General features: G+C 64.8%; 46 protein-coding genes and 1 pseudogene (2 of these 47 only partly in view). 29 read left to right on the top strand and 18 right to left on the bottom strand.

Going from position 1 to position 57,671, the window contains the following annotated elements:
• The 3 genes from SJI03_RS03885 to SJI03_RS03875 all read left to right on the top strand — a co-directional run.
• On the top strand, nt 1-145 hold the 3' end of the coding sequence (locus SJI03_RS03885; protein ID WP_322426316.1) for a hypothetical protein. Its footprint begins 332 nt before the window's first position; only the last 145 of its 477 coding nucleotides appear in the window; its start codon lies beyond the left edge, outside the window; it ends in the stop codon at nt 143-145.
• Nucleotides 146-205: 60 nt separating this feature from the next.
• Nucleotides 206-775 carry a GNAT family N-acetyltransferase gene (locus SJI03_RS03880; RefSeq protein WP_322426315.1) on the top strand — a complete coding sequence of 190 codons (570 nt, stop codon included), beginning with the start codon at nt 206-208 and terminating at the stop codon, nt 773-775.
• 82 nt (nt 776-857) lie between these two features.
• Complete coding sequence (locus SJI03_RS03875) at nt 858-2,432, top strand: oligopeptide:H+ symporter (RefSeq protein WP_099378053.1); 1,575 nt, start codon at nt 858-860, stop codon at nt 2,430-2,432.
• 50 nt (nt 2,433-2,482) lie between these two features.
• Here the strand turns inward: SJI03_RS03875 and SJI03_RS03870 are convergent, their stop codons facing one another.
• A complete protein-coding gene (locus tag SJI03_RS03870; protein WP_322426314.1) occupies nt 2,483-4,114 on the bottom strand; it encodes an alpha-D-glucose phosphate-specific phosphoglucomutase in 1,632 nt (543 codons plus the stop codon).
• Between the two features lie 168 nt (nt 4,115-4,282).
• On the opposite strand from SJI03_RS03870, the gene SJI03_RS03865 reads away from it, so the two are divergent.
• The 10 genes from SJI03_RS03865 to SJI03_RS03820 all read left to right on the top strand — a co-directional run bounded on the left by SJI03_RS03865 (nt 4,283) and on the right by SJI03_RS03820 (nt 15,800).
• A complete protein-coding gene (locus SJI03_RS03865) occupies nt 4,283-4,768 on the top strand; it encodes a sigma-70 family RNA polymerase sigma factor (RefSeq protein ID WP_199534347.1) in 486 nt (161 codons plus the stop codon).
• On the top strand, nt 4,768-5,874 hold the full coding sequence (locus SJI03_RS03860) for a FecR family protein (protein ID WP_322426313.1): 1,107 nt from the start codon (nt 4,768-4,770) through the stop codon (nt 5,872-5,874). Before SJI03_RS03865 ends, SJI03_RS03860 begins: the two co-directional genes overlap by 1 nt.
• An 87-nt stretch (nt 5,875-5,961) precedes the next feature.
• Complete coding sequence (locus SJI03_RS03855) at nt 5,962-8,358, top strand: TonB-dependent siderophore receptor (protein ID WP_322426312.1); 2,397 nt, start codon at nt 5,962-5,964, stop codon at nt 8,356-8,358.
• Nucleotides 8,359-8,734: 376 nt separating this feature from the next.
• Nucleotides 8,735-9,481 carry a DUF4198 domain-containing protein gene (locus tag SJI03_RS03850; RefSeq protein ID WP_322426311.1) on the top strand — a complete coding sequence of 249 codons (747 nt, stop codon included), beginning with the start codon at nt 8,735-8,737 and terminating at the stop codon, nt 9,479-9,481.
• Nucleotides 9,482-9,483: 2 nt separating this feature from the next.
• Nucleotides 9,484-9,819, top strand: coding sequence for a DUF3649 domain-containing protein (locus tag SJI03_RS03845; RefSeq protein ID WP_099378059.1), 336 nt, complete (start codon nt 9,484-9,486; stop codon nt 9,817-9,819).
• On the top strand, nt 9,816-11,438 hold the full coding sequence (locus SJI03_RS03840) for a PepSY-associated TM helix domain-containing protein (protein WP_322426310.1): 1,623 nt from the start codon (nt 9,816-9,818) through the stop codon (nt 11,436-11,438). The genes SJI03_RS03845 and SJI03_RS03840 overlap by 4 nt, the downstream gene beginning before the upstream one ends.
• Nucleotides 11,438-11,791, top strand: a complete 354-nt coding sequence (locus tag SJI03_RS03835; RefSeq protein WP_099378061.1) for a DUF3325 domain-containing protein — start codon at nt 11,438-11,440, stop codon at nt 11,789-11,791. The genes SJI03_RS03840 and SJI03_RS03835 overlap by 1 nt, the downstream gene beginning before the upstream one ends.
• Nucleotides 11,792-11,796: 5 nt before the next feature.
• Complete coding sequence (locus tag SJI03_RS03830) at nt 11,797-12,324, top strand: sigma-70 family RNA polymerase sigma factor (RefSeq protein ID WP_322426309.1); 528 nt, start codon at nt 11,797-11,799, stop codon at nt 12,322-12,324.
• On the top strand, nt 12,321-13,274 hold the full coding sequence (locus tag SJI03_RS03825; RefSeq protein WP_322426308.1) for a FecR domain-containing protein: 954 nt from the start codon (nt 12,321-12,323) through the stop codon (nt 13,272-13,274). Before SJI03_RS03830 ends, SJI03_RS03825 begins: the two co-directional genes overlap by 4 nt.
• Before the next feature lie 78 nt (nt 13,275-13,352).
• On the top strand, nt 13,353-15,800 hold the full coding sequence (locus SJI03_RS03820) for a TonB-dependent siderophore receptor (protein WP_322426307.1): 2,448 nt from the start codon (nt 13,353-13,355) through the stop codon (nt 15,798-15,800).
• On the opposite strand, the gene SJI03_RS03815 is transcribed toward SJI03_RS03820, so the two are convergent.
• Nucleotides 15,791-17,608, bottom strand: coding sequence for a putative bifunctional diguanylate cyclase/phosphodiesterase (locus SJI03_RS03815; RefSeq protein WP_322426306.1), 1,818 nt, complete (start codon nt 17,606-17,608; stop codon nt 15,791-15,793). The two genes, SJI03_RS03820 and SJI03_RS03815, sit on opposite strands and share 10 nt — an antisense overlap.
• 406 nt (nt 17,609-18,014) lie before the next feature.
• Here SJI03_RS03815 and SJI03_RS03810 point away from each other — a divergent pair, with 406 nt between their 5' ends.
• Complete coding sequence (locus SJI03_RS03810) at nt 18,015-20,180, top strand: TonB-dependent siderophore receptor (protein ID WP_322426305.1); 2,166 nt, start codon at nt 18,015-18,017, stop codon at nt 20,178-20,180.
• Here the strand turns inward: SJI03_RS03810 and SJI03_RS03805 are convergent.
• The 11 genes and pseudogenes from SJI03_RS03805 to SJI03_RS03755 form a co-directional block, all read right to left on the bottom strand.
• Nucleotides 20,177-21,802, bottom strand: a complete 1,626-nt coding sequence (locus SJI03_RS03805; RefSeq protein ID WP_322426304.1) for a methyl-accepting chemotaxis protein — start codon at nt 21,800-21,802, stop codon at nt 20,177-20,179. The two genes, SJI03_RS03810 and SJI03_RS03805, sit on opposite strands and share 4 nt — an antisense overlap.
• Before the next feature lie 170 nt (nt 21,803-21,972).
• On the bottom strand, nt 21,973-23,451 hold the full coding sequence (gene xylB / locus SJI03_RS03800) for a xylulokinase (RefSeq protein ID WP_322426303.1): 1,479 nt from the start codon (nt 23,449-23,451) through the stop codon (nt 21,973-21,975).
• Nucleotides 23,452-23,468: 17 nt separating this feature from the next.
• Nucleotides 23,469-24,359, bottom strand: coding sequence for an AraC family transcriptional regulator (locus SJI03_RS03795; protein WP_099378068.1), 891 nt, complete (start codon nt 24,357-24,359; stop codon nt 23,469-23,471).
• Nucleotides 24,360-24,428: 69 nt separating this feature from the next.
• Nucleotides 24,429-25,517 (bottom strand): annotated as a pseudogene (locus tag SJI03_RS03790) (ABC transporter ATP-binding protein); the annotation flags it as partial.
• 2 nt (nt 25,518-25,519) lie between these two features.
• Nucleotides 25,520-26,560, bottom strand: a complete 1,041-nt coding sequence (locus SJI03_RS03785; protein ID WP_322426301.1) for an NAD(P)-dependent alcohol dehydrogenase — start codon at nt 26,558-26,560, stop codon at nt 25,520-25,522.
• Between the two features lie 12 nt (nt 26,561-26,572).
• On the bottom strand, nt 26,573-27,391 hold the full coding sequence (locus SJI03_RS03780) for a carbohydrate ABC transporter permease (protein WP_416208725.1): 819 nt from the start codon (nt 27,389-27,391) through the stop codon (nt 26,573-26,575).
• A 134-nt stretch (nt 27,392-27,525) separates the two neighbouring features.
• Nucleotides 27,526-28,416 carry a sugar ABC transporter permease gene (locus SJI03_RS03775; protein WP_322426300.1) on the bottom strand — a complete coding sequence of 297 codons (891 nt, stop codon included), beginning with the start codon at nt 28,414-28,416 and terminating at the stop codon, nt 27,526-27,528.
• Between the two features lie 169 nt (nt 28,417-28,585).
• Entirely contained in the window at nt 28,586-29,857 is a 1,272-nt protein-coding gene (locus SJI03_RS03770) for an ABC transporter substrate-binding protein (protein WP_416208707.1), read from the bottom strand.
• Between the two features lie 136 nt (nt 29,858-29,993).
• A complete protein-coding gene (locus SJI03_RS03765) occupies nt 29,994-30,536 on the bottom strand; it encodes a GNAT family N-acetyltransferase (RefSeq protein WP_099378073.1) in 543 nt (180 codons plus the stop codon).
• The gene (locus SJI03_RS03760; protein ID WP_099378074.1) at nt 30,533-31,051 is read right to left on the bottom strand and encodes a GNAT family N-acetyltransferase; all 519 of its coding nucleotides are present in this window, start codon (nt 31,049-31,051) and stop codon (nt 30,533-30,535) included. Before SJI03_RS03760 ends, SJI03_RS03765 begins: the two co-directional genes overlap by 4 nt.
• Before the next feature lie 36 nt (nt 31,052-31,087).
• Nucleotides 31,088-32,362, bottom strand: coding sequence for an amidohydrolase family protein (locus SJI03_RS03755; protein WP_322426299.1), 1,275 nt, complete (start codon nt 32,360-32,362; stop codon nt 31,088-31,090).
• Between the two features lie 381 nt (nt 32,363-32,743).
• Between SJI03_RS03755 and SJI03_RS03750 the strand changes: the two genes are divergently transcribed.
• The 4 genes from SJI03_RS03750 (at nt 32,744) to SJI03_RS03735 (ending at nt 39,512) form a co-directional block, all read left to right on the top strand.
• Nucleotides 32,744-33,571, top strand: coding sequence for a phasin family protein (locus SJI03_RS03750; RefSeq protein ID WP_322426298.1), 828 nt, complete (start codon nt 32,744-32,746; stop codon nt 33,569-33,571).
• Between the two features lie 165 nt (nt 33,572-33,736).
• On the top strand, nt 33,737-35,488 hold the full coding sequence (locus SJI03_RS03745; RefSeq protein ID WP_322426297.1) for an ABC transporter ATP-binding protein: 1,752 nt from the start codon (nt 33,737-33,739) through the stop codon (nt 35,486-35,488).
• A complete protein-coding gene (locus SJI03_RS03740; RefSeq protein ID WP_322426296.1) occupies nt 35,478-37,286 on the top strand; it encodes an ABC transporter ATP-binding protein in 1,809 nt (602 codons plus the stop codon). The genes SJI03_RS03745 and SJI03_RS03740 overlap by 11 nt, the downstream gene beginning before the upstream one ends.
• A gap of 393 nt (nt 37,287-37,679) precedes the next feature.
• Nucleotides 37,680-39,512, top strand: a complete 1,833-nt coding sequence (locus SJI03_RS03735) for a diguanylate cyclase (protein ID WP_416208724.1) — start codon at nt 37,680-37,682, stop codon at nt 39,510-39,512.
• A gap of 45 nt (nt 39,513-39,557) precedes the next feature.
• Here the strand turns inward: SJI03_RS03735 and SJI03_RS03730 are convergent, their stop codons facing one another.
• Complete coding sequence (locus SJI03_RS03730) at nt 39,558-39,887, bottom strand: hypothetical protein (protein WP_035821678.1); 330 nt, start codon at nt 39,885-39,887, stop codon at nt 39,558-39,560.
• Between the two features lie 137 nt (nt 39,888-40,024).
• Nucleotides 40,025-41,299, bottom strand: coding sequence for a cytochrome-c peroxidase (locus SJI03_RS03725; protein ID WP_322426434.1), 1,275 nt, complete (start codon nt 41,297-41,299; stop codon nt 40,025-40,027).
• Nucleotides 41,300-41,465: 166 nt separating this feature from the next.
• On the opposite strand from SJI03_RS03725, the gene acpA reads away from it, so the two are divergent.
• Complete coding sequence (acpA, locus tag SJI03_RS03720) at nt 41,466-43,586, top strand: acid phosphatase (protein WP_322426294.1); 2,121 nt, start codon at nt 41,466-41,468, stop codon at nt 43,584-43,586.
• A gap of 57 nt (nt 43,587-43,643) precedes the next feature.
• Here acpA and SJI03_RS03715 read toward each other — a convergent pair whose 3' ends face one another.
• The gene (locus tag SJI03_RS03715; protein WP_322426293.1) at nt 43,644-44,573 is read right to left on the bottom strand and encodes a hypothetical protein; all 930 of its coding nucleotides are present in this window, start codon (nt 44,571-44,573) and stop codon (nt 43,644-43,646) included.
• A gap of 168 nt (nt 44,574-44,741) precedes the next feature.
• Between SJI03_RS03715 and SJI03_RS03710 the strand changes: the two genes are divergently transcribed.
• Nucleotides 44,742-45,629, top strand: coding sequence for a hypothetical protein (locus SJI03_RS03710; RefSeq protein ID WP_322426292.1), 888 nt, complete (start codon nt 44,742-44,744; stop codon nt 45,627-45,629).
• On the top strand, nt 45,626-47,128 hold the full coding sequence (locus SJI03_RS03705; protein WP_099378082.1) for a hypothetical protein: 1,503 nt from the start codon (nt 45,626-45,628) through the stop codon (nt 47,126-47,128). Before SJI03_RS03710 ends, SJI03_RS03705 begins: the two co-directional genes overlap by 4 nt.
• Before the next feature lie 227 nt (nt 47,129-47,355).
• Here SJI03_RS03705 and SJI03_RS03700 read toward each other — a convergent pair whose 3' ends face one another.
• Entirely contained in the window at nt 47,356-47,775 is a 420-nt protein-coding gene (locus tag SJI03_RS03700; protein ID WP_416208723.1) for a hypothetical protein, read from the bottom strand.
• Between the two features lie 305 nt (nt 47,776-48,080).
• Between SJI03_RS03700 and SJI03_RS03695 the strand changes: the two genes are divergently transcribed.
• The gene (locus SJI03_RS03695; protein ID WP_322426291.1) at nt 48,081-49,151 is read left to right on the top strand and encodes a hypothetical protein; all 1,071 of its coding nucleotides are present in this window, start codon (nt 48,081-48,083) and stop codon (nt 49,149-49,151) included.
• On the opposite strand, the gene SJI03_RS03690 is transcribed toward SJI03_RS03695, so the two are convergent.
• Complete coding sequence (locus SJI03_RS03690; RefSeq protein WP_233516136.1) at nt 49,144-50,103, bottom strand: LysR family transcriptional regulator; 960 nt, start codon at nt 50,101-50,103, stop codon at nt 49,144-49,146. The two genes, SJI03_RS03695 and SJI03_RS03690, sit on opposite strands and share 8 nt — an antisense overlap.
• A 109-nt stretch (nt 50,104-50,212) precedes the next feature.
• Here SJI03_RS03690 and SJI03_RS03685 point away from each other — a divergent pair, with 109 nt between their 5' ends.
• The 7 genes from SJI03_RS03685 to SJI03_RS03655 form a co-directional block, all read left to right on the top strand.
• Nucleotides 50,213-51,052, top strand: coding sequence for a phytanoyl-CoA dioxygenase family protein (locus SJI03_RS03685; RefSeq protein ID WP_322426290.1), 840 nt, complete (start codon nt 50,213-50,215; stop codon nt 51,050-51,052).
• Nucleotides 51,052-51,870, top strand: coding sequence for a TIM barrel protein (locus tag SJI03_RS03680; RefSeq protein WP_322426289.1), 819 nt, complete (start codon nt 51,052-51,054; stop codon nt 51,868-51,870). The genes SJI03_RS03685 and SJI03_RS03680 overlap by 1 nt, the downstream gene beginning before the upstream one ends.
• 48 nt (nt 51,871-51,918) lie before the next feature.
• A complete protein-coding gene (locus SJI03_RS03675; RefSeq protein WP_099378088.1) occupies nt 51,919-52,380 on the top strand; it encodes a MarR family winged helix-turn-helix transcriptional regulator in 462 nt (153 codons plus the stop codon).
• 165 nt (nt 52,381-52,545) lie between these two features.
• The gene (locus SJI03_RS03670) at nt 52,546-54,921 is read left to right on the top strand and encodes a M1 family metallopeptidase (RefSeq protein ID WP_322426288.1); all 2,376 of its coding nucleotides are present in this window, start codon (nt 52,546-52,548) and stop codon (nt 54,919-54,921) included.
• Nucleotides 54,918-55,406, top strand: a complete 489-nt coding sequence (locus SJI03_RS03665) for a DUF6702 family protein (RefSeq protein ID WP_322426287.1) — start codon at nt 54,918-54,920, stop codon at nt 55,404-55,406. Before SJI03_RS03670 ends, SJI03_RS03665 begins: the two co-directional genes overlap by 4 nt.
• Nucleotides 55,407-55,428: 22 nt before the next feature.
• Nucleotides 55,429-57,465: a TonB-dependent receptor gene (locus SJI03_RS03660; RefSeq protein WP_322426286.1), complete on the top strand. Its 2,037-nt coding sequence runs from the start codon at nt 55,429-55,431 to the stop codon at nt 57,463-57,465.
• Between the two features lie 103 nt (nt 57,466-57,568).
• Nucleotides 57,569-57,671: the 5' portion of a 2OG-Fe dioxygenase family protein gene (locus SJI03_RS03655; RefSeq protein ID WP_099378092.1), read on the top strand. 632 nt of this gene lie beyond the right edge of the window; only the first 103 of its 735 coding nucleotides appear in the window; the start codon lies at nt 57,569-57,571; its stop codon lies beyond the right edge, outside the window.

The raw sequence follows: 57,671 nt of genomic DNA, 5'->3' as shown, positions 1-57,671 counted from the left end.
CGATGCGGCGCACCGCTGGGAAAGCTTTGTCGTGACGCCCGACGGCAAGCGCATCCTCGTCGACGACATCGTCAGCGGCGACCTGATCAGCCTGGAACAATGGCGCAAGGACAATGCGCCCATGCAACGCGTCGCCACGCAGTAACTACGTCGGCGTTGTAGCGCAAGCTTTACTTTCTGGCATCAACGCCCGATACTCGCCCACATGCCCGCCATCACTATCCGCCCCCTCACGCCAGACGACGCCAGCGCCTACCGCGCGCTGCGCCTGGCCGGCATCGCCGAACTGCCCACCGCCTTCTGCACCACGCACGCGGCGGAAAGCGGCTTGCCGCTGGCACAGATAGCCCAGCGCTTGCACGCCACTTCCCACCAAATAATATTTGGCGCTTTCAATGAAGAACAATTGATCGCCATGGCCGGCCTGCGCCGCGAGCCGATTGCCGTCGTGCATGACAAGGCCAGTCTGTGGAGCGTGTACGTGGCGCCGCAGGCGCGCGGGTGTGGCGCGGGACGGCAACTGGTGCAGGCGGCCATTGCACACGCCTGCAGCGTGCCCGAACTGGCCCGCGTGCGCCTAGCCGTGGCGCAGGACAACCACGCCGCATTGACCCTGTACCTGGACTGCGGTTTTACCCTGGAGGACCGTCCCGCAGCGGATGGCATGCTGCAAATGCAGCTGTTGCTGCCCCGCCCGGTTCGTGCAAGTGCCAGTGCAAGTGCCGAAAGTAATGTCTTTATGAAAATCAATACCTTACAATTCCCTGCGAAATAGCGGACAGGCCGTTTTTTCTGTTGCAAGCAAACGCGGCAGGCCTTAGCATCGCGGCTTACAAAAAAAACTTGGGGGAGAGCCAATGTCATCGGCCGAGACACAAACCGCCACGGGCAAAATGCCGCGGCAAATACCGTACATCATCGCCAACGAAGGCTGCGAACGCTTCAGCTTTTATGGCATGCGCAACATCCTGACGCCATTCCTCATCAGCACCTTGCTGCTGATGATCCCGATCGACCAGCGCACGGGCGAAGCCAAGCACGTGTTCCACACCTTCGTCATCGGCGTGTATTTCTTCCCGCTGCTGGGCGGCTGGCTGGCCGACCGTTTCTTCGGCAAGTACAACACCATCTTCTGGCTCAGCCTCGTGTATTGCGCCGGCCATGCCTGCCTGGCCCTGTTTGAAAACAGCGTCAACGGCTTCTATTTCGGCCTGTTCCTGATCGCCTTCGGTTCCGGCGGCATCAAGCCGCTGGTGGCTTCGTTTGTCGGCGACCAGTTCGACCAGACCAACAAGCACAAGGCCAAGCTGGTCTTCGACCTGTTCTACTGGATCATCAACTTCGGCTCCTTCTTCGCGTCGCTGCTGATGCCGATGTTCCTGCGCGACTACGGTCCGTCGATCGCCTTCGGCATCCCCGGCATCATGATGCTGGCCGCCACCATCGTCTTCTGGATGGGCGCCAAAAAATACGTGCATGTGCCGCCGGCGCCACCGAATCCCGATTCGTTCACCCGCGTGGCCCGCACGGCCCTGCTGGCCCGCGTCGATGGCGGTTCGCGTCCCGGCCTGTACGTGGCCTACGTCGGCGTCATCGGCGCCCTGTATGCGTTCTACAGCATTCCCGAATGGGGCTTCGTGATTGCGGCGTGTACCGCGCTGGTATTGCTGCTGGCCTTCGGCAGCATCGGCACGGCCATGCAGCTGGAACGCGCACGCGGCATCCACCCCGACGAAGCCGTCGAAGGCGTGCGTGCCGTGCTGCGCATCCTCGTCATCTTCGCCCTCGTCACGCCCTTCTTCTCGCTGTTCGACCAGAAGGCATCGACGTGGATCGTGCAAGCGAACACCATGGAAAAACCAAGCTGGTTCCTGCCGGCGCAGATGCAGGCGCTGAACCCGATGCTGGTGATGCTGCTGATCCCGTTCAACAACCTGGTGCTGTACCCGATGCTGAACCGCTTCGGCCTGGAAGCGACGGCCCTGCGCCGCATGACGGCCGGTATCGGCTTTTCCTCGCTGGCGTGGATCGTCATCGGTCTGCTGCAACTGGCCCTCGACAGCGGCAATGCCGTCTCCATCATGTGGCAGATCCTGCCATACGCCCTGCTGACGTTCGGCGAAGTGCTGGTCTCGGCGACGGGACTGGAGTTTGCCTACAGCCAGGCGCCCGTGTCGATGAAGGGCGCCATCATGAGCTTCTGGAATCTGTCGACCACGGTGGGCAACCTGTGGGTGCTGATCGTCAACCGCAGCGTCATGAACGAAGGCGTGATCGGCAAGATCGCCGAAAGCGGCATCAGCGTGACGGCCTTCCAGATGTTCTTCTTCGCCGCCTTCGCCGCCGTGGCCATGCTGGCCTTCGGCCTGTATGCGAAGCGCTACAAGATGGTGGACAACTACCGCCAGGCGGTGATCCCTGCGAAAGCATGATGCCGGTTTGATCTGCCGCAATCAAGAAGGGCGCCCTCGGGCGCCCTTTTTTACGTCGTCACCGTCGGCCCATCGCGCCCCGTGCGCTCACGGATCTGCGCCAGCTGCTGCGCCACGGCGATCAGCCCCGCCAGCGCTTCCTGGGTGGGAATATCGTGCCGGGCCGGATCGGCTTCGTAGCGCTCCAGGTACAGGCGCAGGGTGGCGCCCTCGGTGCCCGTGCCGGACAGGCGCAGCACGATGCGCGCGCCGTCCGTCATGATGATGCGGATGCCCTGCTGCGTGGCTACGGAGCCGTCGACGGGGTCCGTGTAGCTGAAGTCGTCGGCCAGCGCCACCGTGTAGCCGCCCAGCTCCTGGCCCGGCAAGGCGGCCAGCTGGCCGCGCATGGCTTCCATCAGCTGCTGCGCGCTGGCGCTGTCGATGTCTTCGTAATCGTGGCGCGAGTAATAGTTGCGGCCATATTCCGCCCAGTGCGCGCGCACGATCTCTTCCACCGATTGTTTTTTCTCTGCCAGCAGGTTAAGCCAGAACAGCACGGCCCACAGGCCATCTTTTTCGCGCACGTGGTTCGAGCCCGTGCCGTAGCTTTCTTCACCGCACAGGGTGGCCATGCCCGCGTCGAGCAGGGTGCCGAAGAACTTCCAGCCCGTCGGCGTCTCGTGGCACGGTATGCCCAGCGCGCTAGCGACCCGGTCGGCCGCGCCCGACGTGGGCATGGACCGGGCGATGCCTTTCAAACCGTCGCGGTAGCCGGGCGCCACGCTGGCGTTGGCAGCCAGGATGGCCAGGCTGTCCGAGGGCGTCACGTCGAAGCGCCGGCCGACAATCATGTTGCGGTCGCCGTCGCCGTCCGAGGCGGCGCCGAAGTCCGGGGCATCGTCGCTGGCCATGCGCGTAATCAATTCCTGCGCGTTGACGGGGTTCGGGTCCGGATGGCCGCCGCCGAAGTCTTCCAGGGGCACGCCGTTGATGACGCTGCCCTTAGGCGCGCCCAGCATGCCTTCCAGGATGGCCGTCGCATAAGGGCCGGAAACGGCGTGCATGCCGTCAAAGCAGATACGCAAGCCGCCCGCGACCAGGGCGCGGATGGCGTCGAAGTCGAACAGCTGCTGCATCAGTTCCGCGTAATCAAGCACCGGATCGATCACTTCGACCGTCATCTGCTCGATGCGCGCCACTCCCAGGGTGTCGAGGTCGATGTCGGCAGCGTCGCTGATGCGGTACTCGGTGATCGTTTGCGTGCGCGCAAACATGGCCTCGGTGACCTTTTCAGGTGCCGGGCCGCCATTGGCGATGTTGTACTTGATGCCGAAATCGCCATCGGGGCCGCCCGGATTATGGCTGGCCGACAGGATGAGGCCGCCGCTGGCGCCATGCTTGCGGATCACGCAGCTGACTGCCGGCGTCGACAAAATGCCGCCCTGCCCCAGCAGCACGCGCGCGTAGCCATGCGCGGCCGCCATGCGCAGCACCGTCTGGATGGCCGCGCGGTTGTAGTAACGCCCGTCGCCGCCCAGCACCAGGGTCTGGCCGCGGCAGTCGCCCAGCGTGTCAAAAACGCTCTGCACGAAGTTTTCCAGGTATTGCGGTGCGCTGAAGACAGCCACCTTCTTGCGCAAGCCCGAGGTGCCAGGCCGCTGGCCGGCCATCGGTGCCGTATTGATGATTTGAATAGTCATCTTGCCTCCCTATCAATTTCCGATGGTAACGCAGGCCAGGCAAGCGGCAAAGCGTTGTACGTCTGCCACGGTGCGCCAAGCCGCTTAGCACGACATCGCGGCATGCCATATAATGAGAATCATTCTCATATGCGGCATTCCTGGCTGCGGACTCATACATCGGACGCCGTGGTTGCACGCTATTACCAAGAACTGTTGAACTTTTGCTGGCGCAGCTTGCGCAACCGCGAGGCTGCGGCCGACCTGGTGCAGGAAAGCTATGCGCGCGTGCTGGGCGAGGCGGCCGTGCGCGAACCGCGCGCGCTGCTGTACCACACGGCGCGCAACCTGCTGGTCGACCAGCACCGCCGCGCCGCCGTGCGCCAGCACGAGGAACTCGACGCCCTGCCGGAGGCCGCGCATCCGGCAGGGCCCCGTCATTTGCAGCCGGAACAGGCGCTCGAAAGCAGCCAGGACTGGCAAGCCTGCGTGGCCGCCATCGACGCCTTGCCGCCCCGCTGCCGCGACGCCTTCGTGCTGCACGTCTTCGAGGAATTGCCGCACGCGCAAATCGCCGCGCGCATGGGCATTTCCGTGAGCATGGTGGAAAAACATATCGCGCGCGGCATGCTCAGTTGCCAGGCGCAGTTGCGTTCTCTGCGGGAATGCGCATAATGCCGTCCATGACCGCCCACTCGCCCCGCCATGATTTCGGCCCCTCCGCCCAGGAGCAGGCGGACTTGCGCGAGTACGCCGACTTTGCCGCCACGCAAGACGGCGTGGCATTGGCTGCCGCCACCTGGTTCAGCCGGCGCGGCAACTTCGATGCGCAGCAACAGGCCGAGTTTGCCGCCTGGCTGGCGGCCGATGCGCTGCACGCGCAAGCATATACGCAGCTGCAACAGACCCACCGCACGGCGCGCCGGATTCCCGCGCAGGTCGCCGCGCGCTGGGCCGTGCCCCAGGCAGCGCCAGCGCCATTTCTCCGCCGCCCGCTTCTGCGCTCCCTGCGCATGCTGCCGTATGCGGCGGCCGCCATGCTGCTGCTCGGCGTGGGCGCGGGCGCCTACCAGTGGTGGCAACAACCCACGTTCAGCCAGTCGTATGCCACCGCGCGCGGCCAGCGCCTGGCCGTCTCGCTACCCGACGGCAGCCAGGTGCAGCTCGATACGACCACGCAACTGCACGTCACCCTGTACCGCCAGCGGCGCGAAGTGCGCCTGGCGCACGGCGAAGCGCTGTTCCAGGTGCAATCGAAACAAGGACAAGCGTTCGACGTGCTCAGCGGCCCCTTGACAGTGACGGTGGTGGGCACGCAATTTTCCGTGCGTAACACGCTGGCGCACGACGGCCAGCTGCGCGTGGCCGTGCAGCATGGCCAGGTGCGCGTGGCGGGCGCAGGACAAGAGCTGGTCGACCTGCGGGCCGGCCAGGGCGTCAGCAGCGATGCCAGCGGCCGCCTGTCCGCCGTCGCCAGCCTGGCCCCGGGCAGCGTGGCGCCATGGCGCAACGGCAGGGTCACCTTCGACAATGTACCGCTGGGCGCGGCACTGGCCGAATTCGAGCGCTATGGCGACACGGGCTTCGTCGTGCGCGATCCCGCCGTCGCGCGCTTGCGCATCGGCGGCAGCTTCAGCCTGACCCAGCTCGACCGCTTCGCCGCCGCCTTGCCGCAACTCTTGCCCGTACAAGTCGTGCGCAGCGGCACCGTCAGCACCATCGGCATGGCGCCGAAAGCCGCTGCGCAGGCACCGGCCATGCAACTCCCAAAAAATAAATGAAAATAGTTCGCATTCGCAGGTGAGGGTTTTGCCCGCTGCCGCGTCTACCAGGTTAATCGACAATAAATTAACCTGGAGAAATGCAACATGTGGTCCCCCCGCCTCAATCTGACACCCGCCCCCTTCGCCCTGGCCGCCATGCTGGCCCTGGGCAGCATCCCCTTGGCACACGCGCAAACCTTGTCATCCGTCAAACTAGCCATCGCCGCCCAGCCTCTGGGGCAAGCCCTGAATGAGCTGGCGCGGCAAGCCAATTTGCAACTGCTGTTTGCACCGGGACTGGTGGCCGGCAAGACGGCGCCCGCCGTCAGCGGCACGCTCAGCGTGGCCGAGAGCCTGGAACGCCTGCTGGCCGGCAGCGGCCTGGCAGCTGCCATCGACGGCAACAGCGTCATCATCCGCCCAGCGCCCGCCACCACGGGCAAGGTGGCGACCCTGGCGGAAATCACCGTCAGCGCGCGCCAGGAGGCGACGACGGATACCGAGCTGACGAAGTCGTATGCGGCACAGGCAGTGAGCATCGGCAAGGGCCGGCAAAGCCTGCGCGAGATTCCCCAGTCCGTCTCCGTACTGACGCGCCAGCAACTGAACGACCAGAATTTGCTGAACCTGGACGACGCCATGCGCGGCGTGACGGGCATCACCGTCGAAGCGAGCAGCACGGGCGGCAACCACGGCAATTTTTATTCGCGCGGCCATGCGCTGGACTCGGTACAGGTCGATGGCGTAATGACGCCGGCCAGCACGGGCAACGACCTGTCGGCCGGCTTCGGCCTGGCCATCTATGACCGGGTGGAAGTGCTGCGCGGACCGGACGGCCTGTTCCAGGGCGCGGGCGACCCGGGCGGCAGCATCAACCTGGTGCGCAAGCGGGCGCGCGACACCTACACCGCCAGCGGCGTGCTCAGCGCAGGTTCCTGGGACCGCTACTATGCGGAAGCGGACGTCACGGGCCCCTTGAGCGCGGACGGCAAGGTGCGCGGCCGCCTGGTGGCCGCCTACGAACACCGGCGCTCCTTCGTCGATCATGTGTATGCGGAAAAACCGCTGCTGTACGGCACCGTTGCCGTCGATGTGGCGCCGGGCACCGTGCTGACGGGCGGCGTCACCTATCAGGAATACAAGGGCCGTCCCGCCTTCGGCCTGCCCGCCTATGAAGACGGGCGCCTGCTCGACGTGCCCCGCTCCACGTACCTGGACCCGGCCTGGAACCACATCACGGAAAAGGTTACGGAATATTTTGCCGAACTCGATCACAAACTGGACAACGGCGGCCAGTTCAAGGTGACCGCCCTGTACCGCGAACAGGACGAACCATCGCGCCATTTCGGCTGGCCCGATTGTTCGGCAGACCCTGTCACGGGCGAGAGCTGCCTGATCAGCTGGACCTACCGCAGCCACTGGAAGACGCAAGGACTCGATGCCTGGCTGGCGACGCCGTTCCAGGCGTTCGGTCGCAGCCACGACCTGATCGTGGGCGCCGACTACCGCCAGGTGCACAAGAATTTCCAGTATGGTGGCGGCGACACTGCGCCGATCAATATCTTCCACCCGGATAACAATATCGCCCGGCCCAGCTACACCTTTTCCAACGGCAACGACAACCGCACCAAGCAGTTCGGCCTGTACGCGCGCACCCGCCTGCAAGCGACGGACCGGCTCGCCGTCAACCTGGGCGGACGCCTGACGCACCGGAACAACCATACCGTCAACCGCAATGCCTATTTCAACCAGTTCACCGATGTCAGCAACACCATCAATGCGAAATTCACGCCGTACGCGGGTCTGGTCTATGAACTCGACAAGCAGGTCTCGGCCTACGGCAGCTACACGCGCATCTTCTCGCCCCAGATCACCACGGACGCTGCTGGCCAGCCCCTGAAGCCGCGCACGGGCCAGCAATTCGAGCTGGGATTGAAGGCGGAACTGTTCGACAAGAACGTCAATGCGCATGCGGCCCTGTTCCGCATGGAAGACGAAAACCGCGCCATGCCCGATCCGGCCAACCCGCTGTTTTCCATCGGTGCCGGCAAGATGCGCAACCAAGGCGTGGAAGCCGAGCTGAGCGGCAGCCCCCTGCCGGGCTGGAACATCACGAGCGGCTACTCCTACACCAGCACACGCACCCTCGAAGGCAGCGATGAGCAGAAGGCCCAGCTGTACACCTTCATCGCGCCACGCCATAATTTCAATCTGTGGACCAATTACCGGCTGGCCGGCGCGCTCGATAAAGTCAGCGTGGGCGGCGGCTTGCGCAGCGTCAGCAGCATGTACCGCCTGAACGGCCCCGTGAAATTCGAGCAGGGTCCCGTCACCACGGTGGGCTTGCAGGCTGGCTACCGCCTCAGTCCCAAGCTGGAGCTGTCGCTGACGGTGAACAACCTGTTCGACAAAAAATACTACACGCGCGTGTGGGCCGCCTATGGCTCCAACTTCTATGGCGAACCACGCAATGCCATGCTGACCCTGCGCGGCCAGCTGTAACGCCTGCGCTTGCGCGCTTGCACGGCCACCGCGTCAGTACGGTGGCCGTGCTCGTTTACAACATCGCACTCTTGCATGTCTCGCAACCTCACACTATAATAAGAATAGTTCTCATTCACACTTGGATTCCGTTCGGAGTCCGCATCCCGCATTCCCGCCCGCCATCGACCGGCCAGGACGGCGTGGCTGATGCGCAGCTGGATGACACGCTGCGCCAGCCAGGCATCCCTGCCAAGCAAGCCTTCCCGTATCAATAACGCAAAAAGGTAGTTTCATGGCGCGAGCACGTTCGCTGGCCGGCGCTGCCGCCGCCACTTTCCGGTATGTTGCACCGCTGCGACAACCACGTTTCTCACCACAAACTAAGGCATACACCATGCACCTCACTTCCATCGCGCGCCTCGGCGCCCTCGCCACAGCCCTGCTGGGCGCGGCCCTCGTTTCCGGCACGGCCAGTGCGCACCAGATCTGGCTGCAGCAGGACGGCAAGGCGGCCAGCGTGTACTTCGGCGAATTCGGCGACAACCTGCGCGAAGCATCGCCCGGCCTGCTGGACAAGTTCAGCATCAGGAACGTGACGTGGGTGTCCGCCAAGGGCGCGCAACCGCTGCAGGCGAGCAAGACGGCCGGCGCCTTCATCCTGAATGGCAAGGTGGGTGCCGGCGAAAGCATCATCGTCGAGGAAGACAACTACCCGTCGTGGGAAGAGAAGAAGGATGGCAAGGCCACGCGCACCATGTGGGTCCCGGCCGCGCGCCTGGTCGCCGACGGCAAGGCGCAGACGCCCGCGCTGACCCTGGACCTCGTGCCGACCGGCAAACCGGGCCAGTTCCAGGTCAGCTACCAGGGCAAGCCGCTGGCGCAAGCCAAGGTCAACGCCGTGGTGCAGTCGGGCTGGGGCAAGGAAGCGTGGAGCGATGCGCAAGGCCTGGTCAGCTTCCCGCTGCCATGGAAAGGCACCTATGTGCTGGAAGTGCAGCACACGGACAAGACGGCTGGTCAGCGCGGCACGCAAGCCTATGACAAGGCCATGTTCGTGACGACCCTGAGCCTGGTGCAGCCGCAAGGCATGACGCCGCTGCCGGCCGGTCCGGTCCTGCCACCGAGCAAGGATCACGACTGACCATGCCAGCGCCAGCCATCATTAAAATGCCGCGCCTGCGGCTCTCCGCCGGCGCGGTGTACCGCCTCGGCGTGGCTTCGCGCAGCGTCGCGGCCATCGTTGGCGGCTACGTGCTGGCCGCGCTGGTCACCATGCTGCTGTCGGTGAGCCTGCCCATGGCCCGCTCCGAAGCCGTCATGACGGCCACCCTGCTGTCGTTTGCCATCTATACCTGCGCCGTGATGTGGGTCTTCGCCACGCGCAGCGCCCTGCGCGCCTGGCTGGGCCTTCTGATGCCGGCCGCCGTCATCGCCGCCATCCTGCAGTGGATGGACGCACTATCCTGGAGTCTCGCATGAAAGAAGGTTTCCGCCAGTCGATGGCATGGCTGCACACCTGGTCCGGCCTGCTCGTCTGCTGGATCTTGCTGCTGGTGTTTTGCGCCGGCACGGCCAGCTACTACCGCAATGAAATCACCCTGTGGATGCAGCCCGAACTGCACGGCGCCGCCGCCAGCCAGGTGTCGACGGAAGTGGCGGCCAAGGTCGCGCAACAAGCGATGGAAGAGCGGGCCACGGGCGCCACGCGCTGGTTCATCAGCCTGCCCGGCGAGCGCAGTCCCGCTACCCAGCTGGGCTGGAGCAAGCCGGCGCAACCCGGCGAAAAGAAACGCGGACGGCGCGGCAATTTTCATAGCGAAAAAGCCGACCCGGCCACGGGCGAGGTACTATCGAAGCCGCGCGAGACGCGGGGCGGCGAATTCCTCTACCGCCTGCATTTCGACCTGCACTACATGCCGGCCATCTGGGCTCGCTGGATCGTGGGTTTCTGCGCCATGTTCATGTTCGTTTCCATCATCAGCGGCATCGTCACGCACAAGCGCATCTTCAAGGACCTGTTTACCTTCCGGCCGAAAAAAGGCCAGCGCTCGTGGCTGGACGCGCATAACGTGACGGCTGTGCTGGCCCTGCCCTACCACATCATGATCACCTACACGGGCCTCGTCACCCTGATGTTCCTGTACATGCCTTCCGGCGTCACGGCCGCCTACAAGGGCGACCAGGATGCCTTCTTTGCCGAAGCCTTCCCCGGCCGCTCGGGCGACAGCAAGCCGGCCGGCGTGGCCGCGCCGCTGACGTCGCTGGCGCCCCTCGTGCGCCAGGCGGAACAGCACTGGGGCGGCGGCAAGGTCGAGCGCATCTCCGTCAATCACCCGGGCGACGCCAACGCCACCATTTCGCTGACGCGCGCCGGTGGGCGCGACATGTCGTCGAAGCAGCCGTCGATGGAATTCGATGGCGTGTCCGGCAAGCTGTTGTCGAGCGACGGCGAGGCACAGCCCGGCGCGGCCGCCACGCAAGGCGTGATGGTTGGACTGCACGTCGCGCATTTCGGCGGCCCGCTGCTGCGCGCCCTGTTCTTCCTGTCCGGTCTGGCCGGCTGCGCCATGGTCGCCACGGGCGCCCTGCTGTGGGCCGTCAAGACGCGCCAGAAGCAAGCCAAGGCGCTGGCCGCCGGCAAGCGCGCCAGCTTCGGCCTGCGCCTGGTCGAAGCGCTCAACATCGGCGCCATCGCCGGCATTCCGATCGCCTTCGGCGCCTACTTCTGGGCCAACCGCCTGCTGTCGGTGACGATGGAAGACCGGCCAAAAGAGGAAATCGCCTGCTTCTTCGGCGCCTGGGCCCTGGCCGCCATCATCGCCCAGCTGCGCCCCTCGCGCGCCATGTGGCGCATGCAGCTGGCCGCCGGCGCCTTCCTGCTGGCGTCGCTGCCCGTGCTGAACGTCTTCACGACCAATTCGCACCTGGGCGTGACCCTGTTCCTGGGCCGCGGCCCCGTGGCGGTAGCCGCTTTCGACCTGGTGGTGCTGGTGCTGGGCCTCGGTCTTGCGTATGCGGCGTACAAATTGAAACCGCTGCCCGTGAAGGCGGCCAAGGCAGCACCGGCCAAGCCGGCAACCACGATGGAGGCCGCGTGATGGAACTGTTAGCCAATTTCCTCGTCTTCGCGCTGTGCTATGCGGGCCTGTCCTCGCTGTGCCTGGCGATGGACCGCCATTACGCCGACCTGCACGGACGCGGCGCCGAACCGCCCGCGCCGCTGCGCCGCCGCCTGCAGTGGTCCGGCTGGCTGGCGCTGGCGGCCGGCCTGGCCTGGGCCATGCACATCGCCGGCGGCGGCTACGGCCTCGTCTACTGGGTCGGCAGCCTGACGGGCTGCGGCTTGCTGCTGATCTGGCTGCTGCCGTATGCGCCGCACCAGGCCATGCGCCTGGCGCGCGTCATTGGCGTGGCATCCGTGCTGGCCGCCGTCGCGCTGGCAGTACGGTAACGATCATGGCCATGCCCCCCCTGCTGTCCACGCAGCTGGAAAGCCATTACCGCGCACACCACGGCTGGCTGGTGCACTGGCTGCAGCGGCGCCTGGGCAATGCCGCCGAGGCCGCCGACCTGATGCAGGACACCTTCGCGCGCCTGCTGGCCGGCGCGCCCATGCAGCCGCAAACGCCGGCCCTGCGCGCGCCCAAGGCTTACCTGGCGACCGTCGCCAAGCATCTGCTGATCAACCACTTGCGGCGCCAGTCGCTGGAACGCGCGTGGCTGGCCGCGCTGGCCGCCCTGCCCGAACAGCATGTGCCATCGACCGAGCGGCGCGCGGAAATCCTGCAGGCGCTGCAAGCGGTCGATGCCATGCTCGACGGCCTGAAACCGAAGGTGCGCGCCGTCTTCATCCTGGCGCAGATCGAAGGCCATGCCTATGCGGACATCGCCGCGCAGCTGGGCATCGGCGAACGCTCCGTGAAGCGCTACATGGCCGAGGCGTTGACCGAATGCGTGCTGCTGGCGCAGGACTTGCCGGCATGAGCGCGGCCGCTTCGCCATCTCCGCCGCTGTCGCGCAAGGTGGCGCGCCAGGCCGTCGAATGGTATTTACTGGAGCAGTCGGGCCAGGCCACGCCGGACGACCTGGCCGCCAGCGCACACTGGCGCGCACGTCACCCGGAACATGCGCGCGCCTGGAACAGGGTGCAGCAGGTGAGCCAGACGGCGAATTTGCTGCCGCCGGAGCTGGCCGTGCCCGTGCTGCGCCGGCCGCAGCGCCGCGTGGCCGTGCAAGTGCTGCTGGCGCTGATGGCGGCGCCCGCCGCCTGGCTGCTGGTGCGCCACGAGATGCTGGCCGATTACCGCAGCGGCGTGGGCCAGCGGCGCGAGGTGTCCTTGCCCGATGGCGGCATCCTGGTACTCAACACGGACAGCGCCGTCGATGTGGCGTATGGCGCCGGTGAACGGCTGCTGACCCTGCGCCGCGGCGAAGTGCTGGTGCAGACGCGCCCCGATCATGCAGGCAGCCGCCCTTTCATCGTCGCCACCTGCCATGGCCGCATCCGCGCCCTGGGCACGCGCTTCACCGTGCGCGTCGACGACGACAGCAGCCGCGTGACGGTACTCGAACACGCGGTGGAAATCACGCCGCGCGCGCCGTCGGCCACCGTCCGCACGCTCATGGCGGGACAGCAAAGCCGCTTCGACGCCAGCCACGCCGGCCTGCCCACGCCGGCGCCGCTGCAAGCCGATGCGTGGGCGCGCGGCATGCTGGCGGTGCAGGACATGCGCCTCGACGCCTTCGCCTTCGAGCTGTCACGCTATCGCCCCGGCCTGCTGCGCGTGGAACCGCAAGTGGCGGGGTTGCGCCTGTCGGGCGCCTTCCAGCTCGACGACACGGACGCCGTGCTGGACAGCCTGGCGCGCATGCTGCCCGTCGACGTGCTGTACCGCTCCTCATACTGGGTCACCATCGCGGCCCGCAAAAAATAATTATTAAGATTTGGCCCTTTTTTTCGCCGTGACCTGTCCTGACGGTATTACAACGACACTTACCGGAAAGGCCAGACCATGCAACCACCCCGTTTGACTCCCCTCGCGCGCGCCATCGGCAGCGCCGTGATCCTGCTGTCGCTGTCGCAGGCGCCGGCCATGGCCGCCGATGCCACCGTGCCAGCCACCGCGCAAACGGCCTTCCACGTGCCGGCGGGCGACCTGTCCACCGCCATCGCCGGCTTTGCCATCGAGGCGAAGGTGAGCGTGGGCGCGGCGGCCGAACTGCTGCAAGGCGTGCGCACGCAGGGCCTGAGCGGCAGCTACACGGTGCCGCAGGCACTGGCCCGCCTGCTGGCAGGCACGGGCCTGGAAGCGCTGCCCAGCGGGGAACGCAGCTACGTGCTGCGCAAGGCAGGCACGGCATCGCCCGCCGCGCCGATTGCCGCGACCCTGGGCGAAGTAGCCGTCAGTTCCAGCGCCCTGCGCGACGGCACTACGGAAGGCAAGCGCGGTTACGCGGGCCTGACCAGCGCCACGCGCCTGAACCTGTCGCTGCGCGAAACGCCGCAAGCCGTCAGCGTCATCACGCGCCAGCAGATCGAGGACCAGGGCTTGCGCACCTTGCAGGACGTGCTGGTGCAGGCACCCGGCATCACGGTCGACCATTCCTCGAGCACGCGCGAATACGACCAGGTGTTTTCACGCGGCTTCGAAGTCACCTCGTACATGTTCGACGGCATCCCGACCAGCAAGAGCCTGGAAGCGCGCACCTACGACATGGCCATCTACGATCGCGTCGAAATCATCCGCGGCGCCACTGGCCTGATCAGCGGCACGGGCAGCCCGTCGGCCGCCGTCAACCTGGTGCGCAAACGTCCGGGCCGAAGCTTTGCCGCCACGGCCGGCGCGCAGCTCGGTTCGTGGGACCGCTACCGCATCGAAGGCGATGTCTCGACGCCCTTGACGGCGGACGGCAAGGTGCGTGCGCGCCTCGTCGCAGCGCATGAAGACCAGCGCTCGTTCATCGACCGCTACCAGCAGAAAAAGGACGTGCTGTACGCCATCGTCGAAGCGGACCTGACGCCATCGACGGTGCTTGGCGCCGGCATCAACTACCAGCAGGAAAAGCTGAAAGGCGCGGGGCGTGAATTCCCCATGTTCTACGCCGACGGCTCGCAGACGCATTTCCCCCGCTCGATGAACGGCACGGCGGCGTGGAGCACGTATGACCGCGAACAGAGCATGCTGTTCGCCACGCTCGACCATTATTTCGACAACGACTGGATCGCCAGGGTGGCCATCAGCCGCAGCAGCAACCAGTACGACGCCTTGCAGGGTTTTTCCGGCAATGGCTACCCGGACCGCGTGACGGGCGGCGGCATGCGGCTGTGGCTGGCCAACTGGCACAGCAAGCCGCAACAGACCTCGCTCGATGCCTACGTCAGCGGCCCGTTCCAGGCCTTCGGCCGCCAGCACGAACTGGTGCTGGGCGTGAGCGCTTCGGAACTGAAGACGAACAGCCCCATCTATCCGGGCTGGCGCCTGACTGGCTATGACCATACGGTGCCGGATATCCACGCCTGGAATGGCGCCATGCCGGTGCCCGACTACAGCGGCACGCGCCTGGGCAGCTCGTACGACAAGGAACGCGAGAGCGGCCTGTATTCGACCTTGCGCCTGCGCCCGACGGACGCGCTGTCGGTGATTTTGGGCGCGCGCCTGTCGTACTGGAAGCGCGACATCCGCAGCGACTATGTCAATGACACGGACCTGTACGACGCGATGCGTGAAAACGGCAAGATCACGCCATATGCGGGCCTCGTCTACGACCTGGGCCGGCACTGGTCGGCCTACGCCAGCTACACCAGCATCTTCACGCCGCAAAGCCAGCGCGACGTCAACAGCCGCTTCCTGGCGCCGCTCGAAGGCAAGAACTATGAAGTCGGCGCCAAGGGCGAATTCTTCGGCGGCAAGCTCACCACCAGCGCCGCCGTCTTCCAGCTGAAGCAGGAAAACCTGGCCGAAGCCGATCCGGGCAATGTCTGGATCATCGGCACGGGCGGCGGTTCCTACGCCTACCACACGGTCAAGGGTGCCACCACGCGTGGCTTCGAGGCGGAAGTGTCGGGCCAGCTGCGTCCCGACTGGCAACTGACGGCCAGCTATGCCTATAGCCGCATCCGCAATGCCGCCGGCGCACGCATCCAGACCAACCAGCCGCAAAGCATGGCCAAGCTGTGGACCACCTGGCGCCTGGCGCAAGGTGTGCCGGGCCTGGTGCTGGGCGGCGGCGTGAACTGGCAGAGCGATATCTACACGGACGACCGCGGACCGAACGGCGAACGCTTCGCGCAGAAGGCGTATGCAGTGGCGGGACTCATGGCGCAGTACCAGGTCAGCAAGCAACTGCTGGCGACCCTGAACGTCAACAATGTCTTCGACAAGCGCTACTACTCGACGGGCATGGGCGGCTACTACGGCGATCCGCGCAACGCCATGCTGTCGCTGCGCTATCAGTTCTGAACGGCTTCGCTGCTTTTGAGCAGCGCCTCGATGCCCTCGGGCGCCATGGCGCGGCCCAGATAGTAGCCAAACGCCTCGTCGCAGCCCATCTCGGCCAGCAGTTCCAGCTGCTCGCCGCTTTCCACGCCGCCGGCGATGGTGCGCAGTCCCAAGGTGCGCGCCATCGCCACGATGGCGCGCACCATGGCGCCGTCGCCGCCCGGCTTGCCCACGTCGTCGACAAAACACTTTTCAATCTTCACGGCATCCGTGGGAAAGCGTTTCAGGTAGTTGAGCGAAGCGTCGCCCGTGCCGAAATCGCTGATGGAAATCGCCATGCCCAGCTGGCGGAACTGGCGCAGTATCAGTTCGCAGTTCTGATTGCGGTCGATCAGTATGCCGGCGGCGATTTCCAGTTCGATGCAATGCCCCGGCACGCCGGCCGCCTCCAGCGCGGCGCCGAAATTGCGTGCGATATCGCGCTGGTAGAACTGGCGCGCCGACAGGCTGACGGACACCGTCAGCCTCTGCCCCTGCGCAATCCAGCTGCGTGCCTGTTCCACCGCCGTGGCCATCACCCACGCTCCCACCGGCAGGATCAGGGCGCTTTCTTCCAGCACCGGCAGGAAATCGAGCGGCATCATCAGGCCCAGCTCCGGGTGCTTCCAGCGCAGCAGTGCCTTCACGCCCGTGATCGTGCGCGTCCTCAAGTCCATGCGCGGCTGGTAATACAACGCGAACTCGTTGCGTTCGAGCGCGTGGCGCAAGGCCGTCTCGAGGATGGTGCGCGAATACGACTGCGTCTGCATGCGCGGCGCGTAACGCAGGCAGGTACCGGGCGCATGGCGCTTGGCCGCATACATGGCCAGGTCGGCCTTTTCGATCAGCGCATTGACGTCGTCGTCGTCGTCGTCCGGGTACAGGGCCACGCCCACGCTGGCCGCCACCGACAGGCTGTATTCGCCGATGACGAAGGGCGCGGCGATGGCGCCGACGATTTTCTCGGCCACCCGCTCGGCATCGTGCGCCGTGCGCAGTTCCGTCAGCAGGATGATGAATTCGTCGCCGCCCTGGCGCGCCACCGTGTCGACCTTGCGCACGCACTGCTGCACCCGGCGCGCGAACTCCGTCAGCACCTGGTCGCCCACGTCGTGCCCCAGACTGTCGTTAATGGATTTGAAGCGGTCGATATCGACGAACAGCACGGCCAGCAATGCCTGGTGGCGGCGCGCGTATGCGATGCCGTGCTCGAAGCGGATCTGGAAATGCAAACGGTTCGGCAGCCCCGTCAAGCCATCGTGGTGGGCGATGAATTCCAGCTGCTGCTCGGCGCGCCGGCGCGCCGACACATCGTGCAGCAGCAGCACCGCGCCGCCCTGCGCCAGCGGCGCGCAGCTGTACTGCACGTCGATGCGCTTGCCGTCGAGATGGCGCAGCAGCACGGCGCCGCGCGCCACTTCCAGCACTTCCTGCTGCGCCACGCACTCGCGCACCTGGCGCGCCGCATCGACGGGCGTGCCGTCATGGAACAGGGGCAGCAGCTGCGTCACGGGCTGGCCCAGGCCATCGTCGCCCAGCAGACCGCCCATGGCGCTGGCGCGGGGATTCAGATAGCGCACCACGCCAGCATGGTCGGTGCCGACAACGGCCGCCGGCAATGCGTGCAGCAGCGCCAGCGCCTCTGCCATGCGTTGCGCCTGCGCCGCCTGCAGCACCACGCCCGTCGTATGGCGCAAGCGCCACGTGCGCGCCGCCTGCCACTGGCAGGCCAGCAGCACGCTCAGCATCACGGCGAGGGTCAGGCACAGCGCCAGCAGCAGCGCCATCATGCGTCACCCGTCAGGCAAGAGATGGAAGACATGCTTTTCCTTTGCAACGCGCGCCATGCGGCCGGGCGCAGAACCATGCGGAAAGGAAATAGTATAAGAATTTCGGCGCGATATTTGCCTGATCGGGCGCCGCTTGACTGGTGTCAATCACGGCGAGGCGTGATCACTGTTGCAATCCTCCCACAGACAATCTCACCAATTATTGCAACAATTGCTGCGTCGCACTAAAATGAGAATGATTCTCATTATTGAGATTCACTCCATTCATCTGAGTCCCTGCGCCCAGGCCAGGACAGCAGCGGCATGGCCAGGCAAGCCAGGCGCAACACTCCCCCAGCGACGCATATTGTGAAACAGGCATCCGCCTGCTTCATCCACCACATCATCGCGACACCGGGAGCAGTCAATGACAAACCACAGCGCACAGCGAAAGGCCGCCGCATTGGCGCCGACCCTCATGGCCGCGGCCATTCTCGGCACCTTGGGTGCACCGGCCCACGGCCAGGCGCAGCAGCAGGAACAGAATCTGCCCGAAGTGCGCGTCAACGCGCAGGCCGCCTCCGCCACCACCGAAGGCAGCGGCTCCTACACCAGCGGCAGCATGACCGCGGCCACACGCCTGAACCTGTCCGTGCGCGAGACACCGCAATCGGTCAGCGTCGTCACACGCCAGCAAATGGACGACATGAATATCCGCTCGGTCGAGGACATCGCCAATATCACGCCGGGTCTGAGCCTGAACAAGGGCGCCACCGAGCGCGCCAGCTTTTATTCACGCGGTTTCTCGATCAGCAATTTCACGGAAGACGGTCTGACCATGTCGGCCGACGGCGACACCCTGGGTTTCGCCACCCTGGCCATGTACGACCGGGTCGAAATCCTGCGCGGCGCGGCCGGCATGCTGAATGGCGTGGGCAACCCGTCGGGCACGATGAATTTCGTGCGCAAGCGCCCTACGGCGGAGAACGAAGTGTCGCTCACGGGCAGCATCGGCCGCTACCACGACTACCGCGGCGAAGTCGATGCGCGCGGCGCGCTGAACCAGGCGGGCAGCCTGCGCGGGCGCGCCGTGGCCGCCTACCAGGATACCGACACGTTCATCTCGAACTACCGCCACAAGCGCGCCCTGCTCTACGCCACCGCCGATGCCGACCTGTCGCGCGACACGACCCTGAGCGTGGGCTTCCACGTCAACGACGAGCGTAATCCCGGCTCCACGTGGTACGGCTTGCCGACGGCGCTCGATGGCAGTTTCCTGCCTCTCGACCGCTCGGCCAGCAACGCGCCCGACTGGACCTTCTGGAACAAGAAAAACACGCGCCTGTTCGCCGAACTCGAACACCGGTTGGGCAACGGCTGGAAGGTCAAACTGGCGGCGCAGGCACTGCAGGACGAACTCGACTCCGTCGTCACGGGCATCGCCCGCTTACCGAAAACAAATCTGTTCCGCCTCAGCGCGGCCAACGCCTTTGTCTACGACCGCCAGCAACGCATTGTCGATGCGCAGGCAGCCGGTCCTTTCAGCCTGCTGGGCCGCCGCCATGAAATCGTCTTCGGCACCAGCTACCGCACGCGCGATACCGAGGACAAGGGCTACAAGTCGGTGCCCGACTACAGCTACACCTTCAACCCCGTGAACTGGGATACGGGCGCGCCTGTGAAACCGGCAATAGGTGCCTTCTACTATGGCCAGGACAGCAAGACGAAACAGACGGGCGTCTACACGACGGCCCGCTTCAGCCTGGCCGATCCGCTGGCCCTGCTGGTGGGAGGCCGCGTCGACTGGTACGACTACCGCGCCATCAATACGTTTACGGGTGCACGCTCCGGCTACAAGGTGAGCCGGGAAGTCACGCCATATGCGGGCCTGGTGTACGACATCGACACCCGCCATTCGCTGTACGGCAGCTGGACCAGCATCTTCAATCCGCAGAGCGCCGTCGACAGGAATGGCGTGCTGCTCGATCCCATCACGGGCATCAACATGGAAGCGGGCGTGAAGGGCGAATACTTCGGCGGCGCGCTGAACGCCTCGGCGGCCGTGTTCCGCATCGTGCAAAAGAACCTGGCGACAGCGCTGCCGCTGACGCAGTGCGGCCCCGGCCTGCTGTCGTGCTCCGAGGCGGCCGGTGAAGTACGCAGCGATGGATTCGAGCTGAGCGTGTCCGGCGCGTTGACGCCGCGCTGGCAGATGAGCACGGGCTTTACCTACAACACGGCCGAGTACGCCAAGGCACAAGGCAGCAATGCCGCAGGCGCGCGTTATGCGGCCGAGCGCCCCAGCCGCCTGTTGCGCCTGTCCACCAGCTATCGCCTGTCCGATGCGTGGCGCATCGGCGGCGCACTGCGGGCGCAGAACCAGATCTACAAAACCAACAGCGCCATCCGCCAGGGCGGCTACGCGGTGGCCGACCTGAACGCGGGCTGGCAAGTGAACCGCCAGCTCGACGTGCGCCTGAGCGTGACCAACGTCTTCGACCGCAGCTACTACCAGGCCATCAGCAGCATCGACAGCGGCAATGCATTCGGCGATCCGCGCAGCGCCGTGCTGACGGCGAAGTACACGTTCTAAGCCAGCGCCAGCCGGCCCGGTTTCAGTTCCTCATGCGGCGCCAGTGCCGGCGCCGCATGCAGCTTGAAGATGCTGACGGCGTCGGCCAGGCTGGCCGCCTGCTGCTGCAGCGCGTCCGCGGCGGCGGCGGCCTGCTCCACCAGGGCCGCGTTCTGCTGCGTCACGCCATCCATCTGGCTGATGGCGATGCTGATCTGCTCGATGCCGTCGCGCTGCTCCACGCTGGCCACGGCGATTTCGCCGATGATGGCGTTCACGCGCTGCACGCTGCTCACCACGTCGTCCATCGTGCGCCCCGCCTGGCCAGCCAGCACGCTGCCCTCTTCCACCGTGCGCACGGATGCGCCGATCAACTGCTTGATTTCCATGGCCGCCGCGCTTGACCTCTGCGCCAGGTTGCGCACTTCCGTCGCCACGACGGCAAAGCCGCGTCCCTGCTCGCCCGCGCGCGCCGCTTCCACGGCCGCATTCAGGGCCAGGATATTCGTCTGGAAGGCGATGCCGTCGATGACGGCGATGATGTCGACGATGCGCTTTGACGAGGCATTGATATGGCTCATGGTCTGCACCACCTGCGCCACGGCCTCGCCACCGCGCTGCGCCACGTCGGCCGCGCCGCCGGCCAGCTGGCGCGCCTGGTCCGCGTTGTCGTTATTCTGCCGCACGGTGGACGTCAGCTCGATCATCGAGGCGGCCGTCTCTTCCAGCGAGCTGGCTTGCTCCTCCGTGCGCGACGACAGGTCCATATTGCCGCTGGCGATTTCAGCGGACGCCGTGGCGATGGCATCCGTGCCGGCGCGCACCCGTCCCACGATGGCGGCCAGGTTGCCGCTCATCGCTTTCAAGGCGCGCAGCAGGTCGCCGATTTCATCGCGGCTGCCATCGGCCACCACGGCGCGCAAGTCGCCGGCCGCCACTTGCTGGGCGATGCCGACTGCCGCGCCCAGCGGCACCGTGATACTGCGGATCAGCCACCACACGGTGACAGTACCGACGACCAGGGTCACCAGCACGGTGGCCAGCATGGCGATGCTGGCGCTGCGGTGCGCGGCCGCATCCTGCTCCTTCATCTGCTCCATCAGGGCGTGCGACTGCTTGCCGATGGCCGCGACGATGGCGTCGATCTGGCGCGTCGGTTCACGGTCCATGCCCTTGACCAGCGCATCGACAGTGTGGGCACTGTCGGCGCGCGCGCCATCAAACTTTTGCAGCGCCGCCAGGTAGCTCACGCCCAACGCGCCGTGCGCCTGCAGCGCATGCTCCACGGGTGTCGTGTCGAGCTGCAGCGCGGCCATCATCGCCTGCAGGCTTTTCAATTCCTTGCGCGTCTGCGCGCCGCTGGCGACAAACGCTTCGCGGTAGCGCTGGAAGGCGGCCGCATCGCCGCCGCGCAGCAGGATGTTTTTCCATTCCTGCACCTGGATCTTGAATTCCACTTGCGCGCTGCGCGCCGCGTCGACCGCCTCCGTCAGGGCGACGGAACGCTGCATGGCGTCCGCGCTGCGCGCACTGGCCGCGTCGAGCGCGCTCCAGCCACGCGCGCCAACGAACACCAGCGCAAGAAAGAAGAAGGCGCCCAACAGACCCAGGCGGATGGAGATTTTCAGATTCGCAAGTTGCATGTATTTCTCCCGGCAGCAAGAACAGGATGGCAACAAAGGCGCCACCAAAACTATCCAATTCTCACAAAATGGGGAAATCATGGGGCGCGCCCCGCGAAAAACCAAGCAGCGCTTTCGCTAGAGAAACACTTTCAACATAGAAACAACAAATTACAAGTAAAAGTTAACTATCAAGCCACGCCTTCGCCTGGCGCGCCGGCAAACTCCGCGCGCAGCAGCGGATACAGCCGCCGGTAGCGCCCCAGGCGGTCGTCCAGCACGGCAAACGCTTGCGGCGCCACCGTTTCCTGCACGGGCGGGCGCGTGCACACCTGCGCGGGCGACAAGCCCGTCACCGCCATCTGCGCCAGGCGTGCGGCGCCCATGGTGCCGCCAGCCACGCCGTGGTCGTGGCGCAGCACGTTCAAGCCCGAGGCATTCGCGCACAGCTGCGCCCAGAAGCGGCTGCGCGAACCGCCGCCCACGAACGACGCTTCTTCCAGATGCGTGCCGGCGCTGCGCAGGGCCGCATTGCCGTCGGCCATGGCAAAGGCCACGCCTTCCATCACGCTGTAGGCGAGTTCCGCGCGCCCGTGTTCCGTCGACAAACCGAAGAACACGCCGCGCGCGGAGGCGTCGTTGTGCGGCGTGCGTTCGCCGCTCAAATACGGCAGGAAGATGGGCGCCGTGCGCGCCTCGACGTTTTCCGCCAGCTTTACCAGTTCGCCGATGTCGCTCGACTGCGTCAGCCGCGCCACCCAGCTGAGGCTGGACGCGGCGCTGAGGATCACGCTCATCTGGTGCCAGCGCTCGGGCAGGCAATGGCAGAACGCGTGCACGCCCTGGCCCGGATTCGGCGCAAAACCATCGCTGCCCGCGAACAGCACGCCGGACGTGCCCAACGACAGCAGGCCGGCGCCCGGCTCCACCACGCCCAGGCCGACAGCCGCCGCCGCGTTGTCGCCCGCGCCGCCGGCCAGCAGCACCGGGTGCGCAATGCCCCACTCCTGGCACAGCGACGGGCGCACCTGCGCAGCGGCGGCGCTGCCTTCGACCAGGCGCGGCATGTGCTCGCGCGACAGGCCAGTGGCCGCCAGCATGCGCTCGGACCAGTCGCGTTTGGCCACGTCCAGCCACAGGGTGCCGGAAGCGTCGGACATGTCGGACACATACTCGCCCGTCAGGCGCAGCGCCACGTAATCCTTGGGCAGCAAGACCTTGGCCGTGGCGCGGAACAGCGAAGGCTCGTACTTTTGCAGCCACAGCAGCTTGGGCGCCGTGAAACCCGGCATGGCCTGGTTGCCCGTGATGGCGCGCGACTCTGGCACCAGCGCCTCGAGTTCCACGCATTCGGCAAAGGCGCGCGTGTCATTCCACAGGATGGCCGCGCGCAGCACGTGCTGCTGCTTGTCGAGCAGGGTCGCGCCATGCATCTGGCCCGACAGGGCGATGCCGCGCAAGCCGGAAAACGCCACCGGCTGGGCGGCGCGGATGGCCGCGATGACGTCCAGGGTGGCGTGCCACCAGTCCTCGGGATTCTGTTCCGACCAGCCGGGATGGGGACTGGACACGCGCAGGGCCACGCCGGCGCTGGCAAGGATGGCCTGGGCGTCATCGGTGAGGATGGCCTTGACTTCGGAAGTGCCGATATCGATACCGAGATATGTCATTTGATTCCAGAATAAAGTTAAGAATGGCCGTCGCCTGACGGCTCGGGCATGTTCATCAGCAGGCAGGAGCGGAATTTCGACGGCGACATCTGCTTGTGGGCCAAAAACTGGCGGTTGAAATTGGAGAGGTTGTTGAAGCCCGTGCGGTAGCAGATATCGGTGACCTTCATGTCCGTGTTCATCAGCAGCTCGCAGGCCAGCGCGATGCGCTCCTGGTTGACGTATTGAATGAACGAGGTGCCCGTATGCTTGCGGAAGAAGCGCGTGAATTTCAAGGTATTCATTTCCGCCACGTCGGCCACGTCCTGCTCGCAAAAATCGAGCGTGATGTTCTGCTTGATATAAGCCAGCACCAGATTGATGGTCGACGACATGTAGCGGCCCGCCTGCGCCAGGTAGGTGACGCTGGCCAGCGGGCGCCGCTCGCGGCAGTCGCACAGCTCGCCGAACAGGCGCGTAAACAGTTCGACGCGGCGCAAGCCCTGCGCCGTCGTCAATTCTTTCATCAGCGGCACCAGGCGCAGGCCCAGCGCATCGGGAAATTGCAGACCCCTGCCTGCCTCGCCCAGCAGGGCTTTCAGGGGCGCCATTTCCGGGAACAGCAGCGCGCAGCGTTCGATGAAGTCGCTGGAAAACTGCAGCACCAGGTCGCGCTCGGGCAGGACCACGCCTTCCGGCAGTTCGCTGACCCAGTTATGCGGCAGGTTCGGCCCTGTCAGGATCAGATTGCCCGCCCCGTAACTGCCGATATGGTCGCCGATAAAAAATTTGCCGTTTGACGTGATGATGAAGTGCAGTTCGTACTCGGGATGAAAATGCCATTTCGCCACGGTGTGCGGAAAGCCGTGCGCCCACGCGCGAAACGATTCGTGGATCGGTTTGTGGATCAGTTCCAGGTCAGGCGTCACGGCAGTTCCCTTGCACGGTCTTGGTCACCCTATTCTAACCACTTACTGACCACCGGGCGCCACTGCCAGCCCGCTGTCGGCGTCGAACAGATGCATGTGCTCTTCGTCGAAGGCCAGCGCCAGGGTCTGCCCTACCTGCGCCGCGCTGTTGGCCGCATTTGCCGGCAGCAGGGCCGACAAGGTCAGGGCGCCGCACTGAAAGCTGATCAGCGCCTCCGCCCCCAGCAGCTCGACCAGGTCGATCGCGCACGCCAGGCCATGCGTGCCCGCCTGCTCCTGCGGCAGCGCCGCGCGCAAATGATTCGGGCGCAGGCCGAAGACCACGCGCGCCCCCGCCTGCAACGCGGCGAAGCGGGGCGATATCAATGGCCAGCGGTAGCCGGCGCAGACGAGCACCGTCTGGCCGCCGTCTTTTTCGACGACGCCATCGATGAAGTTCATGGCCGGCGTGCCGATGAAGCCGGCCGCGAACAGGGTGCGCGGATGGTTGTACAGTTCCGCCGGCGTGCCGATCTGCTCGATATGTCCGCCCTTCATCAGCACCACCCTGTCGGCCAGGGTCATCGCCTCGAGCTGGTCGTGCGTGACGTACAGGGTGGTGGTGCGCAGGCGGCGGTGCAAGCGCTTGATGTCGGCGCGCAGCTGCGCGCGCAGCTTGGCGTCCAGGTTCGACAGCGGTTCATCGAACAGGAACACTTGCGGCGTCTTGATCATGGCGCGCGCAATGGCCGTGCGCTGCTGCTGGCCGCCCGACATGGCGCGCGGCTTGCGTTCCAGCAGGCTGTCCAGGCTGAGGATGGCCGCCACCTCGCGCACGCGGCGCTCGATCTCGTCGTGCGGCACCTTCAGGCGGCGCAGGCCGAAGGCGATATTGTCATACACCGTCATGTGCGGATACAGCGCGTAGTTCTGGAATACCATCGCCACGTTGCGCGCGCGGGGCGGCAAGTCGTTGACGACGGCGCCGCCGATCAGCAGCTCGCCGCCGCTGATGTCTTCCAGGCCCGCGATCATGCGCAGCAGGGTCGATTTGCCGCAGCCCGATGGCCCCAGCAGGACGATGAATTCGCCGTCATCGATTTCCAGGTCGAACGGCTGCAGCACGGCCGTCTTCTCGTCATACGTCTTGCGCAGCTGCCTGCAAGTGATGTTTGCCATGATCAGTCTCCTGCCAGTTCAATCTGGATCTTGACGTCGCGCGGATGGCCCTTGGCCGCTTCCTCGAACGCCTGCACACCGTCGGCAAAACCGAAGGTGCGCGAAATGAAGGGCTTGACGTCGATCTTGCCGGAAGCGAGCAAGGCGATCGCGCGCGGGAAGATGTTCGCGTAGCGGAACACCGATTCGATGCGCACTTCCCTGGCCTGGATAGCGACGATATCGAAAGGCACGTTCTCGGGCGGCATGCCGACCAGCACCAGGCAGCCGTTCGGGCACAGCAGCTCGACGATGTTGTCGTAGGCGCGCATGCTGCCGCTGGCCTCAAAAACGATGTCGGCGCCCCAGCCGTCCGTCAAGTCGCGCACCGTGTCCGCCAGGCTGGCCTGACGCACATCGACCGTGGTCACTGCCGGATTGCCGGCGAACAGGGCCAGCTTTTCCGGCACCAGGTCGGCCAGGATCACGCGCGAGCAGCCGCCCGCCAGCGCCGCCAGCGTGTTCATGGCGCCGATGGTGCCGGCGCCGATCACCACGGCCACGTCACCGGGCTTGATGGCCGCCTTTTTCGCCGCCTGCAAGCCAATGGCCAGCGGTTCGACGATGGCGCCTTCGCCGAAGCTGACGTTGTCGGGCAGCTTGAATGTGAACGAGGCCGGATGCACGACATATGGCGTGAGGCACCCGTGGATGGGCGGCGTGGCCCAAAAGCGCACAGCGGGATCGAGGTTGTACAGGCCGCGCATGGTGGCGGGAGAATCGAACTGCGGCACGCCCGGCTCCATGCAGACACGGTCGCCCACTTTCAGGTGCGTCACCTCCTCTCCCACTTCGGCCACGACGCCGGACGCCTCATGACCGAGCACCATCGGTGCTTCGACGGCAAAGGGACCGATCTTGCCATGCTTGAAGTAATGCACGTCGCTGCCGCAGATGCCCACGGTATGAATCTTGATTTTCACATCGCGCGGACCGACGGCGAGCGGCACGTCGATGTCGCGCAAGGTGATGGAATGCGCTTGTTCCAGTACGAGTGCTTGCATGATGAATTCCTTTTATTTGTGTTTGAGCATGGAGTTGAGCAGCCGTCCCAGGATGCCGACGAACAGCAGCGGCGGCAGCGCCAGCAGCACGGTGGAAGCGTTCACCACGCCCCACGGCACTTCCTGGCCCATCGACGTGAAGGCCGACGCCACCACGGGCAAGGTCATGCTTTTCGACGAGGTAAGCGCCAGCGCGATCATCAGTTCATTCCAGACCAGCACGAAGCTGAAGACGATGCCACCCATCAGGGTCTTCGACGCCACCGGCAGGGCCACGTGCCAGAACACCTGGTACGGGCCATAGCCGTCCAGCGCGGCCGCTTCTTCGATCTCTTTCGGGATGCGCGCAAACGCGGGAATCGACAGCCAGATGATGGTCGACAGGGTCACCAGCAGATACGTCACCACCATCGACAGGCGCGAGTCGTACAGGCCTAGGTCGATCCAGATCGAGATCAAGGGAATGGCGACGGCGACGGGTGGCAAAAAACGCAGGGACAGCAGGAAGAACTGGATATCCTTCTTGGCCGGGACCGGATAGCGGGCGATCGCATACGCGGCCGGCACGCCCAGCACGGCGCCCAGCAACACGGCCACGCCGACGATGGCCACGCTGTTGCCCAGTCCCGTCAGCACTTCCGGGCTGGCCAGCACCTGTTTGTAGTTGGCCAGGGTCGGGCTGAAGAAAAAGCGCGGCACAGGCGTGACGATATCCATCAGCTCCTTAAAGGAATTGAGCACGGCCCACAGGATCGGGAACAGCGCCACCAGAATAATCACGGTGGTGATGGCGGTGGTGGTGATGGCGCTGGCACCGCCCGGGGTGCGCAGCACCCTAAGACACCTGACAAAACCGTTGCGAGCAGATGTGAGTTGTGGCTGAGAAGCGGAGCTGTGCGCATGCACAGTGAGCATCGGAGGCCGCAAATCGCGCTGCGCAGTAGGTTTGGTTAGGGTGTTCTTAGTCAGTTTTCCCATTTGGCGACCCGCTTCCAGAGTAAGGTGAAAATAATAGTCGTGGCCAGCATCATCAGCACGGCCATGCTGGACGCATACGACACCTTGCCCATCAGGCCGATGCCTTGCGCATACGCGTACATGTCCAGGGTTTCGGTGGAGATGCCGGGGCCGCCCTTGGTCATCACGTAGATCAGGTCGAACGAGCGCAGCGACTCGACCATCTTGATGAACACGAGGCTCATGATGGGCACCTTCAGCATCGGCAGCGCAATATACGCATACACCTGAAGCGTGCTGGCGTAGTCGAGACGCGCCGCTTCCAGCGGTTCGGCGGGCAGGGTTTCCAGCAGCTTCAGGATGACGGCGCCGAAGAACAGGCCCCACTGCCAGATGTCGACCAGCGCCACCGCATACAGGGCCGTGGCTGGATCGGACAGCAGGGCCGTGCCGCCCAGGCCCACGCATTCGAGCAGCCAGTTGAGGATGCCCATCAGCGGCGAATACATGAACTTCCAGATGAAGGCGGCCGACACGCGCGGCAGCAGCACGGGCACGATCAAGAGCAGCGCGATGACGTCCCGTGTGCGTCCCTTGACTTTCTCGAACAGGAACACGGCCAGCAGCACGCCGACGATCAGCGAACCGGCCACGGTCACCACTTCCCAGATGGCCGACACTTGCACGGCATTCACGAAGCGGCGGTCGCCGAACAGGCGGAGAAAATTGGCAAAGCCGACGTATTCGCTGTCGCTGTAGCGCAGCACGCGGTTTTGCAGGGCCAGGTTGATGGCGGCGATGCTGGGCACCAGGCCCAGTACCAGCAGGACCAGCAGCGGCAGTGTAAGGAACACGGCCGGCAGCCAGGTGTGGCGTTTCTTGCGGATGGAGTGTGGCATAGGATGGCTTTCGAGCTTCATTTTTTCACCCAAAAGGCGAGTACCGGGGTCGGACCCTGAGGGTCCGACCCCGGCATTTCGCCGTTGGGGCTTGGAACCGAAGAGCTGGGGTCAGACCCGCCGGGTCTGACCCCTGATTTAAGCTAGCGGAGTCGTCGGCGATACGGGCTTACTGACGTTTCTTAGCCCGTTGCATCACTTCCGTCGCGTACTCATTGGCTTCATCGAGCGCGCTTTGCACGTCGCCGCGCGTGCCCGTAAACACTTCCTCCAGCACCACGCCCAGGTTGTCGCCGATATCCGGCCACTCGGGACTAGGCCAGATGGTGACGCGCGAGACAGGCGTGGTGTCCGTCAGGCCCGCCTGGATCTGCGGCTTGACGTGCTTGCGGAAGTAGTCGCTGTTGATGGTGCTGGTGCGGTTGTAGTCGCTGAAGACGTTGTCCTTCAGGCGCGCCTGCTCCTGCTCCTTGCCCGTGGCGAAAGCGATGAACTTGCCGGCCGCCTGGCGCGTGCATTCATCCCTGGCGCCCGTGGCGGAGATGGCCAGGCCATGGCCGTAGGCGGCAGATGCCAGCGGCGCGGGCGGGCGCACATAGCCCACCTTGTCGACCACCGAGGATTTTTTCGGGTCTTCCATCCAGTCGGCGAACGGTGTCGACTCGATCATGAAGGCCACCTTGCCCGACCTGAACGCTTCGAGCGCATTGCTCCAGTCGTAGGTGGCGCCGCCCGGCGGCGAATACTTGAACAGGTCGCGGTACAGGGTCGTGGCCTTCACGGCCTGCGGCGAATTGAAGGTCGGCACGCCGTCCTTTTCCCACTTGCCGCCGGCGGCCAGCATGAACGGCGACCAGCGCCAGACATTCATGCCCGAGCCGCGCTGGCCCCGCGCCGCCCAGCCGTACACATTCGGCGGGCTGTTCATTTTCTTGACGGCGGCGACCAGTTCGTCGAGCGTCTTCGGCACGGCGATGCCGGCCTTTTCCAGCAGGTCACGGCGGTAGAACAGGAAGTCGCTGCCGCCGATCAGGGGCGCGAAGTACGCCACGCCCCTGTACGAGGCGACGGCGCGGCGGCCCGGCAGGAAGTCGTCGTAGTCGGCTTCCTTGGGCAGGTATTTGAGCAGCGGGACGACCCAGCCTGCCGTGGCAAATTCGGCCACGTTGGCTTCATCGATGTAGTAGATCTGGTAGGAGCCGGCCTTGGTGGAGGCGTCGAGGCGGGCTTTCGAGCGGCGGTCGTTTTCGCCGAAATAGCTGATTTGTACCTTGGTGCCGCTTTTCTTTTCATACTCGGCAAGGGTCTTTTCCATCACCGTCAGACCCAGGCTTTTTTGCGCCAGCACCTTGAGCACGGGCACCGAGCAGCTTTGCGCCGAGGCGTCTGCGAACCCGGCGGACATGAGGGCGCCCCATGCAACAGCAGTCATGATTTTCATAACACGTCTCCATTTTTATAGTCCGGCGGTTTTCCACCGGTATGCCAACTATAAAAACAAAGACCGCGCGCCACCACTACAAAAGGCGCGGGTTTCTAAATACTTTTTTTCACTTCACTGATACGCATTTGCCGCCTCAATCCAGGCGAAAATCCTTGCGGTAGACATTCGTGTCCTTGCCATCGGGCGGCAGGCGCGAAAAACGCTCGAAGCGCAGGCCCAGCTTGTTGAGCAGATTGATCGACGTCTGGTTCTGCTGCGAAGTGATGCCATACACGGTGGGCAGGCGCAGCACGTGCTGCGCATGGTGCATGATGGCGGCAGCCGCCTCCCAGGCATAGCCCTGGCCCCAATATGCGGGCAGCAGGGCGTAGCCGATATCGGGACCGGGCAGGCTGGCGCGCAGGATCAGGCCGCAGATGCCCATGGCGACGCCGTCGCCGCGCCGTTCGACGATGCAGAAGGCATAGCCATGCTGGCGAAACTGCGCTATCGCTCCCGTCTCCAGCGCCGCGCGGGCCGCCTCCACGGTGTGCAGGTTGCGCTGGCCGATATGGGCGATCCATGACGGCTCGTTGACCAGCGCCAGATAGAACGCCGCATCGTCGGGCGTGACGGTGCGCAGGCGCAAGCGGGGCGTATCGATGACGGTCATCGACTCTGTCGCGGCGCCGCTCATGCCGGCCACTGCATCGGATCGGTCAGCAGCTGGTACATCACGTAGGCGTCCACATAGCCCAGTTGCGCGTGGCGGTAAGCCAGCGGCAGGGTGGCGACGACCGTAAAGCCCAGCTTTTTCCACAGGGTGACGGCGGCCAGGTTGGTGCTGACGACAAAGTTGAACTGCATCGCCAGGTAGCCCGCGCGGCGCGCTTCTTCCATGCAGTGCACGCCCAGCAGGCGGCCCACGCCCACGCCCTGCGCGGCCGGATCGACCATGAACGAGGCATTGGCCACGTGCGATCCATGGCCCGGCTGGTTCGCCACCAGCTTGTACATGCCCAGCAGCCGCTCGCTGCCCATCACGGCGACAAAGCTTTGCACGCCGGGGCCGAACCAGTAGGCGTGGCATGCTTCGCGCGTCGTGTCGGCGGGGAAGGTATAGGTGTCGCCGGCGGCCACCAGGGTGTGGAAGATTTCCCACATGGCGTCGAAGTCGGCTTCGCTGGCCGGGCGGATGTCAATTTCTTTCAAGGCGGTGCTCCCGATAACAAGTGATGGATGATTGTATCAGCGCCCCAGGCGAAAATTGACCGTTTCGGGTCGTCCCGGCAGGTGCAGGCGCGATTGCGCGCAGGGCGCCTCGCTGACGACTTTCCCCCGCCGCAGCACCAGGCGCCGCGCCGCGCGCAGGCGCAGCGCTTCCACCGTGGAGCTGCAATCGAGGATCAGCAAGTCCGCATGGCAGCCGGGCGCGATGCCGTAGCCATCGAGGCCCAGGATGCGCGCCGGCGTCTCCGTCACGGCCAGGAAGCAGTCGTGCATGGCTTGCTGGCCCGTCATCTGCGCCACGTGCAAACCCATGTGCGCCACTTCCAGCATGTCGCCCGAACCGAGGCTGTACCACGGGTCCATCACGCAGTCGTGGCCGAAGGCGACGGGAATGCCGGCGGCCAGCATCTCGGGCACGCGCGTCATGCCGCGCCGCTTCGGATACGTGTCGTGGCGCGCCTGCAAAGTGATGTTGATGAGGGGGTTGGCAATGGCCGCCACGCCCGCCTCGCGGATCAGGGGCAGCAGTTTGCTGACATAATAATTGTCCATCGAATGCATGGACGTCAGGTGCGACCCCGTCACCCTGCCCTGCATGCCAAGGCGCTGGCTGTGGAAGGCCAGGGTTTCGATGTGGCGCGACAGCGGGTCGTCCGACTCGTCGCAATGCATGTCCACCATCAGGCCACGTTCACAGGCAAATTCGCACAGCAGGCGCACGGATTCCGCGCCGTCGGCCATGGTGCGCTCGAAATGCGGGATGCCGCCCACCACATCGACGCCCATGGCAATCGCACGCTTCAGATTGTCGAAGGCGCCGGGACCGCGCAGGATGCCATCCTGCGGGAAGGCCACCAGCTGCAAATCGAGATACGGCGCCACTTGCCGCTTGACGTCGAGCAGCGCTTCGACGGCCAGCAGGCGCGGGTCGCAGATATCCACGTGCGAGCGGATGGCCAGCAAACCGCGCGCCACGGCCCAGTCGCAATACTGCAAGGCGCGTTCCACCAGGGCATCTTGCGTCAATTGCGGCTTCAGTTCGCCCCACAGGGCGATGCCTTCGAGCAAAGTGCCGGAAGCGTTCACGCGCGGCAAGCCGTAGCTGAGCGTGGCGTCCATGTGGAAGTGGGCATCGACGAACGGCGGCGTGACGAGGTCGCCGGCGGCGTCGATCTCTTGCACGCCCGCCACGGGCAAGGCGGGGCCGACGGCGGCGATGCGGCCGCCCTCGATGGCGATATCGATGGCGCGGCGCCCGTCGGGCAGGCTGGCATTGCGGATGACTAGGTCCATGCGGACACTCCTTCTGTTGGCTACTTGGGGGCAATGACATTATTGCCATTACATCTACTTCCGTGCGAATGCTGCAGTGCAAAAATATAGCGACTGGCAAAAACATAGCCATAGAATCACGATGCGCGCCTTGCGCGGGCGCAAACATTCGTCAGACAGCAACAAGCTGATGAATACTATGCCGCCATGACAGGGCGGCGCGATAAAAATAACTTTCAACCAACTCGAATCACCGCTAGAATATTCATATTGCGTTGCATCATAAACAGTCTATGATCAGCTATTCAGCGCGCTACCCACTTTACAAAACGCGGCCAACTCTGGTTTTCGGGATTTTGCAGAGCGTTTTGCCAGCATTTTAATCCGTACAAAGGAGTAAATATGTTTCCGCTTCCTGAACAAATTTCCAGCGCCGCCAAGTCGCAACTGGAAAACCAGTTGCAGATCTTCAGCACTCTGACCAGCAAAGTCTTTGAAAGCGCCGAGAAAATCATCGCCCTGAACTTGAACGCAAGCAAAGCCGCCCTGTCGCAGACAGCGGAAACGGCGCAGCACCTGCTGGAAACGCAGGACCCGCGCGACTTCTTCAGCTACAGCAGCAACCAGGCGCAGCCTAACATCGAGAGCGTGCTGGCCTACAGCCGCCAGCTGTTCGGCATCGCCTCGAGCACCCAGGCGGAATTGCTGGCCTCGGCCAAGGCCCGCCTCGATGCTGCCACCCCTGCCGCCGCATCCGTCCCTGTCGCTGCCAAGCCGGCGCCGGCCGCCGTACCGGCACCTGTTGCTCCCGCTGCCGCACCTGCGCCAGCAGCGGCGCCAGCGCCCGTGGCCGCCAAGCCTGCCGAAGTGGCCAAGCCAGCGCCCGCGCCTGTCGCCGCACCGGCAGCCAAGCCAGCGGCAGCGCCTGCCAAGGTGGCAGAGAAGGCCGCCGACAAGCCCGCCGTGAAAGCGGTCGAAGCCAAACCGGTTGCCAAGCCTGAAGCGGCCAAGCCCGCACCTGCACCCGCCGCCGCGCCAGCGAAAGCCGCCGCGCCAGCACCGGCCAAACCAGCCGCCAAGCCGGCCAGCGCCGTCGGCAAGAGCGTGGCCAAGGCCGCCGTGAAGCACGCGCCAGCGCCAGCCGCCAAGCCGGCAGCCAAGGCTGCGCCCAAGGGTACGCCATCGAAACAGCTCGACATGCTGGGCGGCAAAGGCAGCGGTCGCAAGTAAGCGTCGCGCACGCCACTGACGCAGCAAAACAACGGGCTACGGCCCGTTTTTTGCGTGCCCGTCCACAGCGCGCTTTTCTACCTTGTTGTATCCTACGCGTACTTTCCGTCCGCGTGCCCGTCCTTCCGCCCCGCGACACCCCATTACTAAAAACAAAAGGTAACCATGAGTTTATCGAGGCTCATCGCCGGCTTCGTGCGTCAGCATTGGCCGGCGTATGCCACCGCTGCCGTCATGCTGACAGGCGTGGCAACACTGACCGTCTGGATCCCGCGCCGCGTGGGCGCCATCATCGACGCATTGGCCGCGCACCGCATGACGGCGGCCGAACTGTGGCTTGAGCTGCTGACCCTGCTCGCCGTCGGCGTCGTCATCTATTTCCTGCGCGTGGGCTGGCGCATCACCCTGTTCAAGGCCGCCTACCAGCTGGGCGTGATGCTGCGCACGCGTTTCTACACGCGCATGTCGCAGCAGGGCGCGTCGTTCTACCAGAACCAGCGCACGGGCGACCTGATGGCGCTGGCGACGAACGACATCGACGCCATCGAAATGGCCGCTGGCGAAGCCATGCTGGCCGGCTTTGACGGCACATTGACCTTGCTGATGGTACTGGGCATCATGCTGCTGGGCGTGGACTGGCGCCTGGCCTGCATCGCCCTCTTGCCCTTCCCGCTGATGGGACTGGCCTTCTGGCGCATTTCCAGCCATATCCACACGGCATCGACGGATTCATTGAAGCGCTTTTCCGCGCTGAACGACCATGTGCAGGAATCGCTGTCGGGCGTGCGCACCCTGCGCGCGCTGGGCCTGGAAGAACGCAGCAGCCAGCAGTTTTCCGCCCTGGCCGGCCACGCGGCGAACGCCAGCCTGACGGCGCAGCGCTGGGAAGCGGCATACGAACCGGCCGTCGGCCTGACGCTGACGGCCGCCACGGCGCTGACCCTGGGCCTGGGCGGCTACCTCGTGTGGCAAGACCAGCTGACCATCGGCGCGCTGACGAGCTTTTCCATGTACCTGGGCCAGCTGATCTGGCCCATGTTCGCCGCCGGCTGGGTGCTCTCCCTGATCGAACGGGGCCGTGCCGCCTGGCAGCGCTTGCAGCCGATGCTGGACGCGCCGCTGGCCATCGACGACCATGGCACCATCGCCACCCTCACGCCCGGGCCCCTGCAATTGCAGGACGTCGGCTTCGCCTACGCGGGCCAGACGGCGCCCGCGCTGTCCGGCATCTCGCTGCGCCTGCAGCCGGGCCAGACCCTGGGTCTGGTCGGTCCGACGGGCAGCGGCAAGTCGACCCTGCTGCGCGTGCTGCTGCGCCAGGTCACGCCGCAATCGGGCACGGCCACGTGGAGCGGCCAGCCGCTGGACGCCTACACCCTGCACGCGCTGCGCGCTGCCATCAGCTGGGTGCCGCAGGAATCGTTCCTGTTCTCCGCCACCATCGCCGACAATATCGCCCTGGCCCGTCCCGGCGCCACGCGCGAGGAAGTGGAGCGGGCGGCGCAGCTGGCCGACATCCATGCCGATATCCTGCAATTCCCCGACGGCTATGCCACCCACGTGGGCGAGAAAGGCATCACCCTGTCCGGCGGCCAGCGCCAGCGCGTGGCGATTGCCCGGGCTCTGCTGGCCGACAACGGCTTGCTGCTGCTCGATGACGCGCTGTCCGCCGTCGACACGGGTACGGAAACGCGCATCCTGCAGCACCTGGAAGAACTGCGCCGCAAGCGCCCCGAACGCAGCGCCATCATCGCCAGCCACCGCCTGAGCGCCGTCGTCAACGCGGACCTGATCCTGGTGCTGCGCGACGGCCACGTCACGGAAACGGGCAACCACGACGCGCTGATGCAGCGCGACGGCTGGTACGCCAGCCAGTGGCGCTATCAACAACTGGAGGCCAGCCTCGATGCCATCTAAGACCGAACAAGCCACCACCGCCACGCAATCCGTGCGCCGCCAGGCCGCGCAAGCCATCGGCCTGCTGCGCCGCGCCGCCGCGCCCGACCTGCGCCACCTGTACTGGGCCACGTTCTGGCTGATCCTCGCCGCCGCCCTGGAAGTGACGGGCCCCATTTTAGGCAAGGCCCTGATCGACCAGCATCTGCTGCCGCGCAACCTGGACTGGACGCGCATGTCGCTGCTGCTGGGCGGCTGCCTGCTGACGGGCTGGGTCGCTTCCGGCCTGCGCTACCTGCAGCTGGTGCGCCTGTCCGGCCTGGCCATGCGCTCGGTGCAACGCCTGCGCGAAACCGTGTATCAGCACGTGCTGCGCCTGCCCATGGCCTTCTTTGACCGCGCCATCACGGGGCAACTGGTCAGCCGGGTCACCAACGACACGGAAGCGGTGAAATCGCTGTACGTGCAGGTGCTGTTCGTCATCCTCGACAGCTCCATCGTCCTGGTCGGCACCATGGCCGCCATGGCCTTTCTCGACTGGCGGCTGATGCTGATCGTGCTGGCCCTGCTGCCGGCCGTGCTGGTCATCGTCTTCCTGTACCAGCGCTGGAGCGCGCCGGCCGTCACGCGCGCGCGCGCCCTGCGCAGCGAGATCAACGGGCAGATCGCCGAATCGATCGGCGGCATGAGCGTGCTGCAGGCGAATAACGCGGAAAAGCGCTTCGGCGCGCGCTTCACGGGCATCAACCAGGATCACTACACGGCGCGCATGCAGGAATTGCGCGCCAACGCCTGGCTGCTGCGCCCCGCGCTCGACATGCTCAATATCGTGCTGCTGGCTGTCGTCATCTTCAGCTTCGGCCGGCGCGAGATGGGCGCCGTGGAAGTGGGCGTGCTGTACGCGTTCATCAGCTACATCGCCCGCGTGATCGAACCCTTGATCCAGATCACCATGCAGTTCAGCCAGCTGCAGCAGTCGGTGGTGGCGACGGCGCGCGTCTCGGCCCTGCTGGACGAAGCGCAGGCGCTCGAACATGCACAGGGCAGGGAAACACCGGCCCTGCGGCAGACGAAAGCGGACAGCGACCTGCCCGCCGTGGACATCCAGAACCTGACGTTCGCCTACGTGGAAAACCAGCCCGTGCTGCACGACCTGTCGCTGTCGATACCGCAAGGAACGTTCTTCGGCATCGTCGGCCACACGGGTAGCGGCAAGTCGACCTTGCTCTCCTTGCTGCTGCGCTTTTATCCCGTCACGCAAGGCAGCATCGCCATCAATGGCGTCGCCCTCGACAGCATCGACAACGAGCACTTCCGCGCCGACGTGGGCCTGGTGCCGCAAGACCCCTTCCTGCTGGCCGCCTCGGCGCGCGAAAACATCGACATGGGCCGCGGCTACACGCAGGCGCAGATCGAGACGGCCGCGCGGGCCGCGCATGCGCACGACTTCATCGCGGCGCTGGAGCATGGCTACGACACGCCGCTGGGCGAAGGCGGCTCGCGCCTGTCATCAGGGCAAAAGCAGCTGATCGCGATTGCCCGCGCGCTGGCCGGCCAGCCGCGCATTTTGCTGCTGGACGAAGCGACGTCGCGCATCGATAGCCAGACGGAGCAGATCGTGCAGCTGGCCCTCAACGATTTGCGCGGCAAGGTGACCATCATCGCCATCGCCCACCGCCTGTCGACCATCCGCGAGGCCGACCGTATCATCGTGCTGAACCACGGCCGCATCACGGAAGCGGGGCCGCACGATGCCCTGATGCAGATCGAAGGCGGCTTGTACCAGCGCCTGTACCTGCTGCAGCAACTGGCGCAGTAAGCGCGCCTTGTCAATGCCCGCAGTGTGCACTTTCGCAAATTTCTGCGCCCCGCATGATATTTCTTGATTGCAACAGAATATAATCTGTTACAGACAGGTAGTCATTGCGGGAGCGGGACGTTGGCAGGCAGACAGAGACGGGCATCATGGCGAAAGGCGCATTGGCTGCTGGTACTGGCCTGCTTGCTGCCGCCCGCCACCCATGCCCAGGTCAGCAAGCTGGAACAACACATCGCCGCCGTGCGCGAGGATGGCCGCTTCGTGCCCGCGCGCGCCCTGCAGCGCCTGCAGGAGGTGGAAACGCAGGCGCGCAGCGCGCCCCTGCTGGTGCGCGCGGAATTCCTGACACAGCTGAGTACGGTGCGCATGCGCCTGGGGCAGAACGACCTCGCCATGCAGCTGGCCGAGGAGCTGATCGCCTACGCCCGCCTGAACAAGAGCGACGTGGCGCTGGCGAAAGGCATCCTCTGCAAGGCCTATGTCACGTTCGCCATGAACGAGCGCCGCGCCTCGCACCTGCTGGCCTTCGAGGCGGAACGCATCGCCAACCGCACGGACGACTTGCCCGTGCGCGTGCAGGCCACCATCAGCGCGGGCCAGTCGTGGGCCGAGGAAGGCAATTTCCCGTTTGCGCTGGCCAAGCTGCAGGCGGCCGTCGACCTGGCGCGCCAGAGCCATTCCCCTTCCAGCCTGGCCGCCGCCCTGAATGCCCTCACCCTGCTGTACACGCAGATGCGCGAATACGACAAGGGCTTCGAGGTACTCGATGAATTGCTGGCCGTCTCCGGCACGCTGGAATCGCCGGGCCGCATGGCGCAGGCGAAGAATACGGAATACGGGCTGGCGCTCGACGCGCAACAGCCACAGCGGGGCCAGCGCGCCCTGCTGGCGGCCCTGGCGCTGGAACGCCAGCTGGGCGCGCGCGGCATGGTGGCCGTTACCCTCGTCAATCTGTCGGACAGTTACCTGAAGGAAGGCGATTACGTGCGCGCCCTGCGCTTTGCGAATGAAGCCATCACGGCGGGGCGCCTGGTCAACAATGAACAGGTGGAGGCGACGGCGCGCCTGAACATCGGCCAGGCGCTGCTCGGCCAGGGACGGCTGCAGGAAGGCAAGCAAAGCGTGGCCACGGGCCTGGCCTACTATGAACGCACGGCCAACCAGCCAGAAATGCAGGCCGTGCTGCTGGAATACGGCATGGCGCTGGAAAAGGCGGGCGACCTGCGCGGTGCCGTGACGGCGTATCACCGCGAGCGGGGCATCTCGAACCAGCTGTTCGAGAAACAGCGGCAAAAAGCCGTGTATGAGCTGCAAGAAAAGTATGAGGCGGAAAAGAAGCAGCGCCAGATCGAGCTGCTGAGCCGAGAAAATCAGCTGAAGAGCACGGAAATCGACAACCGCCGCCTGCAGCAGCGCGTATGGTGGCTGCTGGCGCTGGTACTGGCCATGGCGTCCGCCATCGTTGGCTTGCTGTACCGCAAGGTACGCCACGCGAACGTACAGCTGAAGGTCAAGAACCAGGAACTCAAGCGCCAGAGCTCGCGCGACCCGCTGACGGCCCTGTACAACCGCCGCCATTTCCAGGAATTCATGCGCAGCCATGCAGGCAAGCCGCAGCCGGCCTACGGCGGCGCCAATGTCGTCGGTGCGCTGTTCCTGCTCGACGTCGACCATTTCAAGCATATCAACGACCGTTACGGCCATGCGGCGGGCGACCTCGTGCTGACGACGATCGCCGAAACCTTGCACGAGGTGTTGCGCGAAACGGACATGATCGTGCGCTGGGGCGGTGAGGAATTCCTCGCCTTCCTGCCGGCTGTCGCGCGCGACGGACTCGACGATATTGCGCGGCGCATCCTCAACGGCATGGCGGCGCAAAGCATCCACTACCAGGGACAGGCCATTCAGGTACACGTGTCCGTCGGCTTTGCACCCTATCCGCTGGCGCCGCTGGGACGCCCGCTCACGTGGGAACGCAGCGTCAACCTGATCGACATGGCGCTGTACCTGGCCAAGGCGCACGGGCGCAACCGGGCGTATGGCTTGCGCGGTTTTCAGCAGGTGGAAAGAACGACCCTGGAAGCGGTGGAGCAAGACCTGGAACGCGCGTGGCGCGACGGCTTTGTCGATTTGAGCGTGGTGCTGGGGGGAACGGACGGAGTGGAAAAGACGGTGACGCAAGGAGGCCAAGCCAGCGATGGCGTCGCCGCAGCTGCCATCACCTGACGGCAGCTGCGGGGACCGGGCCAGCGCTGGCCGGCCCTGGCGAGATTACTTGTGCGCGGCGTCCTGCATCTTTTCGCCGGCTTTTTCCACTTTCTTGCCCACGGCATCGGCCGCTTCGCTCATTTTCTTGTCGGCGTCAGCGGCGACCTGGTCCATCTTGGCGCCCGTATCGGCAGCGGCCTGGCTCACGGCAGCGTCGGCTTTCGTAGCGGCGGCCTTGATGTCGGCTTCAGCCTTGGCAGCGGCCGCATCGATTTTCTGGCCAGCTTGTTCCGCAGGACCGGCAGCGACATCATCCTTCTTCTGGCACGCAGCCAGTGCCACGACCATCATCCCGGCGGCGCACACGGTCATCCAATTTTTGCTTACTTTCATGATATTCCCTTTCATTGTTATCAAAAGACACAGATCAGTTCGCAATATACACCTGCCTAAAATTTTCTAGCGTGCGCTAACGCACATAAAAACAGGCTTTTGTGGCGTAGTTGTAAGCAATGGTATCTTGATATCTTTTAGCCATGTTTTCGCTCTGGCGGGCGGGGTGCCTGATAGCCATCCGTCAGGGTGTGCAGGAAGGCGATCACGTCGGCGATCTCCGCGTCGTTCAGGGCGGGCGCCTGGCCCGGCTGGCGGTCGAACGGTGCTTCCACATTCACGTTCGCCGCCAGGCCCGGCGGCAAGTCGTCGTATTTGCGCACCTTGCCGTGTTTATCTATCGGATACCACTTTTGCGGCGCCGTATCGCGCTGCACGTAAAAACGCAGCACCTGCTCCAGGCTGTCAAAACTGCCATTGTGGAAAAACACCTTGCGCAGGGCGACATTGCGCAGAGATGGCGTCTTGAAGCTGCCGCAGTACTCCTTGTGCTCCCTCAAGTCGCTGCGGTCCGGGCCGCACAGTCCCATGTCAAAGAACGCCGGGTCCGCATTGACGGGCAGCTTGCCATTGCGCGGCACACCGATATTGATCAAGCCATAGTCCGTAAATTGCGGGAAGGCGCCGCCGGAAGTGACCTGGCTGATATGGCAGGAGGCGCAATTGCCCTTGCGTTCATCGTTGAACAGGGCCAGGCCGCGCGCTTCCTGCGGGCTCAAAACGGCCTGCTTGCGCAGCACGGCGTCGTACTTGCTCGTGTACGGATAGAAGTCCAACGGGCTTTCCTGGAACACTTCCAGCGACATCAGCGCCCAGCGCAGCGCCTGACCCGGCTGCTCGAAGATATCCGCGCCATACGTCTGGCGAAACTGCGCCGCCAGGGGGCCAGCCTGCAGCTTGGCGACGACGGCGGCCGCATCGCGGTTGCCCATCTCGCGCGGCGACAACAACGGCGCCAGGGCCTGTTCGTGGCCGGACTGGGCGCGCCCATCCCAGTTGCGTCCGCCCGTGGGACCCGCGTCGACGCTGTCGTCGCCATCATCGTCATGAAAATGTTCGGTAAAGGCGGGCGCCGTCTGCAGGTAGCGCAGCGAGGGGGCGGCCCGCGTGCCCGCATCCTTCAGCTCCGGGCCGCCCAGCTGCACTGCCAGGCCATTCGGCGGGCCATACGCATGTTCGGGACTGTGACAGCTGGCGCACGACATTTTTCCTGAGACAGACAGGCTGGGCTCGAAAAACATGGCGCGGCCCATGGCAGTCATTGTCGCCACCGAAGGCTGGCGTTGCAGGGTGGGCGCGTAGGCTCCGGCCAGATAGGCGGCCGCAGGGGCTGTCTGGACTTCTTTCTGCGGCGCGGGCTGGCAGGCGGACAGCGCGCAAATGGCAAGCAGCACGGCGGGTATCGTTTTCATCATGGGCTGGCAGCGTAGCAACGGCATGTGACAGCTGCGTGACAAGCCCCTGCAAAACCTAATGTATCAAGTCCGTACATTACGTCATGTAACAGGCGCTGACATGTCACGCAGCTGACATATTGCCTGCCTAGCATGCGACGTTTTCCACCCAGAAGGCATGAAAATGAACTTGCACGCAAAAACTTCGTTACGGCCCCTGCCGTTGTTACTGACGCTGGGCCTGGCCGCCTGCGGCAGCGACTATGCGATCACGCCCAGCACCACGGGCCAGGTGATCGGCAGCTACTATGAAAACGCCCAGGTGTGCCTGGAAAGCGCCACCGCCAAACTCACGTGCGACAGCGCCTCCGCCGCCGTACGCACGGCGGCCGACGGCAGCTACACGCTCGACGGCCAGGGCGCCGTGCTGGTGACCATCGGCACGGATGCCATCCGCCATGAAGCCATCGGCGACACGGGCAGCAAGGTCACGCAAAAACTGCTGCTGCGCGCTCCCGCCGGGCACGGCGCCTTCGTCAGCGCCCTGTCGACGGAGCTGGCGCTAGTCATGGATGGCAACGGCGGCGACTTTGCCGCCGCCAGCGGCAAGCTGGCCGCGCGCCTGGGCGTATCCGAAGCGGGCCTGGCATCGGACTTCAACAAGGCCAGCGGCGACGAGCTGGCGAAACTGAAGGCGGAAAACGCCAGCGTGACGAGCTTGATCGCCAGCGCCAGCACGCAGGCGGCCCCCGCCGACGCGCTGGCCGCGCTGAACGGCGCGCTGGCGCTGAACAATATCCAGACCATCGTCGTCATCTACGCGGAAAACCGCGGCTTCGACAATCTGTACGGCCTGTTCCCGGGCGCCAACGGCGTGCCGGGCGTGAACCCCACGTCGACATCCGCCTACGTGGCGCAGAAAGACATCGACGGCAGTACCCTGCCCGTGCTGCCGCCCACCTGGGGCGGCATGACGGCGGCCGGCCAGAGCACCGTCATCACCCAGGCGCAATCGGCCAACCTGCCCAACAAGCCGTTCCAGATCGACGACGCCAGCAGTCCCCTGTACCTGCCGCAATCGGTGATCACGCGCGACCTGGTGCACCGCTTCTACAACAACCAGATGCAGATCAACGGCGGCGCCAACGACAAGTTCGCCGCGTATTCCGACGCGGGCGGTTTGAGCATGGGCTATTACGACGGCAGCAAGATGCAGCTGTGGGACATCGCCAGACAATATGCGCTGGCCGACAACCTGTTCATCGGCGCCTTCGGCGGCTCTTTCCTCACGCACCAGTACCTGATCTGCGCCTGCGCGCCCACGTATCCGAACGCGGACACCTCGGTGGCCAAGGGTTCGATCGCGAAGATCGACGTCGACGCCAAGGGCAACTTTGTGCGCCTGACGCCATCCGCCACGGCGCCAGCCACGGTGCTGAACGGTGCGCCCGCCTATGCCAACGATGGCGCGCTGACGCCGGCCGACAGCACGGGCATGTTCTACGCCGTCAACACCATGCAGCCGCCATTCCAGCCCAGCAGCAACGCGCCGGCATCGGGCGACAGCGGCAAGCTGTATGCGGACACGGGCAAGGCCAACACCCTGCCGCCGCAAACGCAGACGAATATCGGCGATTTACTCTCTGGCAAGAACATCGACTGGGCCTGGTATGCGGGCGCCTGGAAGGACACGACGGCCCTGGCCACGGCCAGCGCGCGCGGCGGCAGTTTCCCGAATCCGCCCAACTTCCAGTTCCACCACCAGCCCTTCAACTACTTTGCCAACATGGACCCGGTGAAGGCGCCCGCCTACCGCGCCGCCCACCTGCGCGACTTCGACAGCCAGTTCCTGGCCGACGCGGGCGCCGGCAAGCTGCCGCCCGTCGCCTTCTACAAGCCGCAGGGCAATTTGAACCAGCACGCGGGCTACGCCAGCGTGGCCGATGGCGACGCGCACATCGCCAGCGTCATCGCCCAGCTGAAGAAAAGTCCGCAGTGGAAGAACATGCTGGTCATCGTCACCTACGATGAAAACGGCGGCTTCTACGATCACGCGGCGCCGCCGAAGGGCGACCGCTGGGGTCCGGGCACGCGCGTGCCGGCCATCCTCGTTTCGCCCTATGTGAAAAAGGGATTAGTTGATCATACGCAATACGATTCGGCGTCCATCCTGCGCGCCATCACGCACCGCTTTGCCCTGCCAGTGCTCGACGGCTTGAGCACGCGCGACAAGGCGCTGGTGGCCAACGGCGGCAAGCCCATGGGCGACTTCAGCGCGGCGCTGGCGCTGGTACCGCAAGAGTAAGGCTGCGTCGAATGCGCCCGCCCGGTGTGACCGCGGCGGGCGTTTGAGCGGTTGGCGCTACTGGCCCGGTGCCGTATCCAACAGCGAACGTTCGAGCAATTGCGACAGCGCCGTGCGCAGCGTCTGCGTGCGCGCCGCCAGTTCCGGCCGCTTGTAGCGTTCGGCAGCGATCAAGCTGCTTTCCAGGCAAACCCGGTCACCCTTGGCCAGACAGGCGTCGGCAGCATCGAGCTGGACGCTCGCTTGCGCCACCTTCACCTTGGCATCGAGTTCCAGCGTGTCGGGATCGTCGCCCCAGCGTTTCACGTAGATGGCCAGGCGCGTGGCGGCCAGCTCCGGCTTGCCCCCGTCGAGGGCCTGGTTGACGCTGTCCTGCAGCGCCGTCCACGCCTGTGCCCGCTGCTGTTGCTTGTCGCAGGCAGTGGCGGACTTGGTGATGTTCGTCTGCAAGCGTTTGATCTGCGCAGCGGGCGCCTTGGCGCTTTTCAGCACGGCCAGCGCGCTGCGCGCACCGTCCAGGTCGCACTGCGCCGCCAAAGCCGTGGCGGCCTCGACCTGCTCTGCCACGCTGGCCGGCTTGTCAGCCGGCTTGTTATAGAACCAGATACCCGTCAGCACCACTGCCGCCGCGATCCACGTGCGCAAGCGCACGGGCGGGCGCGGCGGCGGCACCGAACCCTTGGTGGCAGGCTTGGCGGGCGGCGCCTTGGCTGGCGCAGCTGCCGGCGCGGCAGGCGCTGGCGGGATTGCCTGGGGAACGGGTGCGGGCTGCGGCACGGGGGTGGGCGCAGGAGCAGGCGAAGGAATGGGCGGAGGCGCGGGCACCGGCGGCGGCATGCGCGGCACGGGCGGCGGCGCCACGGCTTTCTCCAGAACAGGTGCTTGCGCTATCTGGCGCGCTCCGCAAAACGGGCAATGCGCCACGCGCAGCGGCAAGGTCCGGCCGCAAGCGGCGTTGATGCAAACGTCATTCACTGTTTCAAGCACATTCCAACCTTTTCCTGGAGTCATTCCACTGCGTTCTGCCGCAATATTACCTTACGCAAGCATGGCAACGGCGCACCGGCGCCGAGTTCCATGGCCTTGATACCGATCAAAAAGCATCCGCCGCCGCGTCCTAAGCTATAGGCACCGGCCAAGGACAAGGAGAACGCCATGCCAGCCCACCTGATCATCGAAGACGGCCAGCCCTCGTGGTGGGACAGCGCCGACATCTGGGTCGTGCCGGGCAATGATCCGAATGGTCCGCCCGGCGCGCCCATCGCCGGCACCAGCAACTACCTGTGGGGCCGCGTGCACAACACGGGCAACAGCGCCTCGAATGGTGTGCGCGTGGATTTTTACTGGGCCGACCCGTCCGGCCAGATCGCCGTCGGTGCCGCCACGCAGATCGGTTCCGCGTTTGCCGACTTGCCACCGGGCGCCACGCAGGAAGTGCTGTGCCTGGTGCCCTGGATCCCCGTCATCGTCAATGGAGGGCACGAATGCCTGCTGGCCGTGGCCCACGGCCCGGGCGACATCAACCCACTGCCCGATCCCCTGCCCAACGGCTTTCCCTTCCTGCCCAAGCAGCACGAGCAGATCGCCCAGCGCAACGTCACCGTGGTGCTGGCAGCCCGGCGCGCACAATTGCTGTCCATCGCGGTGGCGGCCCTGCCCCGCGCAACGAAAAAAGTGGAACTGCACATTGAGCAGGGTGGCGAGCTGCCCGAGCGCCTGCTGGCCACCCTGGGGCTTGAGCGATGGCAGCCGGCCAAGGAAGCGCGCCTGGTAGCGGGCCTGGCGCGCACGCCCCATTGCAATGGCGATGCCCCCGGCGAGCAAAAACTGGCGCTGGAGGTGCCGCGCGGCCAGGCGCAGGCCGTGTACCTGAGCGTGCGCGCCGAAGCCTTGCCGCCACGCCAGTATGCGCTGCTGCGCGTGCTGGAAAGCCAGGAGGGCAAGGTCATGGGCGGCATCACGTATATCGTCACCGATCTCGAGAAAGAGCAAACTCAAGAGCAGGCGCAAGAGCAGCACAGCCCCGAGGAGCAAGCATCATGAGCGATACCCCCCTGCAGGTGCTGACGCGGCCGTTCGCGATCGAGCCCGTCACCAATATCATGCTGCCTGATGGCATCTTCGACAATGCCATCTATGGCTTGCGCATCGCCGCCCACGTCACCAACATGTCCGGCAGCGCCCTGAATAATGTCACTGTGTACCTGGAAAGCGTGGGCGATCCCGGCATCGTGCCCGTGGCACGCACCTTCTTTTTTGCCAGCATTCCCGCCGGCGCGGCCATGCTGGTGATGTGGGATGCCGACTTCCAGCATGCTACGCCCGGCAAGCGCCTGGTCAGCTTTGTCGCCAAGGCGGACGGCTACACGCCGCACCGCTCGATCCAGCAGATCTTCGTCTCGCAAACGCGCTTCGACAGCGTCACCAATACCTACACGTGCACGGTCGAAGAAGGCACCCTGGAACTGTCCAAGCCGCAAGGCCACTTGCCGGGCAAGCGCTGGGGCAGCACGGGGAAGGATGGAAAAGAGTGCCGCTGCCCGCCCGGCCTGGGGCCGATCGTGCCGACCGGCATGACCCTCGTCTGGACGCCGAATCCCGCCTACGCGGGCACGCATGGGGAGCTGCCGTTTTCCGACCCGTGGTGGAAGGTTCTCGCCATCATCATTGCCATCATCGCCGCGCTGGTCGCCATCATTTCAGCCGCGCTCGGTTCCGGCAAGGCCAGCTTCAGCGTGGGCGGCACGTTCGAGGAGACCGATCCCAGCGTCGATTGCTGCTCGCTGGAAGGGGCCGGCTCGGGCCAGCCCGAATTCACAGTGGCGGGCGTGGCCTCGGCCATCGCCTCGGGCGCCATCGCCGTCGCCTGCTCCGATATCGCGGACCCGTTCTGGCGTGGCCAGGAAGCAACACCACCGGCCGCCGGCGAACTGACCCTGGCCGAGCGCGTGGTGGCGAAATGGGTGTTACCCGAAGCGCCGAACGCGGGCCTGCCCTACACGGCCGACATCAGCTGGCAGTACGAACGCTTCACCACGGGCGCCACCTACCAGCATGCAGTCACCGAAACGCAAGTCAACATCCACGTGGCGGGGCCCGTGGAAACGGATACGCCCGCCGTCGTGCAAGCCTACGAACCGCTGTGGATACGCGCCAGCTTCAAGCGCGACAATGGCAATGTCTTCCGCGGCACGGAGCTGTATGCGTTCGTGCTGTTCCAGGCGCCGCAGGGACTGTATTTCGTGGAATCGCTGACCGACAACGGCCTGGGCTTCGACCCGGGCGCCAACGATGGCGTCTACGCAGGCAGCCTGGACTTGAAGCGGGCTTACCGCACCCTGCTGCAATACGACCAGAAGGTCTACGGCACCTGGAGAGTCTTCGTCTTCGCCCAGGACGTCAATCTGACCAAGCCCGGCACGCCGCCGGAAATCGCGGCCCAGCACATCGGCGGCATGTTCGTCGCCAGCGCCATCGAAATCACCTTCGACGACACCCTGCCCTGCCCGCTCAAGGCGCAGGCGAATATCGTCGTGGTGTGAGGGGAGGCGTGAGCGAGGTCAGGCGTAGGTCGCGCAGGTCGGATTAGCGGGGCCGCCGAGGCGGGGCAAAGCCCTGCGTAATCCGACAACATCGTTGGCTCCCGTATGCACACCAGGAGCGGCTGAGAAAATGCTCAGGGCTAGGCGCCGCCCCGAAGACAGTACTTCAGTACAGTAAGGTAAATGCAGGGCAGGCAACAACACCGAGGGTGTTGTATCACCCGCCCTTAAACTTTAACGCTTTCGGGCTTGGCGATAAGCGTGCGCGGAATGATATCCGTTACCGGACAAGACTCCATCGCCTCAGAATACGCAAGCCAGCGCTGCAGGCTCTCCATGCGGCGGATGGTGATGCCCTTGCCATTGATATAGCCGATCTGCTCGAAATTGGCGGGGCTGGTGGTCAGTTTCGATACGGTGGGCGCATTGTCGACCAGGCGGTCGTAGGCCTTGCGCGCCTTGTGTTCCCACTTGGCCAGCACGGGATCGTCAAAGCGATTGCTTTCAAAATACACGGTGATGGTACGGTCGTGGTTGGCAAAGCCGACGATGGCCGCACCCTTACGTATGGTCAACAGGACATCTTCCTTGACGCCCGTGACGGGAACGAAGACGGCGGCGCGCCCATCCGTATCCGGCCGCTCCATGGGAATATCTTGTCCGATTATGCTCATCACTTCACACTCTTAATCATCGCCTGTTGGCTTGTTGTCCCTGCATCACTGAAAGCGTGCCGCCGTGCGCATGCGTGCATTTGCCGCTGCGCCGGGTCACTCCCAGGCTCGCTGCCATGCCCTGCAATACCATTTATCAAATAATACATTGCCGGAAAGCACTACACAAGATAATCAGCGGGATGGCGGCCGCCCGTCCTCCGCCGGATGGCGAATGGCGGCGTCTGCGGCAATCGCCTTATAATGCTGCGATTACTTCACGCCCCCACCTCTGCACCATGACGCTTCCCGAGAATGACACCAGCCGGCTCGACGCCATCAGCGCCGCCGCCACCGAAGTGGCCGCGCAAAACGTGGCCGACCTGCTGGCCATGGCCATCTGCCACCGCCCCGACGAACCGGCCCTGATCGTCTGCGACAAGCGCAGCTGGCTCAATGTCGTGCTGACGGAAGCGTATCGCCAGGCCTTGCCGGACGCCACCTTCATCGATTTCGACGAGGTCACGCCCGATGCCGTGCTGGCCGCGTTTGCCGAACTGCCGGCCGGCAGCCTCGTCGTGCTGATCCAGTCGACCAGCTTCCGCCTGGAAGCGTTCCGCATCCGCATCGAGCTGTTCAAGCGGGGCCTGAAAGTGATCGAACACGTGCACCTGTCGCGCATGCCCGGCGTGCAGGGACTGCACTACATCGCCTCGCTGGCCTACGACCCCGCCTACTACCGGGGCGTCGGCCATGCGCTGAAGGCGCGCATCAACAAAGCCCGCCACGGCATGGTCGACAGCGGCGGTGAACAGCTGGTCTTCGCCTCGCCGTTCGAATCGGCCAAGCTCAATATCGGCGACTACAGCGGCATGAACAATATCGGCGGCCAGTTCCCGCTGGGCGAAGTGTTTACGGAAGCGCAGGATCTGGAAGCCGTGAACGGGCGCGTGCGCATCTTCGTTTTTGGCGATACGCACTTCATGGTCAACCGCCCCGACACGCCGATCACCCTGATCATCGACAAGGGCAGAGTCACGGGCACGGAAAACGCCACGCCGGAATTTACCGCCATGCTGGAGATCATCCGCGCGCATGAAGGCGAAGTGTGGGTGCGCGAACTGGGCTTCGGCATGAACCGCGCCTTTTCGCGCGAACAGCTGGTCAACGACATCGGCACGTATGAACGCATGTGCGGCATCCACCTGTCGCTGGGCGCCAAGCACGGCGTCTACACCAAGCCGCAATTCAAGCGCAAGGATGCGCGCTACCACGTCGACATCTTCGCCGTCACCGAAGCCGTCTACCTCGACGACGAGCGCGTGTACGCGGATGGCGCGTGGACCGTGGAAGCCGTCGCTTTCAGCTGAAAAACCCCGCCGCTTCCAGTTCCCTGTCCCACGGCGGCACGGGCTGGTATTCGGCCACCAGGAAATCGATCAGCGCGCGCACCTTGGGCGACGGCTGGCGGCTGGCCGGGTACAGGGCGCTCAAGTGATTCAGCGGCAGGTCCCAGCCGGACAGCACGGGCACCAGGCTGCCATCGAGCAGGTTGCGCCAGGCGAGAAACGTGGTGCTGTAGACGATGCCGAGACCCCGCTGCGCCGCCTGGTGCAGCACCAGCCCATTATTCGCCGTGAAGCCCGCCTGCACGCGCACGCTCACTTCTTCCCTCTGCTCCCCTGCTCCACGCTGAAAATGCCAGTTCGTGCCATCGGTCAGGTGGCTGAAATGCAGGCACTGGTGCTGTAACAAATCCTGTGGCGTGCGCGGCACGCCCCATTGCGCCAGGTAGGCGGGGCTGGCGCACAGCACGGCGCGGCACGGCGCCAGCGGGCGCATGGCCAGCGCGCTGCTGTCCGGAATGCCGCCCACGCGGATGGTCAAGTCAAAACCATGGCGTATCGGGTCGAGCAGCGCGTCGTCGACAAACAACTCGGCTTGCACCTGCGGGTGCAGCAGGCTGAAACGCGCAACGGCGTCGGCCAGCCACGCGCTGCCGAAGCTCGATGGCGCCTGGATGCGCAGCGGCCCGGCCAGCTCCGCCCCCGCTCCCGCCTGCGCCACGTGCGCCACCATGCGCGCCGCTTCCTGCGCCTGGCTGACGGTGGCCATGCACGGCGCCAGATAGGCGCGGCCCGCGTCCGTCAGACTCACTTCGCGCGTGGAGCGGTGCAGCAGGCGCGCATGCAGGCGCTCTTCCAGCTGCATGATGGTCTTGCTGACCATGGCCCGCGTCAGGCCCAGGCGCTGTCCCGCCACCGTAAAGCTGCGCTGGCGCGCCACTTCGACAAAGATTTCCATCGCTTTTAGTTGATCCATGTCAAAGATTGTCTTCGCTTTGGCGACAATCTGTCAACCGCGGGGCGATTGTTTGCCGCACTCGCCCATCCTACAATGGCGTTTTCCATTGACCTCCGGAGCCGCCGCCATGCTGACAATCTCACAACAAGAACAATACCAACGCGACGGCTACCTCATCCTGCCCGATTTCAAGGGTGCGGACGAAATCGCCGCCCTGCGCGCGCGCGCCGAGCAGATTGTCAACGAATTCGATCCCAACGTCAGCCAGTCGATCTTCACCACGCGCGACCAGGCGAAGAACACCAACGATTATTTTCTCGCGTCCGACAACACCATCCGCTGCTTCTTCGAGGAAGAAGCGTTCGGTCCGGATGGCCAGTTGAAGCAGGCCAAATCCCTGTCGATCAACAAGATCGGCCACGCCATGCATGACCTGGACCCCGTCTTCCGCAGCTTTTCGGCCGATCCGAAACTGGCCGCAGTGGCGCGCGACCTGGGCCTGGCGGATGCACAGGTCTGGCAATCGATGTACATCTTCAAGCAACCCGGCATCGGCGGCGAAGTGCGCTGGCACCAGGACGCCACGTATTTCGAGACCACGCCGGTAAGCGTGACCACCTTCTGGTTCGCGCTGGAAGACGCCACCCTGGACAACGGCTGCCTGTGGGCCGAACCGGGCGGCCACCGCGGCCCGCTGCGCGAACGCTTCATCCGCAACGGCGACGCCGTGCGCGTGGAAAAACTCGATAGCACACCGTGGCCCGACGACAGCACGGCCGTGCCACTGGAAGTCAAGGCGGGCGCCCTCGTCTGCTTCCACGGCTTGCTGCCCCATTACAGCGCGCCGAACCGCTCGCCCGTCTCGCGCCACGCCTACACCTTGCACGCCACGGACGGCCAGACGCAATACGCGGCCCACAACTGGATCCAGCGCGACGACTCCTTCCCCGTGCGGGGCTTCGTCTGATGCGCATCGAGGTTTTCGCCGCCCACTGGGGCAATAACGAGCTGCCGCCCGACGTCTTCATCGACAAAGTGCTGGCGGCCGGTTTCGACGGCATCGAAATGTCGCTGCCGCTGGACGCGGCACTGCGCAAGGAATGGACAGACCGCATCGCCAGGGCGGGACTGCAACTGATCGCCGCGCAGTGGGAAACCGTGTTCCACAGCGACTTCGAACAGCACCGCGCCGCCCTGGCGGAACTGCTGGAAAACGCCTGTCTGGCGCGCCCCGTGCTGGTCAACACGCACACGGGCAAGGATTACTACAGCCAGGCGCAGAACGCGCAGCTGCTCGACCTGGCCGCCGCTATCTCCGCAAAACACGGCGTGCCCATCGTGCATGAAATCCACCGCAGCCGCTTTTCCGGCCACCCGATGCTGCTGCTGCCGTATCTGCAGCAGTATCCCGAGCTGCCCTTGACGGCCGACCTGTCGCACTGGTGCTGCGCCTGCGAATCCCTGCTGGAAGACCAGCCGCAGACCCTGGCGCAAGTACTGCCGCTGGTGCGCCACGTGCACGCACGCGTCGGTCATGCGCAAGGACCGCAGGTAGCCGACTTCCGCGCGCCGGAAGCGAAACAGGCGCTCGACGCTCACCTGGCGTGGTGGGACGCCATCGTCGCCCTGCGCCGCGCGGCCGGCGCCGAACGCATGACGTTCACGCCGGAATTCGGCCCCGCCCCATACACGCAAACCTTGCCATACACGCAGCAGCCCGTGAGCGACGCGTGGGAACAGAACGTCGCGATGCTCGAACTGCTGCGCGCGCGTTACGCCGGGTAGGCGCCCGCGCTCATTGCAATTAGGTAGTGCGCTATATATACTGTCTCCATGGATACCACTACCGCCCCCAACCCCTTGCACCAGGTGCCGCGCCTGGACGGCCAGCTGTGCTTTGCGCTGTACTCGACCTCGCTTGCCATGAACAAGCTGTACCGCAAGCTGCTGCGCAAACTCGGCCTCACCTATTCACAATATCTGGTGATGATGGTGTTGTGGGAGCGCGATGGCCTGACAGTGTCGGAAGTGGGCGAGCGCCTGTTCCTCGACTCGGCCACACTGACGCCCCTGCTCAAGCGCATGGAGCAATCGGGCCTGTTGACGCGCACGCGCGCCGCCAGCGACGAGCGGCAAGTCATCATTTCCCTCACGGAACAGGGCGACCAGTTGCGCCACGAGGCGGCCCTGCTGCCAGAAGCCATCCTGACGGCCAGCCACTGCAGCGTGGAGCAGGTTGTGGACATGAAACAACAACTGAACCAGTTACGCGACAGCCTGATGAAAAGTGAGTAAAAGCGCTTCTTTTCCGAGCAAAATCAGGTAAAGCATTGCCCTGACAGCGCCAGGCAAAAGCTGGCGCGAAATCAGCCTTTCTTTATTACAAATCGATACAAGGATGGCCCCACCCTGCGTATAGAATAGTTGCCACTATTTCCTTACAACAACATCAGGGTGAATATGCGCATACCTTTCGGCTCCGTAGCCTCGCTGGCTCTCTGCTTTACCGTGTCGGCCTTCGCTGCCGAGCCCTTCGACGACAAGTTCCGCCAGCTCGAAGAAGTGCTGCCCACCCCGAATACCTACCGCACCGCCTCCGGTGCACCGGGCCACGCCTACTGGCAGCAGCGCGCCGACTACACGATCCGCGCCACCCTCGATGAAGCCAAACGAGAAATCGCTGGCAGCGGCACCGTCACCTACCATAACCAGTCGCCCGACACCCTCGGCTACCTGTGGGTGCAGCTGGACCAGAATATCTACAAGCCCGATTCCGACGCGCGCCGCATGGCCACGGCGCCATCGCGCCAGGCGTGGGCCAAGACGGCGGGCGAAGACACGATGAAGTTCGAAGGCTTGCGCGGCATCCTGGCACGCGGCGACTTCCAGGGCGGCTTCAATATCCGCGCCTTGAAAGGGGACGACGGCCAGCCTTTGAAATATGTTGTGAACCGCACGATGATGCGCATCGACCTGCCGCAGCCTCTGAAACCGGGCCAGGATTTCGTCTTCCAGATCGACTGGGATTACCGCATCAATGAACAGAAGGTACTGGGCGGGCGCGCCGGCTATGAAGTCTTCGACGACAAGAACGCCCTGTTCGAAGTGGCGCAGTGGTTCCCGCGCATGGCGGCCTACTACGACGCAGCCGGCTGGCAGCACAAGCAATTCCTCGGCTCCGGCGAATTCACCCTGGAATTTGGCGACTACGACGTGCAGCTGACGGTGCCAGCCGACCATATCGTCGCCTCCACGGGCGAGCTGCAAAACCCGCAGGACGTGCTGTCCGCCGCGCAGCGCGAGCGCCTGGCAAAGGCCCGCGGCAGCGACAAGCCCATCGTCATCGTCACGCAAAAGGAAGCGGAAGCGGCCGAGAAATCCGTGAGCCGCGCGCAAAAAACGTGGCACTTCAAGGCGGCCAACGTGCGTGACTTCGCCTGGGCCTCGAGCCGCAAGTTCATCTGGGATGCGCAGGGCTACAAGAAGGGCGGCAGCGATGTGATGGCCATGTCCTACTATCCGAAAGAGGGCAATCCGCTGTGGGAAAAGTACAGCACGCAAGCCATCGTGCACACGATCGAACAGTACAACAAGTACAGCATAGCCTACCCGTATCCGACGGCCATTTCCGTCAACGGCCCCGTGGGCGGCATGGAGTATCCGATGATCTCGTTCAACGGTCCCCGTCCCGTGAAAGACAAGAAGACGGGCGAGCTGACCTACTCGAAGCGCACCAAATATGGTTTGATCGGCGTGATCATCCACGAGGTAGGCCACAACTACTACCCGATGATCATCAACTCGGACGAGCGCCAGTGGACGTGGATGGATGAAGGCCTCAACACCTTCGTGCAATACCTGGCGCAGCAGGCGTGGGAAGAAAACTATCCGGCCTCGCGCGGCGAACCGCGCGAGATCGTCGACTACATGCGTAGCCGCGACCAGGTGCCGATCATGACCAATTCCGAATCCTTGCTGCAGTTCGGCAACAACGCCTACGCCAAGCCGGCGGCGGGCCTGAACATCCTGCGCGAGACCATCCTCGGGCGCGAACTGTTCGACTACGCGTTCAAGGAATATGCGCAGCGCTGGAAGTTCAAGCGCCCCACTCCGGCCGACTTTTTCCGCACCATGGAAGACGCTTCCGGCACGGACCTCGACTGGTTCTGGCGCGGCTGGTTTTATACCACCGACCCGGTCGACATCAGCATCGACGGCATCAGCGAGTACGGCGTGAGTTCGAAGAATCCCGAAACGGAAAAGGCCTGGAAAAAAGCGCAAAAGGACGCCCAGCCGGAATCCGTCACGAACCGCGCCAACAAGGGCATGCCGCGCCGGGTCGATGCACATCCGGAGCTGAAGGATTTCTACAATCAGCACGACGATTTCACGGTGACCAACAAGGACCGCAACGCCTATGCCGAAGCGCTGGCCGCCCTGGAGCCGTGGGAAAAGGACTTGCTGAAACAGGGCAAGCATTTGTACCTGGTCGACCTGTCGAACGTGGGCGGCATGGTCATGCCCCTGATCCTCGAAATCGAACTGAAAAGCGGCAAAAAGTACGTCGAGCGCGTGCCGGCCGAAGTGTGGCGCTACTCGCCGAAGAAAATCACCAAGGTCGTCATCACGGATGAACCGATGGTGGGCCTGGTGCAGGACCCGTACTGGGAAACTGCCGACATCGACACCAGCAACAATAGCTGGCCGAGAAAAATCACGCCATCGCGCCTGGAACTGTTCAAGAGCGAGAAGTCGCCCAAGGACAACCTGATGCGCGATTTTCATACGCCGCTGAAAGACAAGAACGGCGGCTCGGCCAAGGGCGACGAGGCGTGAAGCGCTGGCGCGCGCTGGCTTGCGCCACGCTGGCCTGCGCCAGCATGGTGGCGAACGCCCATAATTTCCACATGGGTATCGCCGACATCAGCTATAACGCGGTCAGCGGCAGCACGGAAGTGGTGCACACCTACACGGGCCACGACGTCGAGGCGCTCCTGACGAACCTGTACCAGCGCCAGTTCGACCTGGGTCAGGAAGACAGCGAAGCGGCCCTGCGCCGCTATGTCGAGAAACAGTTCTACCTCGTGGGACCGGACGGCAAGCGCCTGCGCCTGAACTGGGTCGGCATGAAAGTCAATGCCGACAACGTGGTGATCTTCCAGGAGATCGAACGCACGCGCCTGGCCCCCGCCACGTGTATCCACAACCAGTTGCTGATCGATTTCCTGCCCAGCCAGCGCAACACCCTCAACGTGCAGGACAGCGGCAGCATCCAGACGCTGATTTTCGACCGCCAGAACACGGAACTGCCGATCCGCTAAGCCCTGCTACAACCAGACACCCATGACGCCACGCACTCTTTCCCTCCTCCTTGCCACCCTGCTTTCCGCCACCGCCGCCCATGCCGACGACATCTTCCAGCGCGTGCTGGTCGACGGTTCGCGCCTGAACCAGCTGGGCGTGGCCGATTCGTCCAACGCGGGCAGCGTCACGCAAAAGCAGCTCGACGCGCGCACCAGCTACCGTCCCGGCGAACTGCTCGAAGCCGTGCCGGGACTGATCGTCAGCCAGCATAGCGGCGAGGGCAAGGCCAACCAGTTCTACCTGCGCGGCTTCAACCTCGATCACGGCACGGACTTGCGCACCACCGTCGACGAGATGCCCGTCAACCAGCGCAGCCATGGCCACGGACAGGGCTGGACGGACCTGAACTTTTTGATCCCCGAACTGGCCATGCGCCTCGATTACAAAAAGGGGCCATATTCGGCGGCGCAAGGCGATTTTTCCTCGGCCGGCGCGGCGTCCGTCATCTACGCGAACCGCCTGACGCAGGGCGTCGCCAGCGTGGGCATCGGACAAAACGGTTTTCGCCGCGCCCTGCTGGCCGATACGCTCGACGCGGGCGACGGCAGCCTGCTGTACGCGCTCGAAGCGCAGCACAACGATGGCCCGTTCACGCAGCCGGACCGCTACCGCAAGCTCAATGGCGTGCTGCGCTACAGCGAAGGCTATGCCAACAACGGCTTCAATGTCACGGCCATGGCGTATGACGCCAGCTGGAACGCCACCGACCAGATTGCGCTGCGGGCCGTGCAGGACGGCACCTTGGGCCGCTTCGACGCCATCGATGCCAGCGACGGCGGCAAGGCGCAGCGCTACAGCCTGTCGGGCGCCTGGCGCCAGACGACGGACGACATGTCGTCCAGGGTCAGCGCGTATGTGATTGCCAACCGCCTGGCCCTGTTCTCGAATTTTACGTATGCGATGGACAATCCCGATAACGGCGACCAGTTCGCCCAGCCCGACCGGCGCGTAACGTCCGGCCTCGACGCCAGCCATACCTGGCACCGCCACACGGACAGGGGCAGCAGCGACACCACCATCGGCCTGCAGCTACAGAACGACAATATCCACAATGGCCTGTACAACACGCGGCAGCGGCAGATCCTGTCGACCACGCGGCAAGACCATATCGTTGAATCGAGCATCGGCGTGTATGGCGAAAACAGCACGCGCTGGTCGCGCTGGCTGCGCACCGTGGCCGGCCTGCGCGCGGACGCCTACCGCTTCGATGTGCGCAGCGACCGCGCCGCCAATTCGGGCACGGCCAGCGACCATTTGTTCAGCCCCAGCCTGAGCGTGATCGCGGGGCCCTGGCGCGATACGGAAGCGTATTTCAACATCGGCAATGGCTTTCACAGCAACGATGCGCGCGGCACGACGATCACGCTCGACCCGAAGACGGGCGAAGCGGCGGACAAGGTCACACCCCTGGTGCGCTCGCGCGGACTGGAACTGGGCTTGCGCAGTGCCGCCATCGTCGGCCTGCAAACCTCGCTGTCGCTGTACCGCCTGGACTTCGATTCCGAGCTGCTGTTCATCGGCGACGCGGGCGCCACCGAGGCGGGCCGCCCCAGCCGCCGCTACGGCATCGAGTTTTCCAGCTACTACAAGGCGGCCAGCTGGCTGTCGCTGGACCTGGACCTCGCATATGCGCGGGCGCGCTCGCGCGGCAGCGACCCGGCGGGCGACTTCATCCCCGGCGCCATCGAAGGCGTGGCCCAGCTGGCCATGACGGTGACGCCATCGGGGCCGTGGTCAGGCTCCTTGCGCCTGCGCTACTTCGGTCCGCGCCCGCTGGTGGAAGACAACAGCGTGCGCTCCGCGGCCAGCGTGGGCTTGAACGGGCGCATCGCCTACCAGATCGACAAGACCTTGCGCGTGGAGCTGGAAGGCTACAACCTGGCCAACCGGCGCGACTCGGCCATCGACTATTACTATGCCTCGCGCCTGCCCGGCGAGGCGCAGCCGGTCGACGATATCCACTTCCATCCGGTGGAATCGCGCTCGCTGCGCCTGACCCTGGTAAAGAATTTTTAACGCAACAAGAATAATTCCTGTCTCAGTGCACAGGAAACGCCGCGAAGTCGTAGAATGCCAGGCTGGATAAACTGAGACAGGCCGCATTGCGGCCGGCACCGCCATGAGCACTTCCGCACCGATCTTTACCGACCCGTCCCACGTCAAGGAAGCCTTGCGCGACGACGGCTATGCCGTCCTGCGCCCGCAGGATGTGGCCGCGCTGG

This window comes from Janthinobacterium sp. GMG1 (assembly GCF_034427795.1).
In the GTDB taxonomy this organism is placed as follows: domain Bacteria; phylum Pseudomonadota; class Gammaproteobacteria; order Burkholderiales; family Burkholderiaceae_D; genus Janthinobacterium.
Note: the sequence above shows the minus strand (reverse complement) of the source record. Positions and strands in the feature narration are given on the sequence as shown.

Excerpts from the sequence above, each read along its gene's own strand:
- SJI03_RS03880 (WP_322426315.1), top strand. The coding sequence starts at position 206 with ATGCCCGCCATCACTATCCGCCCCCTCACGCCAGACGACGCCAGCGCC.
- SJI03_RS03730 (WP_035821678.1), bottom strand. The coding sequence starts at position 39,887 with ATGAAAGTAAGCAAAAATTGGATGACCGTGTGCGCCGCCGGGATGATG.
- SJI03_RS03820 (WP_322426307.1), top strand. The coding sequence starts at position 13,353 with ATGCAACCACCCCGTTTGACTCCCCTCGCGCGCGCCATCGGCAGCGCC.
- SJI03_RS03725 (WP_322426434.1), bottom strand. The coding sequence starts at position 41,299 with ATGAAAACGATACCCGCCGTGCTGCTTGCCATTTGCGCGCTGTCCGCC.
- SJI03_RS03745 (WP_322426297.1), top strand. The coding sequence starts at position 33,737 with ATGAGTTTATCGAGGCTCATCGCCGGCTTCGTGCGTCAGCATTGGCCG.
- SJI03_RS03770 (WP_416208707.1), bottom strand. The coding sequence starts at position 29,857 with ATGAAAATCATGACTGCTGTTGCATGGGGCGCCCTCATGTCCGCCGGG.
- SJI03_RS03750 (WP_322426298.1), top strand. The coding sequence starts at position 32,744 with ATGTTTCCGCTTCCTGAACAAATTTCCAGCGCCGCCAAGTCGCAACTG.
- SJI03_RS03675 (WP_099378088.1), top strand. The coding sequence starts at position 51,919 with ATGGATACCACTACCGCCCCCAACCCCTTGCACCAGGTGCCGCGCCTG.
- SJI03_RS03755 (WP_322426299.1), bottom strand. The coding sequence starts at position 32,362 with ATGGACCTAGTCATCCGCAATGCCAGCCTGCCCGACGGGCGCCGCGCC.
- SJI03_RS03740 (WP_322426296.1), top strand. The coding sequence starts at position 35,478 with ATGCCATCTAAGACCGAACAAGCCACCACCGCCACGCAATCCGTGCGC.
- SJI03_RS03660 (WP_322426286.1), top strand. The coding sequence starts at position 55,429 with ATGACGCCACGCACTCTTTCCCTCCTCCTTGCCACCCTGCTTTCCGCC.
- SJI03_RS03785 (WP_322426301.1), bottom strand. The coding sequence starts at position 26,560 with ATGCAAGCACTCGTACTGGAACAAGCGCATTCCATCACCTTGCGCGAC.
- SJI03_RS03805 (WP_322426304.1), bottom strand. The coding sequence starts at position 21,802 with ATGCAACTTGCGAATCTGAAAATCTCCATCCGCCTGGGTCTGTTGGGC.
- SJI03_RS03670 (WP_322426288.1), top strand. The coding sequence starts at position 52,546 with ATGCGCATACCTTTCGGCTCCGTAGCCTCGCTGGCTCTCTGCTTTACC.
- xylB (WP_322426303.1), bottom strand. The coding sequence starts at position 23,451 with ATGACATATCTCGGTATCGATATCGGCACTTCCGAAGTCAAGGCCATC.
- SJI03_RS03765 (WP_099378073.1), bottom strand. The coding sequence starts at position 30,536 with ATGAGCGGCGCCGCGACAGAGTCGATGACCGTCATCGATACGCCCCGC.
- SJI03_RS03680 (WP_322426289.1), top strand. The coding sequence starts at position 51,052 with ATGCGCATCGAGGTTTTCGCCGCCCACTGGGGCAATAACGAGCTGCCG.
- SJI03_RS03695 (WP_322426291.1), top strand. The coding sequence starts at position 48,081 with ATGACGCTTCCCGAGAATGACACCAGCCGGCTCGACGCCATCAGCGCC.
- SJI03_RS03860 (WP_322426313.1), top strand. The coding sequence starts at position 4,768 with ATGCCGTCCATGACCGCCCACTCGCCCCGCCATGATTTCGGCCCCTCC.
- SJI03_RS03775 (WP_322426300.1), bottom strand. The coding sequence starts at position 28,416 with ATGCCACACTCCATCCGCAAGAAACGCCACACCTGGCTGCCGGCCGTG.
- SJI03_RS03735 (WP_416208724.1), top strand. The coding sequence starts at position 37,680 with ATGCAGCTGGCCGAGGAGCTGATCGCCTACGCCCGCCTGAACAAGAGC.
- SJI03_RS03685 (WP_322426290.1), top strand. The coding sequence starts at position 50,213 with ATGCTGACAATCTCACAACAAGAACAATACCAACGCGACGGCTACCTC.
- SJI03_RS03830 (WP_322426309.1), top strand. The coding sequence starts at position 11,797 with ATGGCCATGCCCCCCCTGCTGTCCACGCAGCTGGAAAGCCATTACCGC.
- SJI03_RS03855 (WP_322426312.1), top strand. The coding sequence starts at position 5,962 with ATGTGGTCCCCCCGCCTCAATCTGACACCCGCCCCCTTCGCCCTGGCC.
- SJI03_RS03710 (WP_322426292.1), top strand. The coding sequence starts at position 44,742 with ATGCCAGCCCACCTGATCATCGAAGACGGCCAGCCCTCGTGGTGGGAC.
- SJI03_RS03705 (WP_099378082.1), top strand. The coding sequence starts at position 45,626 with ATGAGCGATACCCCCCTGCAGGTGCTGACGCGGCCGTTCGCGATCGAG.
- SJI03_RS03850 (WP_322426311.1), top strand. The coding sequence starts at position 8,735 with ATGCACCTCACTTCCATCGCGCGCCTCGGCGCCCTCGCCACAGCCCTG.
- SJI03_RS03835 (WP_099378061.1), top strand. The coding sequence starts at position 11,438 with ATGGAACTGTTAGCCAATTTCCTCGTCTTCGCGCTGTGCTATGCGGGC.
- SJI03_RS03810 (WP_322426305.1), top strand. The coding sequence starts at position 18,015 with ATGACAAACCACAGCGCACAGCGAAAGGCCGCCGCATTGGCGCCGACC.
- SJI03_RS03875 (WP_099378053.1), top strand. The coding sequence starts at position 858 with ATGTCATCGGCCGAGACACAAACCGCCACGGGCAAAATGCCGCGGCAA.
- SJI03_RS03870 (WP_322426314.1), bottom strand. The coding sequence starts at position 4,114 with ATGACTATTCAAATCATCAATACGGCACCGATGGCCGGCCAGCGGCCT.
- acpA (WP_322426294.1), top strand. The coding sequence starts at position 41,466 with ATGAACTTGCACGCAAAAACTTCGTTACGGCCCCTGCCGTTGTTACTG.
- SJI03_RS03815 (WP_322426306.1), bottom strand. The coding sequence starts at position 17,608 with ATGATGGCGCTGCTGCTGGCGCTGTGCCTGACCCTCGCCGTGATGCTG.
- SJI03_RS03825 (WP_322426308.1), top strand. The coding sequence starts at position 12,321 with ATGAGCGCGGCCGCTTCGCCATCTCCGCCGCTGTCGCGCAAGGTGGCG.
- SJI03_RS03840 (WP_322426310.1), top strand. The coding sequence starts at position 9,816 with ATGAAAGAAGGTTTCCGCCAGTCGATGGCATGGCTGCACACCTGGTCC.
- SJI03_RS03700 (WP_416208723.1), bottom strand. The coding sequence starts at position 47,775 with ATGGAGCGGCCGGATACGGATGGGCGCGCCGCCGTCTTCGTTCCCGTC.
- SJI03_RS03690 (WP_233516136.1), bottom strand. The coding sequence starts at position 50,103 with ATGGATCAACTAAAAGCGATGGAAATCTTTGTCGAAGTGGCGCGCCAG.
- SJI03_RS03845 (WP_099378059.1), top strand. The coding sequence starts at position 9,484 with ATGCCAGCGCCAGCCATCATTAAAATGCCGCGCCTGCGGCTCTCCGCC.